A 56,325-nucleotide genomic window follows, 5' to 3' on the forward strand; every position below is an offset into this window, starting at 1 on the left:
GTCGGGTCGGAGGCCGCTCGCCCGGCTCCGGCCCCGCGCCAGCCGCGCCGCGCCGCCGCCCCGGCGGCCCCCGCATCGACCGACGGCGCTGCCGCCGGCGAGCCATACACGATCCAGCGCGGCGACACGCTGTCCAGCATTGCCGGCGATGCCGCGCAGGGCCAGGACGTGTCGCTCGAGCAGATGCTGCTCGCGCTGTATCGGAATAATCCGAATGCATTCATCGGCGGCAACATCAACCGGATCAAGTCCGGCGCGGTGTTGAAGGTGCCGAGCGCCCAGCAGGCGCAGTCCGTGAGCCCGCGCGAAGCTCGCCGCGAGGTCGTGGCGCGCACGCAGGGCTTCGACAGCTACCGCAGCCGTCTGGCCGCCGCCGCTGCCGCGAAGTCCGTGGAAGCGGGCTCGGGGCGTGAGCAGTCCGGCAACGTGACGGCGCGCGTGCAGGACACCACGGTGCCCGCCGCCGGTCCGCGCGACGAACTGAAGCTGAGCAAGGCAGACCGCGCCGCGCAGGCCAAGGCGCAAGCCCAGGCCGAAGCCGAAGTGGCCTCGCAGCGCAAGCTGAAGGACGCCGAGTCGAAGCTGGCCCAGCTCGAGAAGAACGTCACGGACATGCAGCGCCTGATGGAGCTGAAGAATGCCGAGATCGCCAAGCTGAACCAGGCCAAGGCGGCTCCGGCCCAGGCTGCTGCGCCGGCCACGCCGGCGGCCAGCACCGCGCCGACCGTGGTGCCCGCCGAGCCGGCCAAGCCCGCTGACACGGCGACTGCCGCGACGAGCACGGCCACGCCGACGCCGGCTCCGGCCGCCACGGCAGCTGCACCGGCCTCCGCAGCCGATGCCGCCGCGCCGGCCGCAGCCGCTGTGGCTGCAACGGCCGCCGCTTCGGCGCCGCAGGCAGACGCCGCCGCACCCGCCCCGGCCGCCGCCGCTTCCGCCCCTGTGGCCGTGAAGAAGCCCGCGCCGCGCGTGCAGCCCGCACCGGTACCGGAACCCTCGTTCCTGGACGAACTGCTGGGCAACCCGATGCTGCTGCCGGGCGCCGGCCTGCTGGTCGCGCTGCTGGGCGGCTATGCCGTCTATCGTCGCCGCCAGAAGCAGAAGACCGCTGACAACGGCGGCTTCGGCGACAGCATCCTGTCGCAGGAAAGCACGGTGATGGCCGGTGGCCATTCGCTGTTCGGCACCGCCGGCGGCCAGAGCGTGGATACCTCGCAGCACAGCGTGTTCGGCGCCGATTTCCGGATCGGCAACAACTCGCCGGAAGCTACCGAGGTGGACCCGATCGCCGAGGCGGAGGTGTATATTGCCTACGGGCGCGACGTGCAGGCCGAAGAAATCCTGCGCGAAGCGCTGCAACAGAGCCCGGAGCGTCAGGCCATTCGCCTGAAGCTGCTGGAGATTTACAACACTCGCCAGGATGTGGAAGGTTTCCGAGTGATTGCAGAAGAAATGTTCGCCCAGACGGGCGGGCAAGGCGCGGACTGGCTGCAGGCCGCCGAAATGGGTCGCAAGCTGGACCCGAGCAATGCCTTGTATTTGTCGGTAGCGCCGGACGCCACGGCCGAAGTGGATACCACCACGCCGGTCGCGGACCAATGGCGCACGCAGGACCCCGCGCACAACCTCGAGCAACCGCCGCGCGAGCCCGCCATGGCGGATCTGGCGCTGCCGCTCGACGCCTTCCCGGCGCCCGCGCCGGGGGAGCCCATCGTGGCACCGGAGTCGGCCTCGCTGGTATTCGGTAACGAATTCCAAGCGGAACCGGTGGCACGTCTGGATGACGTACTCGACGAAAGCCACGACACCGGCCTCGACATGCCGGCTGACCTGGAAAGCCGCCACCTGGCCGWGGTGCCGGCGCTCGATACCCCGACGCGTTCGCGTCCGCTGGAGTTCGACATGTCGGGCATCTCGCTCGACCTGAACCCCGGCAGCGCCGGCAAGTCGGCGGGCAACGACCCGCTGGCCGACTCGGTGCCGCTCCCGGCGCCGACGATGCTGCAGAACGGCCGTCTGGCCGAGCCGATCGACCTGAGCCGCGTGACGTCCGAGGGCGGTGGTGACACCACCCACGGCGTGTCCGCCAGCACCCTGTCCGCCAACGGCATGGACGGCGGCCGCGACATGCAGATCAAGCTCGACCTGGCCCGTGCCTACATCGAGATCGGCGACAAGGAAGGGGCCCGCGAACTACTCCAGGAAGTGGTGGATCAGTCGCAAGACCCGCTCCAGGCCGAAGCGCGCACGCTGCTGCGCGAGGTGGCCTGACCGGTAGCGGTCACGCGTCGGAAAACGGCCTGCAAAGGCCGGTATGATGGAGGGCTTGCACGGCGCCACGCCGTTGCGGCCCGAAGCGATGCGCCGGAAGCGTCCCTTCCGGCGCATTTTCTTTTGGGATCCATGAATCGCATCGCCATCGGGCTTCAGTACGACGGGTCGGCCTTCTCGGGCTGGCAGGCGCAACCGCACCGCAATACCGTGCAGAACCATCTGGAAGACGCCATCGAGCGTTTTGCCGGGACTCGCCTGCTGACCACGGTGGCGGGGCGTACCGATGCCGGCGTGCATGCGCTCGGGCAGGTGATTCATCTCGATACCGAACTCTCGCGCGACAAGTTTTCCTGGGTGCGCGGCATCAACGCCTTCCTGCCGCCGTCGGTCGCCCTGCAATGGGCCGAGCCGGTGGACGAGGGCTTCCACGCGCGCTTCCTGGCGTTCGAGCGCAAGTATTACTACGCGCTCTACACCGGCCCGCACCGCGTGCCAATGCTGCATGGCCGCGCCGGCTACCTGATGCTCCCGCCGGGCCAGCAGCTCGACGTGGACGCCATGCGCGCCGCCGCGAGCTGCCTGCTGGGCGAGCACGATTTCTCGGCCTTCCGCGCCGCCGAATGCCAGGCCAAGTCGCCCATCAAGACGATGTACGACGTGACCCTGAAGGCCGACGGCAACTGGGTCTTCCTGCGCTTCCGCGCCAGCGCCTTCCTGCACCACATGGTGCGCAACCTGATGGGTTCCCTCGTAGCGGTAGGGCGGGGCCGCTATCCGGTGAGCTGGATGGCCGAAGTGCTGGCCGGCCGCGACCGCCGCCTGGCTGCGCCCACCTTCATGCCCGATGGCCTCTACCTGGCCGGCGTGAAGTATCCTGAGCCGTACCGGCTGCCCGCCGCGGACCCGTCCGCGAGCTTTTTCCACGGAGTCTTTACCGATGACGGCGCCTGATTTCAGCCAGATGCCCGGCCGCACCCGCGTCAAGATCTGCGGCCTGACCCGCGAGGACGACGTACGCGCCGCCGTGGATGCCGGCGCCGACGCCATCGGCCTGGTCTGCTACGCCGGCAGCCCGCGCTATGTGGACGTGGCGCGCGCGGCGGCACTGGCCGAGCGAGTCGCGCCGTTCGTCTCGGTGGTTGGCCTGTTCGTCAATGCCGATGCCGAGGAAGTGGCCCACGTGGCGCAGCGGGTGCCGTTGACGCTACTTCAGTTCCACGGTGACGAGACCCCCGAGCAGTGCGCGGAGATCGCCCGGCGCTGCCGGCTGCCCTTCATGCGTGCGGCCCGTGTTCGTCCGGGGCTCGATTTGGTAGAATTCGCCGATCAATACCGTGACGCCGCCGGCCTGTTGCTCGATGCCTTCGTGGAAGGCTATGGCGGTGGCGGCCACGTCTTCGACTGGACCCTGATTCCCGGCCAATGGCTTCCGACCGATCCGGCGCTGGTTTCCACCTCGCAGCCGGCACCCTCCGTGCCCCCCAAGGGCAGCCCGAACGCAAACGGCGCTCCTCGCATCGTTTTGAGTGGTGGGTTGAACGCGCAAAACGTCGCTGGCGCGATTGAGCGCGTGCGCCCCTATGCCGTGGATGTGAGCAGCGGCGTGGAGGCGTCGAAGGGCGTGAAGGACCACGCCCGCATTGCCGCGTTCGTGCGTGCCGTGCGCATGGCGGAAGCAGGGTGACCCGGGGCCTCCCGGACCCGTTCCCGCCGCCTGCCGGCCGCATCCCCGAATTTCAGCGCCCCTGCCCGAACCGGGCCGGTGCGCCATCCTGAGAGCCTGGACATGTACGACTTGCCCGATTTCCGTGGCCATTTCGGCCCCTATGGCGGCACCTTCGTTTCCGAAACGCTGGTTCACGCGCTGGACGAGCTGCGCGAAGCCTATGCGCAATCCCAGAACGATCCCGCGTTCGACGCCGAATACCGGCGCGAGCTGAAGCACTTCGTCGGCCGCCCGTCGCCGATCTACCATGCGCAGCGCTGGAGCGAGACGCTCGGCGGGGCCCAGATCTTCCTCAAGCGCGAAGACCTGAACCACACCGGCGCGCACAAGATCAACAATGTGATTGGTCAGGCGATTCTGGCCCGCAAGATGGGCAAGAAGCGCGTGATTGCCGAAACCGGCGCCGGCATGCACGGCGTGGCCACGGCGACGATCGCCGCGCGCTTCGGCATGGAATGCGTGGTCTACATGGGGGCCGAGGACGTGCAGCGTCAGGCCGCCAACGTCTACCGCATGAAGCTGCTCGGTGCCACCGTCGTGCCCGTGGAGTCCGGCTCGCGCACGCTCAAGGACGCGCTCAATGAAGCGATGCGCGACTGGGTGACCAACGTGGAATCCACGTTCTACATCATCGGTACCGTGGCGGGCCCGCACCCGTACCCGATGATGGTGCGTGACTTCCAGTGCGTGATCGGCGAGGAAGCCAAGGTGCAGATGCCCGAGTTGGCCGGCCGCCAGCCAGACGCGGTCATCGCGTGCGTGGGAGGTGGCTCCAATGCGATGGGCATCTTCTATCCGTATATCGACTATCCCGATGTGCAGCTGATCGGCGTGGAAGCCGCCGGCGACGGCCTGGAGACGGGCCGCCACGCGGCGTCGCTGACCGGCGGCTCGCCGGGCGTGCTGCACGGCAACCGCACCTACCTGCTGCAGGACGCCAACGGCCAGATCATCGAGACCCATTCGGTCTCGGCCGGCCTGGACTACCCGGGCGTGGGTCCCGAGCACGCGTGGCTCAAGGACATCGGCCGCGCGCAGTACGTGCCGATTACCGACGACGAGGCGCTCAAGGCCTTCCATGACTGCTGCCGCATCGAGGGCATCATCCCGGCGCTGGAGTCGAGCCATGCCATCGCCTACGCCTGCAAGCTGGCGCCGACGCTGCCGAAGGACAAGCTACTGCTGGTGAACCTCTCCGGACGGGGCGACAAGGACATGCACACCGTGGCCGAACGTGCGGGGCTGAAGCTCTGATGCAAGTGCTGCCTCCCGAATCCGACCTGCTGGACTCCTCCGCGTTGCGGCTCTATCAGGAAGACGTGCTGGAAGGGATCTCCAAGATCCCCGACGGCTCCATCGATCTCGTCGTGGCTGACCCGCCCTATGGGCTGGGCAAGGACTACGGCAACGATTCCGACCGCCTCTCGGGCCAAGCCTACCTGGAATGGTCCGAGCGGTGGATGGACGCCATCGTGCCGAAAATCGCGCCGCGCGGCTCGCTCTACCTGTTCTGCACGTGGCAGTACTCGCCCGAGCTGTTCGTGATGCTCAAGCAACGGTTGACCATGATCAACGAGATCATCTGGGACCGCCGCGTGCCGAGCATGGGAGGCACCACGCGCAAGTATTCGTCGGTGCATGACAACATCGGCTTCTTCGCCCGCCAGCGCGACTACTACTTCGACCTCGACCCGGTACGGATTCCGTACGACGCCGAGACCAAGAAGGCGCGCAGCCGGCCGCGCTTCGAGGGCAAGAAGTGGCTCGAGGTGGGATACAACCCGAAGGACCTGTGGAGCGTGTCCCGCATCCATCGCCAGGACCCCGAGCGCGCCGACCATCCGACCCAGAAGCCGCTCGAGATCGTGGAGCGGATGGTGCTGGCGAGCTGCCCGCCGGGCGGGCTCGTGCTCGATCCGTTCACGGGCAGCGGCACCACCGCCGTGGCCTGCGTGCGCCATGGCCGGCGCTTCGTCGGCTATGAGATGAATCCTGAGTACGCGCAACTGGTGCGCCAGCGGGTGGAGGCGGCGATCCCCCTGGTCACGCCCGCCGTGCCGGATCCGGTTCAACCCGCAGTACCCGCCGCCAATGACGATGCCGCGGAAGCCGATGCCGCCGTCCAACGCCTTATCTAATTCCTGACATGTCCCGCATCCAGAAGACTTTCGCGGCCTTGGCCGCGCAGCAGAAGAAGGGCCTGATTCCGTTCATCACCGCCGGGGATCCGGCGCCCGGCCTGACCGTGGACCTGATGCACGCGTTGGTGGCCGGTGGCGCCGATGTGATCGAACTCGGCGTGCCGTTCTCGGACCCGATGGCCGACGGCCCGGTGATCCAGCGCGCATCCGAGCGGGCGCTCGCGCAGGGCGTGACGCTGACGCAGGTGCTCGCCTGGGTCGCAGAATTCCGAAAAACCGACGCCAGCACGCCCGTCGTGCTGATGGGCTACGCCAACCCGATCGAGCGGATGGGCGACGAGGCCTTCGCCAAGGCCGCCCGCGCGGCTGGCGTGGACGGCGTGCTCGTGGTCGACTATCCGCCCGAGGAGTGCGAGGCGTTTGCCGCCCTGATGCGCGCCAATGAGATGGATCCCATCTTCCTGCTCGCCCCGACCTCCACCGATGCGCGCATCGAGGCGGTGGCGAAGGTCGCCAGCGGCTATCTTTATTACGTGTCGCTGAAGGGCGTGACCGGCTCGGCCACGATCGACCTGGAAAGCGTGGCGAGCCGCCTGCCACTGATCAAGCGCCACGCCAACCTGCCGGTGGGCGTGGGCTTCGGCATCCGCGATGCCCAGACCGCGCGCGCCATCGGCAGCGTGGCGGACGCCGTGGTGATCGGCAGCCGTCTGGTGCAACTGCTGGAAGACGCCCCGCGCGACCAGGCAGTGACCGCGCTGCGCGACTTCATCGCCGAAATCCGCGAGGCCCTGGACGCCTGAGCCGCGGCAAAACGTGACGCCATGCCGACATCGACATGGCTTGATTGTGATCGATGTATCACAATCGATGCGATTTGCTTCGGCCAGACCGGCCCGGCATGGTAAATTCGCGGCCTGATTCCCTGCCGTCTCACCGTCAGCGCCTGCGCATGCAGGCTGGCGCGCGGGCGGCGGCTATCCGTAAGGAGCTTTCATGAGCTGGTTGGATAAACTCCTGCCTCCCAAGATTCAACAGACCGACCCCTCCACCCGCAAGGGCATTCCGGAAGGGCTGTGGGTCAAGTGCCCGGCGTGCGAGTCCACGCTGTACCGGACCGACGTCGAGGCCAATCTGCACGTCTGCCCGAAGTGCGACCACCATATGCGCATCCGCTCGCGCGAGCGGCTGGACGCGCTGCTGGACGCCGAAGGCCGCTATGAAATCGGCCAGGAAATCGTGCCGGTGGACGCGCTGAAGTTCAAGGACACCAAGAAGTACCCGGACCGCATCAAGGCCGCCATGGAAGAGACTGGCGAGACCGATGCGATGGTCGTCATCGGCGGTGCCATCCACACCATTCCGGTGGTGGTGAGCTGCTTCGAGTTCGAGTTCATGGGCGGTTCGATGGGCTCCGTGGTGGGCGAGCGCTTCGCGCGCGGCGCGCAGGCGGCGCTCGAGCAGAAGGTGCCGTTTATCTGCATTACCGCCACGGGCGGCGCGCGCATGCAGGAAAGCCTGCTGTCGCTGATGCAGATGGCCAAGACCACGGCCATGCTGAACCAGCTGGCCAACGCCAAGCTGCCGTTCATCAGCGTGCTGACGGACCCGACCATGGGCGGCGTCTCGGCCAGCTTCGCCTTCCTGGGCGACGTGGTGATTGCCGAACCCAAGGCGCTGATCGGCTTTGCCGGCCCGCGCGTGATCGAGCAGACCGTGCGCGAGAAGCTGCCGGAAGGCTTCCAGCGTGCCGAGTTCCTGCTGCAGAAGGGCGCGATCGACATGATCGTCGACCGTCGCAAGCTGCGCGCCGAGCTGGCGCAACTGCTGGCGCTGCTGCAGAAGCAACCGGCGGACGCGGTAGCCTGACGCGATTCGTGTGAATGCAGGACAATGGCGCGGGTGCCCCCACCCGCGCCATTTTGTTTTTCCAGTTTTGAATCTGGTTTTCCCATGCCCATCTTCCACAATCTCCCCGACTGGCTGACCCATCTGGAAAGCGCCCACCCCGTGGGCATCGACATGGGCCTGACCCGCATCACGCGCGTCAAGGAAGCGCTGGGCCTGCGCATCGACGCGGTGGTCTTCACCGTGGGCGGCACCAACGGCAAGGGTTCGACGTGCGCGATGCTCGAGTGCATCCTGCTCGAGGCCGGCTACAAGGTCGGCATGCATACCTCGCCGCACCTGATCACGTTCAACGAGCGCGCGCGCATCAACGGGGAGATGGCCACGGACGCGCAGCTGCTGCCGCACTTCGAAGCCGTCGAGCGCGCCCGCACGAGCTTTGCCGATCCGGTCAGCCTGACCTATTTCGAATTCACCACGCTGGCCATCATCCACGCCTTCGCGGCGGCCGGGCTCGACGCCATCATCCTCGAAGTGGGCCTCGGCGGACGGCTGGACGCGGTGAATGTGATCGATACGGACTGCGCGGTCATCACCAGCGTGGACATCGACCATACCCAGTACCTCGGCGACACGCGCGAGAAAATCGGCTTCGAGAAGGCGGGCATCTTCCGCCCGAACGTGCCGGCGATCTGCGGCGACCCGATGCCGCCGAAATCGCTGATCGACCATGCGGAAGCCATCGGCGCGGAATTGTGGCTCGTGGGCCGCGATTTCCACCATCAGGCGGCCAAGGGGCAGGAACGGCAGCAATGGGACTGGATTGGTCCGGACCGCAAGCTGAACGGCCTGGGCTACCCGGCGCTGCGCGGCGCCAACCAACTGCTGAACTCCTCGGCGGCGCTCGCGGCGCTGCAGGCCATGCGTCCGCGCCTGCCGGTGAGCGCGCAGGAGGTGCGTAACGGGCTCGCCTTCGTCGAATTGCCGGGCCGGTTCCAGGTGATGCCGGGCCGTCCGGCGGTGATTCTCGATGTGGCGCACAATCCACATGCAGCCGCCACGCTGGGTCAGAACCTCGAGAACATGGGCTTCTTTCGCTACACCTACGCGGTGTTCGGGGCGATGGCAGACAAGGACATTGCCGGCGTACTAAGCCACGTGGCGGACAAGGTGGACCACTGGTGCTTCTGCGACCTGCCCACCGACCGCGCCGCCAGCGCGGCGGACCTGCGCGAGCAGCTTGAGGCAGGCGGCTTCCGCGAGGGCCCGGACAATACGGCCGCGTGCTTCTCCAGTCCGGAATTGGCGTATCGCGATGCCATCGAGAGAGCGACCGAGAATGATAGAATCCTGGTCTTCGGGTCGTTCTATACGGTGGCCGGCGTGCTCGCGTATCGCGCCACGCAGGCGAATTGATCGCCGCCGGAATGACATCGCACCGAATCACTCTCTAGGCATCGGCATCCATGGGCCTGCTTTCGCTGTTCTCGTCCCGCAAGGGCTCTGATCCGGCACCGGAGCGCGGTCGTCGTACGCGCGCGGATGTGGGCGCTGGCGTCGGCGCGTCGCGCCGGTTGAACGAGGAATACGCCGACGACACCCTCGACCCCGACTTCCCGCAGAAGCAACGCGCGCGGCGCCGCCTGATTGGCGCCGTGGTACTGCTCGTGGCGGCGGTCATCGTGCTGCCTATCGTCTTCGAACACAAGCCCCGTCCGGTATCGGAGGACGTGGCGGTCAAGGTAGCCAACGGGCAGGGCGCTACGCAGAAGCCGAAGGTGGAGGCGCGCAAGGCCGATCCGCTGCCACCCACGCCGTCCGCCACGCGCAATGACGCCGCGCTGGACGCCGGCGAGGAACTCGTCAGCGCGCCAGCCGCGGCCGACAAGCCGCGTGCCGATGCCAAGCCAGAAGCCAGGCCCGATACCAAGGTCGCCGAGACCAAGCCCGCCGACAAGCCGGCTGACAAGGCCACCGGCAGCGGCAAGTTCATGATCCTGATTGGCGCGTTCTCGTCCGAAGAGCGTGCGAAGAACTGGCTGGCCAAGCTCAAGGCGAGCAAGGTGCCGGCCTATGTGGAGAAAAAGACGCTTGCCGACGGCGAGCGGATCCTGCTGCGCGCCGGCCCGTTCACCGATCGTGACGCCGCCGATGCGGCCGACAAGAAGGTCAAGGCCGTGGGCCTGACCTCCAAGGTGGTGGAACTGTAAATCGCCCCCATCTGACGGGTCATCTGCCAGGAACAAGCGCCAGACGCATGGCTTTTACTTTTTTCGATTACGGCGTTGCCTTCATCCTCGTGGCCTCGGGCCTGATCGGCATCCTGCGCGGGCTGGTCCGCGAGGTGCTGGCCCTGGTGGGCTGGGTGGTGGCCTTCCTGCTGGCCTACCACTTCGGCGCGATGGCAGCCCAGTGGATGCCGGAAACGCTGCCCGGCGGGCAGCTCACGCGCAGTGCGCTGGGCTTCCTCGCAGTGTTTCTGGGTACCTGGATCGTGTCGGCACTGGCCGGCGCCATCCTCGGCCAGTTGCTGGAAACCACGGGCCTGAAGCCCGCGGATCGCGGCCTGGGGCTGGTATTCGGCCTCGCGCGCGGCGTGCTGATCGTGATGCTGGTCGTGGTGCTGGCCGGGCTCACCAAGCTGCCGGAAGAACAATTCTGGCGCGACGCGGTGTCGCGCCCCTATGTGATGCAGGCCATGGACGAGTTGCGGCAATGGCTGCCGCCGGACCTGGCCAAGTATGTAAAGACCTGAAGTCAACGCGGGTCCCGACGCCTCCTACCGGATTGCAGCCGGGACCGCGCCCCTGAATCAAAGTTGCCTTTCCTGGGAGTGCGGCATGTGCGGTATCGTCGGCGTGGTTTCCACCAGCCCTGTCAACCAATTGATCTATGACAGCCTGCTGCTGTTGCAACACCGCGGACAGGATGCAGCTGGCATCGCCACGGCCAACGGCAGCACCTTCCACATGCACAAGGCCAACGGCCTCGTGCGCGATGTGTTCCGCACCCGCAACATGCGCGGCCTGCCGGGCACGTCCGGCATCGGCCAGGTGCGCTACCCGACGGCCGGCTCCGCCTCGAGCGAGGAAGAAGCCCAGCCGTTCTACGTGAGCGCGCCGTACGGCATCATCCTGGCCCACAACGGCAACCTGACCAACTCGGAACAGCTGCGCGAGGAGATGTTCCGCCGCGACCGTCGCCACATCAACACGCATTCGGACACCGAAGTGCTGCTGAACGTGCTGGCCGACGAACTCCAGCGCGGCAGCGACGGCCTGTCCCTGGACCCCGAGGCGATCTTCAAGGCCGTCTCCGGCATGCATCGCCGCGTGAAGGGTGCCTATGCGATTACCGCCCAGATCGCCGGCTACGGCCTGCTGGCTGTGCGCGACCCGTTCGGCATCCGCCCGCTCTGCATCGGCAGCGTCGACACCCCGACGGGCAAGGAATACCTGATCGCGTCGGAATCCGTGGCGCTGGAAGGCATGGGTTATCGCATGGAGCGCGACGTGGCGCCCGGTGAGGCCATCTTCATCGACATGGACGGCAAGTTCTACAGCAAGCAGTGCGCCGAGAACCCGGTGCTGACGCCCTGTATCTTCGAGTACGTGTACCTGGCCCGCCCGGATTCGTGCATCGATGGCGTGCCCGTCTACGACGCGCGCCTGCGCATGGGTGACTACCTGGCCGAGAAGATCCGCCGCGAAGTGTCCTCCGGCGACATCGACGTGGTCATGCCGATTCCCGACTCGAGCCGCCCGGCCGCCATGCAGGTGGCCAACTCGCTCGGCGTGGATTACCGCGAGGGCTTCTTCAAGAACCGCTACGTTGGCCGCACCTTCATCATGCCGGGCCAGGCCGTGCGCAAGAAGTCGGTACGCCAGAAGCTCAACGCCATGGGCGTGGAGTTCAAGGGCAAGAACGTGCTGATCGTCGACGATTCCATCGTGCGCGGCACCACCTCGCTCGAAATCGTCCAGATGGCCCGCGACGCTGGCGCCAACAAGGTGATCTTCGCCTCGGCCGCGCCGCCGGTGAAGTACCCGAACGTGTACGGCATCGACATGCCCACGCGCAGCGAACTGGTGGCCCACGGCCGCACCGACGAGGAAGTGGCGCAGATGATCGGCGCCGACAAGCTCGTGTACCAGGACGTGGAAGCGATGAAGCAGGCCGTGCGCGACATCAATCCGGCGCTGCGCGACTTCGACGCCTCGTGCTTCGATGGCCGCTACATCACCGGCGATATCGACGAGGAATACCTGGTGCGCCTGGAGACGGCGCGCAGCCAGGCTGACCGCGACGGCACCAATGCCGACACGGAGCGCTCGCAACTGCATCTGCAGCGCTCGGGCAACCACGATTAATCCGATCAGAAGACAGCCAGCAGCATGAGCGAACCGTTCCAACCAGAGTCCCTCGGCATCGATACCCTCGGCGTGCGCGCCGGCACGCTGCGCAGCAGCGAGTTCATGGAGCACTCCGAGGCGATGTACCTGACCTCGAGCTTCTGCTTCCACAGCGCCGCAGAGGCGGCCGAGCGGTTTGCCAACTCGGAAGAGGGCTACACGTACTCGCGCTTCACCAACCCCACGGTGTCGATGTTCCAGTCGCGGCTGGCGGCGCTGGAGGGCGGCGAGGCGTGCATGGCCACGGCATCGGGCATGAGCGCGATCCTCTCCGTGGCGCTGGCGTCGCTGCAATCGGGTGACCATCTGGTCAGCTCGCGGTCGATCTTCGGCTCGACCATGACGCTGTTCAACACGATCCTGGCCAAGTTCGGCGTGGAGACGACCTACGTGGACACGGGCGACCTGTCCGCGTGGCGCGCCGCCGTGCGCCCGAATACGAAGCTGTTCTTCCTGGAAACGCCGTCGAATCCGCTGACCGAGGTCTCGGACATCGCGGCGATTGCCGACATCGCCCACAATGCGGGCGCGCTGTTCGTGGTAGACAACTGCTTCTGCTCGCCGGCGCTGCAGCAGCCGATCAAGTTCGGCGCGGACGTGGTGGTGCACTCGGCCACCAAGCACATCGACGGCCAGGGGCGGGTGCTGGGCGGCGCGGTGGTCGGCAAGCACGACTACATCATGGGCAAGCTCTTCCCGTTCGTGCGCACGGCCGGCCCGACGCTGTCCGCGTTCAATGCGTGGGTGATGCTCAAGGGCATGGAGACGCTGGCCATCCGCATGGAGCGGCATTCGCAGAGCGCGTTGGCGGTGGCCGAGTTCCTGGAGTCGCACCCGGCCGTGGCCAAGGTGTACCACCCGGCGCTGAAGTCCCACCCGCAGTACGACATCGCCATGCGCCAGCAGAGCGGCGGCGGGGCGATCGTCTCGTTCGAGCTGAAGGGCGCCACGCCCGAGCAGCAGCGCGCCAATGCCTGGCGAGTGATCGACAGCACGAAGGTGTGCTCGATCACGGGCAACCTCGGCGACACGCGCACGACCATCACGCATCCGTACACCACCACGCACGGCCGCGTGGCGCCGGAAGCGAAGGCGGCGGCGGGCATCACCGAAGGGCTGATCCGCTTGTCCGTGGGACTGGAATCGGTGGTCGACCTGAAGGCCGACCTGCTGCGCGGGCTCGGCCAGTAAGCCAGTAAGTCGTATCGTTTTAACCCCTCTCCCGGTGCCGGGAGAGGGCGTACCCCTCAGCGCAGCATCCTGCGCCGCAGCAGCACCAGCGCCACCAGCAGCGCGGCCACGGCGTACACCGCCAGCACGGCCAGGTGCAATCCCCCATGTTCCACCGGACGACCCAGCATCAGGGGGCGAATCAGCGCCACCGCGTGGGCCAGCGGCAAGACCTGCGTCGCGGCCTGGGCGCCGGCCGGCAATTGCTCCAACGGGAAGAACACGCCCGAGAGCAGCAGCATCGGCGTCATCACCAGCGTCTGGTAGAACATGAAGAAGTCGTAGCTCGGCGCCAGTGCCGTGACGATCATCGCCAGACTCGCGAAGGCGATGCCCGCCAGCACGATCACCGGCAGCGCCGCCAGCGCGCCCGGGAACTGCGCGTAGCCGAGCGCGCCCGCCACCAGCATGATCGCCACGCCGGACAGCACGGCCTTGCTGGCCGCCCAGAGGATCTCGCCCAGCACCACGTCGCCCAACGTCAGCGGGGCATGCATGATGGCCTCCCACGTGCGCTGCACGTGCATGCGGGAGAACGCGGAATACATCGACTCGAAGCTCGCCGACATCATCACGCTTGACGCCGTGGTGCCCGCCGCCAGGAAGGCGATATACGACACCCCGTGCACCTCCCCGACCAGCAGGCCCAGCCCCAGGCCGAGGCCGAACAGGTAGATCATCGGGTCGGCCAGGTTGCCGATCATCGACGGAATGGCGAGCTTCTTCCACACCATGTAGTTGCGATACCAGACCATCATCCAGTTGCGCGCATTGCGTGGCAGCAGCGGTTGGGGATAGTGCTGGCGGGGTGGCGGCGCGGGGCGTGGCACGGTGGCCGCCACGTCGGGCGTGCGGGGGTCCTGTTCGCTCATTTCAGTCTCTCATGTCGCGGCCGGTCAGCTTGAGGAACACGTCCTCAAGGTTGGCCGGCCGGTGCAGGTAGCGCACGCTGCCATTCCCGTGCAGCGCGGCCAGCAGTGGGCCCGGTTCGCGCACGTAGCAGAACAGCGTCTCGCCCCGCATCTCCGTCCGTTCGGCTAGCGGCGTCACGCGTTGGCGCAGCGGCTCCAGTTCGTCGCCGTAGACCTCCACCACATCGCAGCCGATTTCCCGGTCGATCAGTTCGTGGGGCTTGCCTTCGGCAATCTTGCGGCCACCGTCGATCACGCAAAGGTGATTGCAAAGGCGCTCGGCCTCTTCCATGAAGTGCGTGGTCAGCAGGATGGTCTTGCCCGCCGCGATCAGCGACTTCAATCGCTCCCAGATCAGGTGGCGCGCCTGCGGGTCCAGGCCGGTGGTGGGCTCATCCATGACCAGCAGGTCCGGATCGTTGATCAGTGCCCGCGCCACGGTCAGGCGGCGGCGCATGCCGCCGGAGAGGTCGCGTACCTGCGCGTCGGCCCGGTTCTCCAGCCGCGCGAACTCCAGCAGCATCGGCACGCGCCGTGCAATCTCGGCCGATGACAGGCCGAAATAGCGCCCGAAGATGCGCAGGTTCTCGATCACGGAAAAATCCGGGTCGAGGTTGTCGAACTGCGGCACCACCCCCACGCGCATGCGCGCCTGTGGCGCCCGCTGCGGAATCGGCTCCCCGCACAGCATGAGCGTGCCGGAGGCCGGCGTGGTGAGGCCCAGCAGCATGCGCAGCGTGGTGGTCTTGCCGGCGCCATTGGGGCCGAGCAGGCCGAAACACTGGCCGCGCTGGACTTCGAGGTCGAGGTTGTCGACGACGACCGTGTCGCCATACAGCTTGCGCACGTTGCGCATCTGCAGGATGGGAGGGGTAGCAGCAGTCAAGGCGAAGGCCCGGTGAGTGCGATCCCGCCATTATGCCGGTTTGCGGGTATCGTTCCGGAGTGCGGGGCCAATCCTCCGCGATGACAGGGGAGACAAGATGAGTGTGGAAGAAGTGCTGGCCCAGTGGCAGGCCGACGAGGAGCGTGTTCGGGCACAACTGGCACCGGTGGGGCTGATTACGCGCGACCAGCTGCGCGCGCGCTCCGGGGCGGAGTTTTTCGACGATATCCTGTCTGGCAAGCTGCCGGGCATCCCCATCGGCAATCTGGTCGGCTTTGTGCCGGTGGCGTTCGAGGCGGGCCGCGTGGTGTTCCAGGGCACGCCGGGGCCGGAGCACTACAATCCACTCGGCACCGTGCATGGCGGCTACGCGGCCACGCTGCTCGATTCCTGCGTGGGATGTGCCGTACACAGCATGTTGCCGGCCGGGAAGGGCTATACGACGCTGGAACTCAAGGTGAACTACGTGCGCCCGCTGACCAGCAGCACCGGCCCCGTGCGCGCGGAGGGCAACGTCGTGAGCCTGACCAACCAGATCGGCATTGCCGAAGGGCGGCTCACGGACGCGCAGGGCAAGCTCTACGCCTACGCCACCACCACGTGCCTGGTATTTCCGCTGCCGGTCTGAGCGGGGCGCGACGCAGATCCAACAACAAGGAGAACATCATGACGTTTGAACACTGGCTGGCGTTCGCGCTGACGAGCCTGGTGCTGCTGGTTATTCCGGGGCCGACGATCTTGCTTGTGATTGGCGATGCACTCGCCCACCGAGGCCGCAGCGCGTTTGCCACGGTGGCCGGGGTAGCGGCGGGGGATCTGACGGCTTTCACCCTGTCGATGGCCGGACTGGGCGCGGTGCTGGCGGCTTCGGCCACGCTGTTCACGGCGCTGAAGTGGGCCGGGGCGGCCTATCTGGTCTATCTGGGTGTGCAGGCGTTGCGCTCGGCCAGCCGTGCCAGCGCGCTCGACGTGCCGGCGCAGGCAGGCAGCGCGGGGCAGCGTTTCGCCAAGGCGTGGCTGGTGACGGCGCTGAACCCGAAGAGCATCGTGTTTTTCGTGGCATTCGTGCCGCAGTTCCTGGACGCGCATCAGGCGTTCTGGCCGCAGGCTGCGGTGCTGATCCCGACCTTCGTGGTGCTGGCCAGCGCCAACGCCATGGTCTACGCGCTGCTGGCGCGCTCCCTGGCCACCCGACTGACCACGCGCCGTGCGCAGGCCAATGTGCAACGTGCCGGCGGCATCACCCTGATCGGGGCCGGCGCGCTGATCGCCACGCGCACTTGATGGGTTGAATTGGGACGAAAAAAAACCGCCAGCATGCTGGCGGTTTTTTATGCAATGCGCGAATCAGTAGAGCTTCTTCGGCAGCATTTGCATGCGCAGACGCTTACGCAGACGCGACTCGGCAGCCTTCTTCTTGCGCTTGCGCTCGGTCGTCGGCTTTTCGTAGGCGGTACGGCTCTTCAGTTCCACGATCAGGCCAGTCTGCAGAATGGCGCGACGGAAACGACGCATTGCAACTTCAACGGGTTCACCCGGCTTCAGAACGATCTTAGTCAACTCAGTCCTTTGAGGGAATGCCGCGGGGCGGCGGGTTCATACGAGGGGGAAACGTCGTCGCTGTGGGGCTCCGGAGCCTTCTGCGACGGTGGTATTGCACGCTGCGGCGAATGCCGAGGTGCGCCCCCGTCGAACCTGCAAGCTTGGACCGGGGTCCGGACTGCCAGTGTCAGGGGTGAAGGGCCAAATTTTCCTACGTAGTAAAAAACTTGGCGAGATACCTGTTTCCTTGGATATTGCGCAAATGATACGCCGGTAAGCTTTTACAGGTATACGAGCCCGGAGTCAAGATCAAGGCGCGCACGGGCCGCATATCCGCGAAAAATGCGTGGAAAAGTGCCCGATAGGACGTGCGAATGTGGGATGGATGGCGCCGATGGAGGGGCCCCGGCCACCTCCAGTCCACCCGCCGCGAGGGGGCAGGCGAAGGCTGCCGCTGTGCTTTCATGGATTCTCGCTAACCACAACAAGACGAGGAGAAGGGCCATGATTCGCAAGTTGCTGCGTCAGAGCGCATGCGCGCTGGGCATACTCGGGTGCCTGTTCACGGTGTCCAGCCCGGCACATGCCGGCTACACCACGACCAAGTATCCGATTGTCCTGATCCACGGCTGGGGCGGCTGGGACAGCCTCGCCGGCTTCTACAGCTACTTCTACGGCATTCCGCTGGCGCTGGAGGCCGATGGCGCCGACGTGTATGTCTTGCAGGTGTCGGCGGTCAACAGCACCGAGACGCGCGGCGAGCAGGCGCTCGAGCAGATCCAGCAGATCCTGGCCGCGACGGGCGCCGAGAAGGTCAACCTGATCGGCCACAGCCATGGCGGGCCGACCTCCCGCTATGTGGCCGGCGTGCGCCCCGATCTGGTGGCGTCGGTCACGGCGGTCGGCGCGCCGAACTGGGGGGTGCCGTTCGCCGACGCCGCCAATGGCCTCGGCAATTTCAGCCAGTCCGTGGTGAACAGCGTCACGACGGCTGTCGGCACCTTGATCGACCTGCTGTCGGGTGGCGGCCAGCCACAGAGTTCGGCAGCGGCGCTGGCCTCCCTGTCGACGCCCGGCATGAGCGCGCTCAACGCCCAGTTCCCGGGTGGGCTTCCCAGCACATACTGCGGCACCGGCGCGCCCGTCGCCAACGGGGTGCGCTACTACTCGTGGGGTGGGGACCGCGTGGTGACCAACGGCGCGGATGCCAGCGACGCCGCACTGATCGCCCTCAACGCGGCGAACACCGAGACGAGTGACGGCGCGATCCCGACCTGCAGCATGCACCTCGGCCAGTTCATCAAGGCCTATCACCTCAACCACCTCGACGAGATCAACCAGTTGGCAGGGCTGAGCAACGTGTTCGAGACCAATCCGATCACCATCTATCGCCAGCACGCCAACCGGCTGCAGCAAGCAGGGCTGTAATCGGTATGGGCATCCGTACGCGCGCTATGACTGGGGCCGTCGTTGCGGTGGTGGCCGTGGTGGCGATCCGGTCGCTGCCAGGCGACCCGGCATCGCCGCCCGCCACACCCGTTGCGACGACGGATGCCGCCGTGCCCCCAGCGATGGGGCAGGTGGCATCGGACGATGACGCGACGGCTGCTTCCTTGCCGATTCCGTCCCACCTGCGGGGCGTGGCAGTCGACGGTGGGGTCGACCTCGATCGCAACGGCAGTCTGATCTTCAATCGCAAGCTCAAGAACCTGTTTCACCACATGATCGGCATGGCCGAGGGGGATCCCGCGCGGCTGTCTGGCGTGCGGGAGAGCCTCCGGACGTGGCTGCTGGAGCAGGCCACGCCAGCAACCGCGCGAGACGAAGTCATGGCGGCGTTCGATCGCTATATGACCTATCTCGAGGCGGCGTCCCACGTGCAACTACCGTCGCAATCGCCCGGCGATCTTGAACGCGTCTATCAGACCCTCGCCTTGTTGCGCCGTCAGCATCTGGGTCAAGTGATGGCCGAGGGCTTCTTCGCCGAGCAGGAATCGCTGGATCGCTATACCGTCGAGCAGCGCCGGGTCCTGGCGGATGACACGCTGAGCCCGGATGAGCGCAAGCAGCGTCTCGATGCGCTGGCGCAGCAGTTACCCGAGTCGCTGTCCCGGCCTTTGGCACAAACGCGCAAGATTTCGCAGCTGGCGCAGGACACCGAGTCACTGCGCGCAAGCGGTGCCAGCCAGGAGGCGATCGACCGCCTGCGAACCGAGCGCTTCGGCCCCGAGGCCGCCGAGCGATTCCGCGCGCTCGACCAGCAGCAGGCCCACTGGAAGCAACGTCTGGTGAGCTATCAGGCAGAGCGGGATGCGATACGCGCGGACAGCAGTCTCGCGCCGGAGGCCCAGGCGCGCGCGATCGATGAACTCGTCGCCAGGCGCTTCAGCGGCACCGAGGTCGTGCGGGTCCGGGGTTTGGGAAACTACTGAGAGGGGAGGGTGCTGCGAAGGGCAAGCAGAAAACAAAAAAGCCAGCAGGCGCTAACCTGCTGGCTTCTGTATTTCTTGGCTCCCCGACCTGGGCTCGAACCAGGGACCTACGGATTAACAGTCCGGCGCTCTACCAACTGAGCTATCGGGGAACAGCTGAGAAGGAAATTATAACCAGCCTCTCTTCGTTTCGTCAACAACTTTTCAACGTTTTATTATCCATCGAAAGCTGCTGCAAAAACTCTGGTTCGCCTCGAAACCGGCCTGCAGCGGGCGTTTCCGCCGATTGCTGCGTATCGTGTTCGACAGCGAGGCCGCATTATAGCGAGCTTTTCGATTTGTGCAAACAAAAAAACCGCCCGAGGGCGGTCTTTCTGCATCGGCACTCGACAAGCTTAGTCGAACACCGGCGATTCCACGCCGAGGATCTTGTGCAGCTTCGGCGAAGTCGTCGTGTACTGCATGTGGATCTTCTTCTCGGGGAAGATGTACGGGGCGGCGCCGAACGCGGCCAGCGCGCACTCGTGGAAGCCCGACAGAATCAGCTTCTTCTTGCCCGGGTAAGTGTTGATGTCGCCCACGGCGAAGATGCCCGGGATGTTCGTCTGGAACTTCTCGGTATCCACCTTGATCTGCTTGCGCTCGAGCTCGAGGCCCCACTCGGCGATCGGGCCGAGCTTCGGCGACAGGCCGAAGAACACCAGCAGGTCGTCCAGCGGCAGGCGGCGGGTGACGCCATCGGCACCCGTGACCTTGATTTCGGTCATCAGGCCGTCGCGTTCCTCGTAGCCGCTGATCTGGCCCACCAGGAATTGCATCTCCATCTGTTCGCACAGTTCCTTCATCTTGGCGACCGATGCCGGCGCGGCGCGGAAGCCGTCGCGGCGGTGGATCATCACCACCGATTCAGCCTTGCCAACCAGGTCCAGCGTCCAGTCCAGCGCGGAATCGCCGCCGCCCACGATGACCAGGTTCCGGCCGTGGAAGCGGCTCGGATCCTTCACGCGGTAGAACAGCTGCTTGCCGTCGAACTTGTCGATGCCTTCCACCTTCACGGTACGCGGCTGGAACGAACCCACGCCGGCGGCGATGAAGATGGTCTTGGTGATGAAGCGCGTGCCGGTCGAGGTCTCGACGAAGAAACGGCCGTCCTCGCGGCGCTCCACGACGGCGACTTCCTGGCCCAGGTGGAACGTGGGCTCGAACGGCTCGATCTGCTTGAGCAGGTTGTCGGTCAGCTCCTGGCCCGTGCAGATGGGCACGGCCGGGATGTCATAGATGGGCTTGTCCGGGTACAGCTCCACGCACTGGCCGCCCACTACCTTGAGCGAGTCGATCACGTGCGCCTTGATTTCGAGCAGACCCAGTTCGAAGACCTGGAACAGGCCAACGGGGCCGGCGCCAACGATCAGCGCGTCGATTTCCAGCGGCTGGCCGCCGGGATTGCCGCCGGCCTGCTGGGTCGCGTCGGCCACGGGATTTGGAATGCTCAAGTCCATATTCGTCCTGATACGTTTGTGGGCACGCTGTGCCCGGTATTGCGGAAAGCGCGTGGGGCGGCTTTCTTGTTGTGGTGTTGCCGGGCTCAGCGCTGCAGGTATTGCAGCTTGTCGGTGGCGTCCTTCCATTCCTCGGCCTCGGCCAGCGGGGCCTTGGTCTTGGTGATGGACGGCCACGAACGGGCCAGTTCGGCGTTCAGATCGATGAAATTCTGCTGATCGCCGGGGACGTCTTCCTCGGCATAGATCGCGTTGACCGGGCACTCGGCCACACACACGGCGCAGTCGATGCATTCGTCAGGGTCGATGGCCAGGAAGTTCGGGCCTTCGCGGAAACAATCGACCGGACACACATCAACGCAGTCGGTGTAGCGGCAACGGATGCAGGATTCGGTGACAACGTGAGTCATTTCGGTTCCAAAAAGCGGATCGGTCTTCGATGGGAAACAGTTCAGGCCACTTGTGATGCCGCCGCGCCCGGCCGCCGGACACGCGCGCACGCGCATGTCAATCGGTGGAAGTCGGGGCGCACGGGGGCCGTGGCCTTTCAAAGACCGATATTGTATCCGAGCCTTCCCGCAAGGATAGCGAGTCTATATAGCCGGGTCAGATAGTTTTCTTATTTCTTTATGTGCTTTTGGGCGCGAACCGGCCAAAAATGGCCCAGAATCGGCCTCGCAACCGCCTGTTGCGCCACGAAAGGCCCGCAACGGACTAGTATTCCCCTGTGTGGCCCGGGGGCTTTCGGGTCATTTTTTCGCCTTCTAGCTCGATTTTCGGGACGCGCCATGCCGATTTCGTACCGCCTGACCTGCCTGCTGATCGCCATTTCGCTGGCGCCGGCCGCCGGCGCGCAGCCGATGGGCGGAGGCGGCGGGAATATGGCCGACAGCGTTGTCTCGCGGCTCGTGGCATGGCGGGCGCGCACCGACCAGCCCGTGGCGCTGGCCGCGCTGACCGCCTTCGACTGGGACAGTTTCAGCGTGGTGCGGGCCCCGGCCGGCGACAGCATGGCCAACTGCAGCCGCGAGGGCCTGGTGCCGTGCGGGCCGGAATTGCATCCGCCGCCGGGCACGCAGGTGCAGGTGCTGCGGTTCGACCGGGCCGGCCAGCAGGTCTATCAGGAGCGGATCATGGTGCCATTGGGCAATTTTGCCGATCCGCTGCCCTCCGCGGTCACCCGCGCGCGGGCCACGCTGGTCACCTGCGCCGATGGCGGCGGCGCGCCGCTCTGGTGCCTGCAGTCGGGCGCGCAGCCGGGGGTGTCGACGGGCACGCAGCCGGGCCTGCGCTGGCTCGATGGCAGCTAGTCCATCCCGGGGCCTTCCCTGGCCATTCGGCCAGTTTCGGTTAGCATGTGGACCTCGTCCCCGGCATGCCGTTTGCGCCACGCTATGATCATCCGCTCCCTGCTAGACACCGACCTGTACAAGTTCACGATGATGCAGGTGGTGCTGCACCGCTTCCCGCAGGCCCAGGTCGAGTACCGGTTCAAATGCCGCAACGCGGGCGTCGACCTGACCCCGTATATCGACGAAATTCGCGCCGAAGTGGCCAGCCTCTGCCAGCTCCGCTTCACCGAGGAAGAGCTCGACTACCTGCGCAGCATGCGCTTCATCAAGAGCGATTTCGTCGATTTCCTGGCCCTGTTCCACCTGAGCGAGAAGCACGTCGCGATCACGGCGTCCGAGAAGGGCGGCGGCGAAATCGACATCACGATCCGCGGCCCGTGGCTGCACACGATCCTGTTCGAGGTGCCGTTGCTGGCCATCGTCAACGAGGTCTATTTCCGCCGTACCCAACCGGAGCCGGATCTGGCCGAGGGTCGTCGGCGCCTGGAGACCAAGCTCGCGCTGCTGAAGGCGGCACCGTACGCCGACTGCGTGATTGCGGACTACGGCACCCGCCGGCGTTTCTCGGGCGGCTGGCAGGAAGAGGTGCTGCTGACCTCGCGCGGCGTCCTTGGCGCGCAGCTCGCCGGTACCAGCAACGTCCACTTCGCGCGGCTGCACAATATGACCCCGCTCGGCACCATGGCCCACGAGTACCTGCAGGCCTGCCAGGCGCTCGGCCCGCGCCTGCGCGACTCGCAGGTCTACGCGCTCGACCACTGGGCGCAGGAGTATCGCGGCGACCTGGGCATCGCCTTGTCCGATACCTATGGATTCGATGCCTTCCTGCGCGATTTCGATCTCTTCTTCTGCAAACTGTTCGATGGCGTGCGGCACGATTCGGGCGATCCGCTCGAGTGGGGCGAGCGCATGCTCGCGCATTACGCCTCCCACCGCGTCGATCCGCGCAGCAAGACGCTGATCTTCAGCGATGCGCTGAACATCCCCAAGGTCATCGAGCTGTACGAGCGCTTCCGCGGCCGCTGCAAGCTGGCGTTCGGCGTGGGCACCAACCTGACCAACGACCTCGGCTACACGCCGCTCCAGATCGTCATCAAGATGGTGCGATGCAACGGCCAGCCCGTGGCGAAGCTCTCGGACACGCCCGAGAAGACCATGTGCGACGACCCCGGCTACCTGGCCTACCTGCGCCAGGTGTTCGCGATTCAGCCCCCGGCTTAACAACATTCACGCCCGGCGGCGCCCGCGTGCCGGCGCGGCCTTCTATAATCGGCCAGCCCCAGGAACCAACCCCTTACGCCATGGAAACCAACGCCGCCCGTGACCGCATCTTCGCCCGCATCCGCGCCGCCCAGGGCAGGGGGGCGAAGGTGACCACCGGCGAGCGCGAGGCCGTGGACGACTATCTCGCACGCCATCCGCAGGGCCCACAGCCGGACATCGCCGCCGATCGCATCGAGGCGTTCAGCCTGCAGGCGCAGAAGATGGCGTCCACCGTGGAGCGCGTGGCCACGCTGGCCGACGTGCCGGGCGCCGTCTCGCGCTATCTGGATGGCCTGGGCCTCGTGCGCCGCGCCGTGGCGTGGGACAGCCTGGGCGACCTGCCGTGGCAGGCGCAGGGGCTGGACGTGGCATGCCGGCCGCCGGCGCGCGATCCGCAGGTCGATCATGATCATGGCGACCTCGTCGGCATCACCGGCTGCTTCGTGGCGATTGCCGAGACCGGCTCGCTGATGCTGCTGTCGGGGCCGCAGACCTTCGCCTCGGCCGCGCTGCTGCCCGAGACCCATATCGCCGTAGTGCCGATTTCGCGCATCGTGGCGAACCTCGAGGAAGCCTTCGCGCGCATGCGTGCCGAGCATGGCCAGCTGCCGCGCGCCACCAATGTCATCAGCGGCCCGTCACGCACGGGCGACATCGAGCAGACCATCGTCCTCGGCGCCCATGGCCCGTACCGCGTGCACGTGATCCTCGTCGACCAGGACTGAGGGACAGCGCAGGTCCAATCCGAGGGCCGCCGGGCGTCACATTCCGGGTAATTCCAGCAGCATTTTCAGACCAGTCTCAAAGGGGTTTGCTTTACACTGGCCGCTTTCGAGACAAGGAGAACCTGCCCGATGATGCGACGCGCACGACGTGCCCTGGCACCGTGGCCCACCGCGATGCTTGCGGTCATCGCCCTGTTTCCGTCCATGGCCGGTGCCGCCGAGATCGATGGCGCCACGCTGTCGCCGCTCTGGGGCGTGCCGTTCGCCGGCGTTCTGCTGTCCATCGCGCTGTTCCCGCTGCTGGCCCCGCACTTCTGGCACCACCATTACGGCAAGGTGGCCGCGGCCTGGGGCGCGCTGTTCCTGGTGCCGTTCGCCATGCAGTTCGGCGTCCATGCCGCCGTGGCCAACACTGTGCACGCGCTGCTAGGCGAGTACATCCCGTTCATCGTGCTGCTGGGGTCGCTGTATGTGGTGGCCGGCGGCATCTGCGTGCGTGGCAACCTGCACGGCACGCCCCGGCTGAACACCGGCATCCTCGCGCTCGGGACCGTGCTGGCCAGCCTGATGGGCACCACCGGTGCGGCCATGCTGCTGATCCGGCCGCTGCTGCGCGCCAACGACAACCGCCGCCATGTGGCACACGTGGTGGTGTTCTTCATCTTCCTGGTGGCCAACGCGGGCGGTTCGCTGACGCCGCTCGGGGATCCGCCGCTGTTCCTGGGCTTCCTGAAGGGCGTCGAGTTCACATGGACGCTGCGCAACATCTTCCCCGAGACGGTGTTCCTGTGCGTGGCGCTGCTGGCGCTGTTCTATGTGGTCGACCGCCACTACTTCCTGAACAAGGAAGAGGAACTGCCGCGGGCGCAGGACCCCACGCCGGATTCCACGCGCCTTCAGATCGACGGCAAGATCAACTTCCTGCTGCTGGTGGGCGTGCTGGCACTGGTGCTGATGAGCGGGCTGTGGAAGCCGGGCATCGTGTTCGACGTGATGGGCACCGAGGTCACGCTGCCGGCGCTGATCCGTGATGTGCTGTTGGTGGGGATTACCATCGTGTCGCTGGTCGCCACGCCGCATAGCGCGCGCAGCGGCAACGAGTTCAACTGGGAGCCGATCCTCGAAGTCGGCAAGCTGTTCGCGGGCATCTTCCTGACGATCATCCCGGTCATCGCGATGCTCAAGGCCGGCACCGACGGCGCGTTCGCGGCGGTGATCCACGCGGTTAGCGATTCCTCCGGCCAGCCCATCGACAGCATGTACTTCTGGGCGACCGGTATCCTGTCCTCGTTCCTGGACAACGCGCCGACCTACCTGGTGTTCTTCAACACCGCCGGCGGCGACCCCGCCACCCTGATGACGCGCGACGCCTCGACGCTCGCCGCCATCTCGGCCGGCGCGGTGTTCATGGGCGCCAATACCTATATCGGCAATGCCCCCAACCTGATGGTGAAGGCCATTGCCGAAAGCCGCGGCGTGCGCATGCCGAGTTTCTTCGGCTACATGGCATGGTCCGGCGCCGTGCTGCTGCCGCTGTTCCTGGTGATGACGTTCCTCTTTTTCCACGTGTGACTGCCATGAAGCCCTCCGTCCTCGTTACCCGCGCGATCTACACCGACGTCATCGAACGTCTTTCGCAATATTTCGATGTCGACAGCAACCAGGAAGACCTGGTGCTGGACGCCGCCGCACTGAAGGCCCGCCTCGCGGGCAAGGCCGGCGTGCTGGCCAATGCGGCGGACAAGATCGACGGCGCGGTCGTTGCCGCGCTGCCGCAGCTGCGCGCGGTGTGCAACATGGCGGTCGGCTACAACAATCTCGACGTACCGGCCCTGACCGCCGCTGGCGTGGTGGCGACCAACACGCCCGACGTGCTGACCGAAACCACGGCCGACTTCGGCTGGGCATTGCTGATGGCCACCGCCCGCCGCGTGACGGAGTCCGAGCATTACCTGCGGGCCGGCAAGTGGAAGCGCTGGAGCTACGACATGCTCGTGGGCATGGACGTCTACGGCAGCACGCTCGGCATCCTTGGCATGGGTCGTATCGGACAGGCGCTGGCCCGCCGCGCGGCCGGCTTCGGCATGAACGTGCTGTATCACAACCGCAGCCAGCTGCCGGCGGAGACCGAGCGCGCGCTCAATGCGCGCTACGTCAGCAAGGCGGAGCTGCTTGCTCAGACGGATCACCTCGTGCTGGTGCTGCCGTACAGCCCGGAGAGCCATCACGCGATTGGCGCGGCAGAGCTGGCGGCGATGAAGCCGACCGCCACCCTGATCAACCTCGCGCGCGGTGGCATCGTCGACGACGCCGCGCTGGCCGCCGCATTGCGCGATGGCCAGATCTTCGCGGCCGGCCTGGACGTGTTCGAGGGCGAGCCGAGCGTCCACCCAGACCTGCTGACCGTGCCAAACGTGGTGTTGACGCCGCATATCGCGAGCGCATCGGAAAAGACGCGTCGCGCGATGGCCAATCTGGCCGCCGACAACCTGATCGCGGCACTCGATGCCGGCCCCAAGGCAGGCAACCCGCCTTCGGTGATCAACCCAGAGGTCATGGCGCGCCGCCGCTGAATCGGATATTCCTGAATTGATGACGTTGATTTCCGTCCTGACGCTTGCCGCCACCCTCGTGGCGGTGATCCTGCTGGCGGTGCTGCTGTGGCGCGCGCGCGCCGGGGCGGCATCCGCGGAACTGCTTGATGGCCTTGACCGGCTCGAGCGCGTGTTGCGTGGCGAAGTGAGCGCGGCCGCCCGGGATGGCCGCGACGAGTCTGGTCGGCAGATGCTGCGCTTCCAGCAGACCTTGTCGGCGCACCTGACTAGTATTGCCACGGTGCAGAACCAGCAAATCGCGCAGATGTCCGAGTCCAACGATCGCAGGCTGGCCGAGGTGCGGGCCACGCTTGAGCAGAAGCTGCGCGACATTGAGGCAAATAACGCCGCGAAACTGGAGGAAATGCGACGCACCGTGGACGAGAAGCTCCATGCGACGCTCGAGCAGCGGCTCGGCGAGTCGTTCAAGCTGGTGTCGGACCGTCTGGAGCAGGTGCATCGTGGGCTGGGCGAGATGCAGGTGCTGGCGCAGGGCGTGGGCGATCTCAAGCGGGTGCTGACCAACGTGAAGTCGCGGGGCACGTGGGGTGAGGTGCAGCTTGAGATGCTGCTGGAACAGATCCTCACGGCAGACCAGTACGGCAAGAATGTCGAGACCGTGCGCAACTCGGGGGCGCGGGTCGAGTTCGCGATCCGGTTGCCGGGCCGTGACCCGTCCAGCGGACCGGTCTGGCTGCCGATCGATGCGAAATTTCCGAAGGAGCAGTACGAGCGCCTTGTCGATGCCCAGGAGCACGGTGACGTTGACGGCGTGGCCGTGGCCGGCCGTGAACTCGAGGTGGCGCTGCGCCGGGAGGCACAGTCGATTGCCGAGAAATATCTGGCGCCGCCGGCCACCACTGACTTCGCGATCCTGTTCCTGCCGACCGAGGGGCTTTACGCCGAGGTGCTGCGCCGCCCGGGCCTGACGGACCTGCTGCAACGCGATTTCCGTGTAACCGTGGCTGGGCCGACCACGCTGACCGCCTTGCTCAACAGCCTGCAGATGGGCTTCCGGACGTTGGCGCTGGAAAAGCGTTCCAGCGAGGTGTGGGAAGTGCTGGGTGCCGTCAAGACCGAATTCGGCAAGTTTGGCGAGGTGCTGGCCAAGACGCGCGATACGCTGGTGCGCGCGGCGCGCAATATCGAACAGGCCGAGGTGCGGACCCGTCAGATGGAGCGCAAGCTGCGCACGGTGGAGGCGCTGCCCGGGGAACTCGCCGAACAGCTTTTGGGAACCGCCGCAACGGCGGGATCACCGGAGGAAGTGCAAGCACCTCCGTCCCAGGAGGACGCCGGCGGGGCGCAAGCCGCCAACGGCGACGTTACTGGTGATCTTCGGGCGTGAGTTCGCGCACGTGCACTTCGATACCGCCGAAGCGGGCGGCTACCCAGTTGTAGGCCTTGCAGCCGAGCCACAACAGGCCGAAGCCAATCAGTGCATTCAGGATCAGCGCGGTGAAAACCGTAATCCCCGGCAGGTCGCCATAGCGGATAAAGGCCACGAACAGGCCCATCGCCACGATTGGCACCGAGAAGCACAAATAGACCAGGACCAGTGCGCGCGCGGTCTTGACGGGGTGGAGGTACGCGATCTCCTGATTCATGACGACAGACAAGATATTGGGGAGTTGATTTTTCGTGCTGCAAGTGTAGCGACTGGGGCTTGCGACGCATAGTCCGTCACTCGCGGGGCGCACAAAAAACGACACCGCAACGTGCGCTGTCATACGACGACCGCCGATTCGGTCATTGATTCCGCTCATCAATGCGGCGCACCTATGCCTTGGGTGTTCCGCATGGCGGATTGCAACGAATTACATCAGCCCGTCGAACAGCATCACCTCGACCAGATCGCCAGCCGCGACGGCGTCCTGCTCGTGGCCCAGCACGATGAAGCAGTTGGCCTCGCTCATCGACCGCAGCACGCCCGAGCCTTGCTGGCCGGTGATACGGACTTCCCAGCCGCCATCGGCCGCCGGCGCCAGGATGCCGCGCTGGTATTCCGTGCGGCCGGGCTTCTTGCGGATGGCTGCCGCGCTGCGCACGCGCATCAGCGGCAGCGGCGGCACGTTGGCGCCCATCTGTCGGTGCAACGCGCCGCGCACGAAGTGGTAGAAGGTGACCATCACGGCCACGGGGTTGCCGGGCAGGCCGAAGAGCAGGGCCTCCCGACCGTTCGATGCAATGCGTCCGAATGCCATCGGGCGGCCCGGACGCATGGCGATCTTCCAGAAAGTGACATCGCCCAGCCGCGCCATGATCTGCTTGGTGTAGTCGGCTTCGCCCACGGACACGCCGCCAGACGTGATCACCGCATCGGCGTTTTCGCAGGCACTGCGGAATGCGGCTTCGAGCGCGGCGGGGTCGTCGCGGACCACGCCCATGTCGATCAACTCGACATTGAGCCGCCGCAGCATGCCGTGCAGCGTGTAGCGGTTGGAGTCGTAGACGCAGCCGGGGCCGAGTGGCTCGCCAATCGAGCGCAGTTCGTCGCCGGTGGAGAAAAACGCCACGCGCAGCCGGCGCCGGACCTTGATTTCGGCCACGCCGAGCGATGCCAGCAGGCCGAGGTCCGCCGGTTGGAGAATGCGGCCGGCGGCCAGTGCCGCCTGACCGCGGGCCAGGTCTTCGCCGCGCAGCCGGCGGTTGTCACCGGGGCGCACGGCATCGGCCGCAAAACGGATCTGGTTGCCGCCCGCCTGCACATCCACGAATTCCTGCGGCACCACAGTGTCGCAACCATCGGGCATGATCGCGCCGGTCATGATGCGCACCGCCTGGCCCGCCGTGGGCGCCGCGTCGAGCGCATTGCCGGCGTAGGCCGTGCCGATGACTTCCAGGACCACGTCGCCGCCGGATGCCAGCGCGGCGCTCTGGAAGGCGTATCCGTCCATCGCCGAGTTGTCGTGAGCGGGCACGTCGATGGAGGAGATCACGTCCTCGGCCAGCACGCGGTCGAGCGCGGTGCGAATCGCCAGTTGCTCGGTGCCGCGCACCGGCTCGATCACCTGGCCGATAATCGCGTTGGCCTGGGCCACGGGCAGGGCGGTCGGGTCGTAGTCAGAAAGGCAGGAGATGACGGATTGCAGGGATGGCATGAGCAGTCTGCGGCGAAAAGAAGCGAAAACAGCGAAAAATGGCGGAGAACGCGGGGGAAAACGCGGGTAAGGGCGGATGCCCGAGTCTAACCCGCGCGATGCGCTCAGCGGGCCTCGTGTGTGCGTAGTTCGTCCAGCGTATTGATGTTGGCGAACGCGTCGGCGTCGGGGAACGGCACCTCCGCGAGCCGGTGGCTGGCCGCCCAGGTTTCGATCTTGCGCCCGCCGCCATTGATGTAGGCGATCAGGCTATCGAGCGCAGTGACCGGCATCAGGCAGAACACCGGCTGGGTTTGCCGGTGCCCGTCGGCATCCACCGTGACCGGAATCGCCATCTCGGCACCTTCGGCCTCGATCGCCTGCGCCAGCCGCTCGACGAGGTCGGTGGGCAGGAACGGCGTATCGCACGGCGCCGTGACGAGCCAGCCGGTGCTGCACTGCTCGAGCCCGGCCATCATGCCGGCCAGCGGGCCCGCGAAATCGGGCACGGAGTCGGTGACCACGGGCACCCCGAACGACTCGTAGGCGGCGAGGTTGCGATTGGCGTTGATCAGCATCGCGCCGGTCTGCGGTGTCAGGCGCATCAGCGTGTGCATCGCCATCGGCACGCCGCGCAGCGGTTGCAGGCCTTTGTCGGTGCCACCCATGCGGCTACCCCGGCCGCCGGCCAGGATCAGGCCCGTGATGTCTTCGCGTGCGATCATGACTTTCGGAAAGTTGTGAGGCGGCGCCGGGGGCCGGGATGGCCCGCGTCAGCCGCCAATGTAGGACATCTCGATCTTGCGTTCGGCGCGCGCCAGGCGCACGGCCGGATCGCCTCGCTGCTCGGAATAGTTGTCGGTGCGGCCTTGCCAGACCTGGGCGATGGCATTAGCGATTTCCAGGTCGCTATGGCCGCCGCGCAGCAGCGCGCGCAGGTCGTAGCCCTCGGTGGCGAACAGGCACAGGTACAGGCGGCCCTCGGTGGACAGCCGGATGCGGCTGCAATCGCCACAGAACGCGTGCGTCACGCTCGAAATCACGCCGATTTCGCCCGCGCCATCGCGATAGCGCCAGCGCTCGGCCGTCTCGCCCGAGTAGTTGGCGGGAATCACCTCGAGCGGAAATACTTCGTCAATCCGCCGCACCACGTCGGCGGAAGGTAATACTTCGTCCATTTGCCAGTGGTTGCTGGCGCCAACGTCCATGAATTCGATGTAGCGGACGATGATGCCGCTGCCACGGAAATGGCGGGCCATCGGCACGATTTCGGCGTCGTTGGTGCCGCGCTTGACCACCATGTTGACCTTTATCGGCGCCAGGCCGACGGCTTGGGCGGTCTCGATGCCGTCCAGAACGTCGCGCACCGCGAAGTCAACGTCGTTCATCTTGCGGAACGTGGCGTCGTCGATGGCGTCCAGGCTCACGCTCACGCGCGACAGGCCGGCATCGCGCAACGACTGCGCCTTGCGCCCCAGCAGCGACGCATTGGTGGTCAGCGTCAGGTCCAGCGGCTTGCCCGAGACGGTCTCGATGCGCGCCAGCATTTCCACGAGTTTTTCGATGTTCTTGCGCAGCAGCGGCTCGCCGCCGGTCAGCCGGATCTTTTCCACGCCCTGCGACACGAACAGGCGCGCGGTGCGTTCGATCTCCTCGAAACTCAGCAACTCGGAATGCGGCAGGAAGGTGTAGTCCTTGTCGAACACCTCCTTGGGCATGCAATACACGCAGCGGAAGTTGCAGCGGTCCGTCACCGAGATACGCAGATCGTGCAGCGGCCGGCCGCGGGTGTCCGCCACGAGGCCCGAGGGTGTGTCGAGGCGGGACGGAATGCTTGGCACCATCGAGCGATAGCGATGGTCGCGCAGGTCGAGGATGGGAATGACGGTGTCGGTCATGGCCTGGGGGTGGCGACGCCGCTCTCCGGCGCGATGTGTGCATCCGGGGCGGTTCTGTCTGCCATTCTAGCCGAGGTGGCTGACGCGCCGGCGGCGACCGTGCACTTCGCAGGGGCACAGTGGGGCGGTGGCGGCGCCAGTACAGCGGTGTGATGCCCGCATCATATGTGGCGCCCCATGAAAAAAGGGACGGCTTCGGCCGTCCCTTTTCCCTTTTGGGCTGCCAGCTTGCGCTGGCCGACCTTACTGCTGTTGCTGCTGCTGGTCGCGCTGAGCGTCAGTTTCGACCATGACCATCGGACCTTCCGGCAGCGGGGGCAGCGGCTTGCGCTCGCGTTGCACACGCGGGGCCGGTGCCACGGTGGCGGCGGCGGCCTGGGCGGATTGCAGCTTGGCGGTGTCCGTGTGCACCCACTGGAGGCCGGCCGAAGCCAGCATCGGCTCGAGGGCATCGGCACGCAGCGGGGCGGCGGCCGGTGCTGCCACCGGGGTCGGCGCGACGGCAGCCGTCGCGATGACCGGCTCGGCAACCGGGGCGGCCACGATCGGGGCTGCCACGACCGGCGCAGCTTCGACCGGCGCCGGTGCCGGGGCTTCCACCGCCGGGGCGGTGTAGACCGGTGCGGGCGTCACGACCGGCGCGGCTTCGGGGGCGCTGACCGGTGCGAACACCGGTTCGGCCACCGGGGCCGGGCTCACGGGCTGGGCCGGTTGGCTCGGTTGGGCGTAGGCGGCCGGTTCCACACGGGCCACGGTTTCCACCGTCTCACGCGTTTCCACGGCTTCGGTGACTTCGGCGACTTCCGCCACGTGGGCCACGCGGGGGACTTCAGCCACTTGGGCCACGGCAACCGGTTCCGGCTGGGCCACGACTTGCGGTGCAGCCTGGGCGGCCACCGGGGCGAATTCCGTCTCGGTCACGCCTGCGGCCACTTCGGCCAGGTTGGACGTGTCGTTGGCGTCGCCATTCTCGCCGTTTTCGCCATCGGCGCCTTGCACACCATCTTCGCGCTCGCGGCGATAGCGGTTACGGCCACGACGGTTACGGCGGCGGCGTTCTTCGCCCTCAGCACCTTCCGTCGCCACGGCTTCCACGCCTTCCGGCAGTTCCGTCGCGGCGGCGGCTGCCACCACGGCCACGGCCGGAGCGGCTTGCGCCGCTTCGAATGCGGTCTGCGGCGCGCCTTCGGCGTTCAGGGCTTCCTCGGTCTCGCGGGTATCGCCACGCTCACGTTGACGTTCGCGTTGACGCTCGCGGCGTTCCTGGTTGCGCTCGCGGCGGTTGCCTTCCTGGCGGGCTTCGCCACCTTCGGGCTGACGGGCGATGGCCGGCGTGGCCTGCTGGCCGTCGCGCGGGGCGCGTGCCGGACGCTCACCACGTTCGGTGCGCTCGGTGCGCTCGGTGCGTTCACCACGCTCAGTCCGCTCGCCACGTTCTGCACGATCCCCGCGTTCCGCGCGCTCACCACGCTCGGCGCCACGTTGTTCACCGCGCTCGCCACGTTCACCGCGTTGGCCACGGCCCTGGCGTTCACCACGCTCGCCGCGTTCACCACGTTGTTCGCGATCACCGCGTTCGCCACGTTCACCGCGTTCGCCACGACCTTGGCCACGGCCTTCGCCGCGACCTTCGCCACGCTGGCCGCGTTCGCGACGACCGTCGCCGCGTGCCTGGGCGTCAGCGGCCGGCTTGGCCGGCTCGGCCACCGGGGCGGCGGCCGGACGTGCGCCGAACAGACCCTTCAGCCAGGCGATGAAACCGCCGGCTGCCACGGGCTGCGTGGCCGGTACCGGCCTTGCCGCAGCGGCTTCCGGGCGCGGAGCGCGCTCGGGGCGGGGCACCGACACCGGGGCCGGCGCGTCGGGCGTAATGCCCTTGACTGCGGCTTCCTGGCGCGGACGCGCATCTTCCTTCTTGCGGCTGCTGTAGCTCGTGTCCGCCTCGAGTTCCTTGGCGGCGGCCTCGGCCATGCGATAGCTGGCCGTGGATTCCTCCAGGCGCGGATCGTCGTGGCGCAGGCGCTCCAGCTTGTAGTGCGGCGTCTCCAGGTGCTTGTTCGGGATCAACAGCACGTTCACCTTGAAGCGCAGCTCGATCAGGTTGATTTCCTGACGCTTTTCGTTCAACAGGAAAGCGGCCACTTCCACCGGCACCTGGCAGTGGATGGCGGCCGTGTTTTCCTTCATCGCCTCTTCCTGGATGATGCGCAGCACCTGCAGGGCGGACGATTCGGTATCGCGGATGTGACCTGTTCCATTGCAACGCGGGCAGGTGATGTGCGAGCCTTCCGACAGCGAAGGACGCAGGCGCTGGCGCGACAGTTCCATCAGGCCGAAGCGGCTGATCTTGCCCATCTGCACGCGGGCGCGGTCGTGGCGCAGGGCGTCCTTCAGGCGCGTTTCCACGTCCTTCTGGGCCTTGCTGGACTCCATGTCGATGAAGTCGATCACGATCAGGCCGCCCAGGTCGCGCAGGCGCAGCTGGCGGGCGATCTCGTCGGCCGCTTCCACGTTCGTGCGCAGCGCCGTTTCCTCGATGTCCGCGCCCTTGGTGGCGCGGGCCGAGTTCACGTCAACGGAAACCAGGGCTTCGGTATGGTCGATCACGATGGCGCCGCCGGACGGCAGCATCACCATGCGGGAATAGGCAGACTCGATCTGGTGTTCGATCTGGAACCGCGAGAACAGGGGCACGTCGTCCCGGTACTTCTTCACGCGGTTCATGTTGTCAGGCATGACCACGCTCATGAAAGCGCGTGCCTGTTCATAGATCTCGTCGGTATCGATCAGGATCTCGCCGATATCGGGCTGGAAATAGTCGCGAATGGCGCGGATGACCAGGCTCGATTCCAGATAGATCAGCAGCGGGGCCTTGTTGTCGCCGGCGGCGCCGTCGATGGCCTTCCACAGCTGCAGCAGGTAGTTCAGGTCCCACTGCAGTTCCTCGGCCGCGCGGCCGATGCCGGCGGTGCGGGCGATGATGCTCATGCCGTCCGGTACGGTCAGCTGGCCCATCGTCTCGCGCAGTTCCTGGCGGTCCTCGCCCTCGATGCGGCGCGATACGCCACCGCCACGCGGGTTGTTCGGCATCAGCACCAGGTAGCGGCCGGCCAGCGAGATAAAGGTGGTCAGGGCGGCGCCCTTGTTGCCGCGCTCTTCCTTCTCGACCTGGACGATCAGTTCCTGGCCTTCGTGCAGGGCGTCCTGGATGCGCGCGTTGCGCACGTCCACGCCGTCCTTGAAGAACGCGCGGGCCACTTCCTTGAACGGCAGGAAGCCGTGGCGCTCTTCGCCGTAGTTGACGAAGCAGGCTTCCAGCGAGGGCTCGATGCGGGTGATGACGCCCTTGTAGATGTTGCCCTTGCGCTGCTCGCGCCCGGCGGTTTCGATGTCGATATCGATCAGTTTCTGACCATCGACGATCGCGACGCGCAATTCTTCCTGTTGCGTCGCGTTGAACAGCATGCGTTTCATCGCAATACCTCATTCCAGTGTCGCGGAAGTCACACGAAAGGTGTCCGCGACGATCCATGGAGCACGCGAGGAAATAGAGCGGGGGCGGGAGAATTGCCGGAGTCGCCGGCGCGCAATACGACGCGGCCGGGCGGGGCGCGGGTGAAAGAGAGAGGCTGTCGACGTCTAGGCAGGCGTCCGCTGGGTCGGGGAGAGCGCCATGGCACTGCTCCTGATACAGCGACTTGCGGCGGATGCCCGGAATGGCCGGGGGCGATGCGGCAACGCACAATGCAAACGGCACTGGCTTCGCGGCATCGCGGCCGGCCGGGAATGGCCAAGACGCGTCAAAGAGCAAGTTTTCCGGACGCGGCAAGCGGGGCCGAATGTCAACCTGACCTGTCTCCTGGCGGGCGCGCCGCTGCTTCTTGGAGTTCTGCGACCGGGCGCCGGTAATACGACTAGCCGATATTGCAGGTCGGTTGGCAGGCTCGCCTGCCGGCCGGCACCGAGTTCCCGGTGCGGGCGGTCTTCTCTCACCGATGTGGATGCCTGTCGGGCATCCACATTGAATTCTGTTCTACCTGGATCACTCTGTTTCCACGTGCCCGCCGTTTCTCGCCGAAGCTGCCTCTGGGCAACTTCCTGCGCGCCGGCGCGGCGCGTGCGTGCTGCTGATTTCCACCATTTGCCCATCTGGCGCCTGCGGGGTACGCAAAATGCGGGAGACGGGCCGGGTTGATGGCAACCCGAAGTGTAAAATGCGTGATCCTGCGCGGATATTGGTGGCAATCCCCATCGGGCTCGCCACCCGCCAGCCCAACGTGGGCCCGCGCCTATATTGCTCACAGAATCGCTTACACAGGTCGTGCGCTGCCGGTCTTTGGCCGGAACAGCCGGGAAATTATATTGAAAATGAATGAGTTACGCCATCAAATTGAAAAGGAGCCGCGCGTCGCGCCCGGCGCGCTCCAGGTGGTGTACGTCACGGTGGACGAAAGTGCCGAGGGCCAGCGCATCGACAACTTCCTGCTGAAGGTCTCCAAGGGTGTGCCCAAGAGCCATATCTACCGGGTATTGCGCTCGGGCGAGGTACGCGTGAACAAGGGCCGGATCGACGCCACTTACCGGCTGAAGCTGGGTGATGTGATCCGGATCCCGCCCATGCGGGTGGCGGAAAAGGCACAGGATGCCGATGCTTTCGTGCCGTCCTCGGAATTCCCAATCCTGTTCGAGGACGCCTGGCTGCTGATTATCGACAAGCCGGCCGGCGTGGCCGTCCATGGCGGCTCGGGCGTGGCGTTCGGGGTGATCGAGCAGTTGCGCCGCGCGCGGCCCGAGGCGAAGTTCCTGGAACTGGTACACCGGCTGGATCGGGAGACGTCCGGCATCCTGATCCTGGCGAAGAAGCGTTCGGCGCTGGTGCACCTTCACGAGCAGATGCGTGGCACGGGCATGGACAAGCGCTACTTCGCGTGCGTGGCCGGCGAATTTCAGAACACGCGGCAGCACGTCAAGCTCTCGCTATATAAATACAGCACGCCCGACGGCGAGCGGCGCGTGCGCGTGCAGGCCGATGGGCTGACCGCGCACACCATCTTCAACAAGGTGGAGGCCTTCCCGGGCTACACCCTGCTCGAGGCCGAACTGAAGACCGGCCGCACGCACCAGATCCGCGTGCACTTGCAGGCGTCCGGCTTCCCGATCGTCGGCGATGAGAAGTACGGCGATTTTGCGCTTAATAAGGCACTTTCGCGCAGCAATGCCAAGCCCGGCATCAAGCGGATGTTCCTGCACGCGCACCGGATGACGCTGGCGCACCCGTCCACGGGCGAGCCGCTGACCGTTTCGGCGCCATTACCCGCCGAATGTGTTGATTTTCTGCAACAATTGCGTCAGCACCGCGCGGCGGACTGACGCGTCGCATCGCCGCCTCCGCAGCCGCCACACCACTTTCCGCATCGACCAAGGACCTCAATGGCCAGGCAGCGCTTCGACCTGATCGTCTTCGACTGGGATGGAACCCTTATGGATTCCACCCCGACCATCGCCAAATGCATCCAGCTGGCCAGCCGCGACCTGGGCCTGCCCGTGCCGGATGACAGCGCTGCGAGCCACGTGATCGGGCTTGGGCTGAAGGACGCGCTGTCCTATGCCGTGCCCACGCTCGACCCGGCCGACTATCCGCGCCTGGCCGAGCGCTACCGCTACCACTTCCTCACGCGCGATGCGGACCTCGTGCTGTTCGATGGCGTGCGCGAGATGCTCGAGGCCCTGCATGGCGAGCACTACTTCCTCGGCGTGGCCACGGGCAAGACGCGCGTGGGCCTGGAGCGGGCGCTGGCGGCCACCGGCCTCGGCAAGCTGTTCGATGGCACGCGTTGCGCCGACGAGACGTTCTCCAAGCCGCACCCGGCCATGCTGCAGGAACTGACGCGAGAGCTGGGCCAGGACGTGGCGCGCACGGTCATGGTGGGCGATACCACCCATGACCTGCAGATGGCGGTCAACGCCGGCGCGCACGGGCTGGGCGTCTGCTACGGCGCGCATCCGGCCGATTCGCTGCGCGCGATGGCGCCGGTGCACTGCGCCACGTCGATCGCCGATCTCCAGGAATGGCTGCTCACGCATGCCTGAGGCCAGCCTGCCGCCGCACCGCCTGTGCGCCAGCGACGAACTCGTCGATGGCGGCGCCGGCGTGCGGTTCTCGGTGCGCGTGGAAGCGCGCGAGATCGGCGCGTTCGTGGTCCGTTTCGACGGCGTTGCGCATGCCTACCTAAACCAGTGCGCGCACGTGCCGATGGAACTGGACTGGCAGGAGGGGCAGTTTTTCGATAGCGCGGGCCTATACTTGATGTGCGCGACACATGGCGCGGTTTATGCGCCAGACACCGGCCTTTGCGTGGGCGGCCCTTGCCGGGGCGCCGCGCTGGCCAAGCTCCGGACCGAGGAACGTGAGGGTGCTGTCTACTGGCTCCCCGAACCGCCTTTTTACCCGCCCGACGCCACCTGAATGATCCGCCGGGCCGCCGTCTGACCTTATCGAGTCCATCGCATGACAGAACAGCAAAAACCGCCGGTCGAACCGGGTCAAACGCAAGACGAACACGAACAACAGGCCGACGATAGCCAGCGCCTGGAAACGGCCCGGCAGGCCGATTTTCCACTCGAGCACGAGCTGCGCGCCGGGGACGACGCGGCGCGGCGCGAGGCCGACGAGCGCCGCGCGCGGCTGAGCGGGCAGGGCACTGCCGCCCCGGTGGGCGCTGGCAGCGCCACCGGCGGCTGGGAGCGCGACGTGCTGGAGAAGGTGCTGATGGCCACGCTGCGCGAGCAGCGCGCGGCGCGGCGCTGGAAGATCTTCTTCCGGCTGGTCGGGCTGGGCATCCTGGCGCTGATCCTGTACGCGGTGATCGACTTCAAGGGCGATGGTATCGCCAGTACCACGGGGCGCCATACCGCGATGGTGTCGCTGGAAGGCGAGATCGCGGCGGGCACGCCGGCCGGCGCGGAATCGATCAATGCCTCGCTGCAGGCCGCCTTCGCCGATACGAATGCGGCCGGCGTGATCCTCAAGATCAACTCGCCGGGCGGCTCGCCGGTGCAGGCGGGCATCATCAACGACGAGATCAAGCGCCTGCGCACCGTGTATCCGGGCAAGCCGTTCTACGTGGTGGTGGAGGAAATCTGCGCCTCGGGCGGTTACTACGTGGCGGCGGCGGCTGACAAGATCTATGTCGACAAGGCCAGCATCGTCGGCTCGATTGGCGTGCTGATGGATGGCTTCGGCTTCACCGGCCTGATGGAGAAGCTCGGCGTGGAGCGCCGGCTGTACACCGCGGGCGCCAACAAGGGCATGCTCGACCCCTTCTCGCCGCAGGTGCCGCGCCAGAAGGTCTATGCCGAGACCATGCTCAAGGAGATCCACCAGCAGTTCATCGACGTGGTGAAGGAAGGCCGCGGCGACCGGCTGAAGGACGATCCGGACCTGTTCTCGGGCCTGTTCTGGTCCGGCGAGCGCGCCGTGGCGCTGGGTCTGGCCGATGGCGTGGGCAGCACCGACTACGTGGCGCGCGACCTGTTCAAGGCCGAGGATATCGTCGACTACACGGTCAAGGAAAACATCGCCGAGCGCGTGGCCAAGCGGTTCGGCGCGGCCATGGGCAGCGCGGCGATGAAGACCATGATGATGTCGACCGGCGCGCAGTCGCTCCGGTAAGCACGACTAGGCGGCCAGCAGCGAGAAGATCGCCGGCCGCTTTTGCAGGGCAACCCGCTCCGGCCGCCAGGCCGACAGCGGCAGCGTGACGATGGTTTCGGTGGGCAGCGTCAGATCGACGGCCACCGATACCATCGTGGTGCCGGCGCAATGCTGGCGCAGCGCTTCCAGCAACGCGGCGTTGCGGTACGGGGTCTCGATAAAGACCTGCGTCTGGCGCGCCTTGCGCGAATGCGCTTCCAGTTCCCGCAGCTTGCGCGCGCGCTCGTCGGCGTCCACGGGCAGGTAGCCGTTGAACGCGAAGCTCTGGCCGTTCAGCCCGGAGCCCATCACCGCCAGCAGGATCGAACTCGGCCCCACCAGCGGCCGCACCGTCACGCCGCGCGCGTGGGCCAGCCGGACGAGGTCCGCGCCGGGGTCGGCCACGGCCGGCACGCCGGCTTCGGAGAGCAGGCCGCCATCGCGGCCCCCGACGATCGGGTCCAGCAGTGCGGCCAGCGCCTCGGCGCGCGTATTCACGTTCAGTTCGCGGATCTCGATCTGTTGGATCGGGTGCGCCAGCGGGCTGGTTTCGCCCAGCTTCTTCAGAAAGGCGCGCGCCGTCTTGGCGTTCTCGGCCACCAGGTAGTCGAGCCGCGCGGCGATCTGCTGCACGCCGGCGGGGATGACATCGGGCAGCGGATCGAATTCGTCGCGCTTGCCGAGCGTGTTGGGAATCAGGAACAGGGTGCCAGCCATCGTTCAGGCTCCGAAGAACGGGTAGCCGGCGGCGCGCAGCATGCCGGTCAGCGCGATCAGCGGCAGGCCGATCAGCGCGGTGGGGTCGTCCGATTCCACGCGGGCGAGCAAGGCGATGCCCAGCCCCTCGGCCTTGGCGCTGCCGGCGCAGTCGTAGGGGGTCTCCAGGCGCAGGTAGGCGTCGAGTTCGGCATCGGGCAGGTCGCGGAAGGTCGCCCGGGTCTGCACATCGGCCAGTTGGGCTTCGCCGGTGCGGCTGTCGAGCAGGCATAGCGCCGAATGAAATGTGACGGTTCGTCCACGCATCTGCTGCAGCTGGGCCAGCGCCTTCTCGTGGCTGCCGGGTTTGCCGATCTGGGCGCCGTCGAGTGTGCAGACCTGGTCCGAGCCGATAACCAGCGCGCCGGGGTGGCGCGCGGCGATCGCCTCGGCCTTGCGGCGCGAGAGGCGCAGGGCCGTGGCTTCAGGCGCCTCGCCGGCCAGCGGGGTTTCGTCGATGTCCGGCACGGCCACGTCGAACGGAATGCGCAGCCGCGCGAGCAGTTCGCGCCGGTATGGAGAACTCGACCCGAGGATCAGGGGCGGGTGGATAGCGGAGGACGACATATATATAGAGGTAGCGTCGGAAGGAGAGGGGAATGGTCGGTTGTATACTTTGACCGGCTCCCGTTTTTCAGCTTATAATCGCGCGTTTAGCCACACAGGCACATTCGTGCCCGGCCGTGATCGGAAGCCATCGCGGCAGGCGTATCCGCCCTCGATGGCGTGGATCGTCCCAGGTGTGGCAAACAAGGCATTTTTCCAGCGATTCAGCGTACATGAGTCAGCCGACCCAGCCAGCGGCGTCCGCCGCGGCATTCGATCTGCGCGAAACCGATCTGTTCGCCTTCTGCCGCAAGGGCGGCAGCGTGGCGGGCGACGTGGCGACGCGCGATTTGCCGCGCATCTTAGCCGAGACGGCCGCGGATGCGCCAGCATCGGCACCGGACGAGACGTTTCACTACACGCTCACCGGCTTCATGCGCGAGGAAGCTGTGGAAGTTGGCGCAGCGGTGTCGCAGCGGCTGTTCGTCGACGTGACCGTGCAAGGCCGGGTCTGGCTCGATTGCCAGCGCTGCCTGCAGGTCTACCCGGAGCCGATCGACACGTCGATGCGCTTCGAGGTCATGGCCAGCGAAGAAGCGGCGGATTCGGCACCCATGGATGACGACGACGTCGACGTGATCGTCGGGTCGAAGAAGTTTTCGCCGCTGGAACTGATGGAAGACGAGGTGCTGCTGGCGTTGCCGTCGGCACCCAAGCATATGGTCTGTCCGGCCGTGCACGAGTCGCTCGTGACCGGCGCGGACGGTGAGGTGGAGCCTGAGGCTCCGCCCGAAGAGGAAAAGCGGCCATCGCCCTTTGCGGCGCTGGCCGGCCTGAAGACGAAGCACTGACGCCGCAACAGAGCGGCCGGCGCACCCGTCCTCGGGTAGCAGGTCAAGCATCCGGCCGGGCCCCGGCTACGCCTCGCGCAGGATGCGTGTGTTAATATCGGAGAATTCTCGAAGGAGTCATCATGGCAGTTCAACAGAACAAGAAGTCGCCGTCCAAGCGCGGCATGCATCGTTCGCACGACCATCTGTCGGTCGCACCCCTGGCCGTTGAGCCGACCACGGGCGAGACCCACCTGCGTCACCACGTGAGCCCGAACGGCTACTACCGTGGCCGCAAGGTCATCAAGACCAAGAACGACTGACCAGGTCGTCTGGCGTGACCCTGTGTCTCGCTCGCGCACGTTGTCAGGTGTAAAACAGGAAAGCGGCAAGCTCGTTGCCGCTTTTTTGTTGGGCGCTCGGCGCCCACCCGGCAACGTATCCGCGCGTCCGGCTGGTTGCGTCCCCGCAAACCGAGGCGGCGGATGCCGGTGCGCATTCCGTATCTGGAAACAATGACGATCAAGCTCGCTATCGACTGCATGGGCGGCGATCACGGAGTGTCCGTGACCGTGCCGGCGGCGATCAGTTTTCTTTCCCGTCACGATGACGCCGAGATGATCCTCGTCGGCTTGCCCGACGCCATCGGCGCGCAGCTCAAGAAGCTGCATGCCACCGATCATCCGCGCGTCACCGTGGTGGCGGCAACCGAGGTCATCACGATGGATGACCCGGTGGAAGTGGCGCTGCGCAAGAAGAAGGACTCTTCGATGCGCGTGGCGGCCACGCAGGTCAAGGAAGGCCGCGCCGACGCGCTCATCTCCGCCGGCAACACCGGCGCGCTGATGGCCGTGTCGCGCTATGTGCTGAAGACGCTCGAGGGCATCGAGCGGCCAGCCATCGCTACGACCATTCCCAATGAGCAGGGCTGGGGCACCACGGTGCTCGACCTGGGCGCCAACGCCGACTGCGAGCCGGGGCACCTGCTCCAGTTCGCCCGCATGGCGGAGGCCATGGTGTCCGTGGTGGATCACAAGGATCACCCCACGGTGGGCCTGCTCAATATCGGCGAGGAAGTGATCAAGGGCAACGAGGTGGTCAAGGCCGCCGGCGAGTTGCTGCGCGCTTCCGAGCTGAATTTCTACGGCAACGTGGAAGGCAACGACATCTTCAAGGGCACGACGGACATCGTGGTCTGCGACGGCTTCGTCGGCAATGTGGCGCTCAAGAGCACCGAGGGCCTGGCCAAGATGATCGGCGGCATGATCAAGGAAGAGTTCACGCGCTCCTGGTTCACCAAGCTGCTGGCCGCCGTGGCCATGCCCGTGCTGTCGCGCCTGGCGCGCCGGCTGGACCCTGCGCGCTACAACGGCGCCTCGCTGCTGGGCCTGCGCGGGCTGGTGATCAAGAGTCACGGTTCCGCCGACGCCCACTCTTTTGAATGGGCGATCAAACGCGGGTATGATGCGGCCAGAAACGGCGTAATCGAACGTATAGCAAGGGTCTTCGCCAACAAGTCCGGCGCCGCGGCGCCCGCGACCGGCGGCCCGGAGACCGACGCACCGGACCCACATCCCGATACCCATGCCGCCTGAAGCTTCGTGCCCCCTGAGTGGCGGGGGCCGTGGCGGCTGTCCAAGGGCGGCCCGGGTGAGCATCACGATCCGACAGACATGACCAAGTTCGCAAAAATCATCGGTACCGGGAGCTACCTGCCCCCGCGGCGTGTCACCAATCAAGAGCTGGCAGCACAGCTGGCCGAGCGTGGCATCGAAACCAGCGACGAGTGGATCGTCTCGCGCAGCGGCATTTCGGCGCGGCACTGGGCCGAGCCGGACGTCACGGCCAGCGACCTGGCCGTGCAGGCGGCCGAGCAGGCGATCAAGGCGGCCGGCATCGAGCGCCAGGACATCGACCTGATCATCGTGGCCACCTCCACGCCCGACTTCGTGTTCCCGAGCACCGCCTGCCTGGTGCAGCAGAAGCTCGGCATTACGAACCATTGTGCGGCCTTCGACATGCAGGCCGTGTGCTCGGGCTTCGTCTACGCGCTCTCCACGGCGGACAAGTTCATCCGCAGCGGCTCCCACAAGAACGTGCTGGTGATCGGCACCGAAGTGTTCTCCCGCATCCTCGATTTCAACGACCGCACGACCTGCGTGCTGTTCGGCGACGGCGCCGGCGCCGTGGTGCTGACCGCCTCGGACGAGCCGGGCATCCTGTCGTCGGCCATGCATGCCGATGGCAGTCACGTGGACATCCTCTGTGTGCCGGGCAATGTCTCGGGCGGCGCCATCACCGGCAATGCCTTCCTGCACATGGACGGCCAGGCGGTGTTCAAGCTGGCCGTGAACGTGCTGGACAAAGTGGCGCGCGAGGCCATGGCTGCGGCCGAGATCCAGTCGGATGAAATCGACTGGCTGGTGCCGCACCAGGCCAATATCCGCATCATGCAGGGCACGGCGCGCAAGCTGGGCCTGCCGGCCGAGCGGATGATCGCCACGGTGCACGAGCATGGCAATACGTCGGCGGCGTCGATCCCGCTGGCACTCGATGTGGCCGTACGCGACGGCCGCATCCGCCCGGGCCAGACCGTGATGCTGGAAGGCGTTGGCGGCGGCTTCACCTGGGGCGCGGTGCTGCTGCGCATGTAAGATGCGGTCCGGCGCGGCGTGCCTGAGAGGGCGCGTGCGCCCCGACACGCTCGTCTGAATCGTTAAGACTGGATTCCCGATGAAATTCGCATTCGTTTTCCCTGGCCAGGGCTCGCAATCGGTCGGCATGCTCAACGCGTTCGCCGACAACCCGGTGGTCCGCGCCACGCTGGAGGAAGCCTCCACGGCGCTGGGCCAGGACATCGGCCGCCTGATCGCGGAAGGTCCGGCGGAAGAACTGAACCTGACGACCAACACCCAGCCGGTGATGCTGACCGCCGCCGTGGCCGTGTACCGCGCCTGGCTGGACGGCGGCGGCCCGGCCCCGGCCCTGGTGGCTGGCCACAGCCTGGGCGAGTACTCGGCGCTGGTGGCTGCAGGCGTGATCCCGTTCGCCGATGCGGTGCCGCTGGTGCGCTTCCGCGCACAGGCGATGCAGGAAGCCGTGCCGGTGGGCCAGGGCGGCATGGCCGCCATTCTCGGCCTGTCCGATGACGACGTGCGTGCGGCTTGTGCCGAGGCGTCCGTCGCCGGCGTGGTCGAGGCCGTCAACTTCAACGCCCCTTCGCAGGTGGTGATCGCCGGCCACAAGGCCGCCGTGGAAAAGGCCTGCGAGATTGCCAAGGCCAAGGGCGCCAAGCGCGCGCTGCCGCTGCCAGTCTCGGCGCCGTTCCATTCGTCGCTGCTGAAGCCCGCCTCGGACCGCCTCAAGGAGCGCATGGCAGGGCTGGCGTTCTCGGCGCCGTCGATCCCGGTCATCAATAACGTGGACGTGGCCATCGCCAACGACCCGGCCCAGATCAAGGACGCCCTGGTGCGCCAGGCCGCCGCCCCGGTACGCTGGGTAGAGTGCGTGCAGAAGATGGCCGCCGAAGGCGTGACCCATGTGATCGAATGCGGCCCCGGCAAGGTGCTGGCCGGCATGACCAAGCGCATCGACGGCAACCTCGTCGGCGGCGCGATCTTCGACCCCGCATCGCTGCAAGACACGCTGGCGCTGCTGAAGTAAGCCAAGGAACATCGCAACATGAGCAAGACTCTGGAAAATCAGGTCGCCCTGGTGACGGGTGCGTCGCGCGGCATTGGCCGGGCCATCGCCCTGGAACTGGCGCGTCAGGGCGCCACCGTGATCGGCACCGCCACGAGCGAGTCCGGCGCGGCCGCCATCGGCGAATACCTGACGGCCGAGGGCCTGCAGGGCCGTGGCGTGGTGCTGAATGTGAACGACGCCGCACGCTGCGAAGCCGTGATCGAAGAGATCGTGAAGGCCCACGGCGGCCTGGCCGTGCTGGTGAACAACGCCGGCATTACCCAGGACCAGCTGGCGATGCGCATGAAGGACGATGACTGGACGAGCGTCATCGACACGAATCTGACGGCGGTGTTCCGCCTGTCGCGCGCCGTGCTGCGCCCGATGATGAAGGCCCGTACCGGCCGCATCATCAACATCACCTCGGTGGTGGGCTCCACGGGCAACCCGGGCCAGATGAACTACGCGGCGGCCAAGGCCGGCGTGGAGGGTATGGCCCGCGCGCTGGCGCGCGAGATCGGCAGCCGCAACGTCACCGTGAACTGCGTGGCGCCGGGCTTCATCGACACCGACATGACCAAGGTCCTGTCGGACGAGCAGCATACGGCGCTCAAGACCCAGATCCCGCTGGGACGACTCGGCCAGCCGGAAGACATCGCGCATGCGGTGGCGTTCCTGGCCGGTCCGCAGGCCGCCTACATCACGGGCACCACGCTGCACGTGAACGGCGGCATGTACATGAATTGATTGCATTACCCGACGTACATTTCGGCGAAGAAGCCGAAAGATGGCGGGCGAAGCAGTTGTTTTTCAAACCGAACGGGCGCGATTCTTGCAATAGATGGCAGGCGGATTTTTTGTGGTCCAAACCTGCTAAAATGCGCCCACTTTTTGTCGAACTTCCCTGGAGGGTTACATGGACAATATCGAACAACGCGTCAAGAAAATCGTGGCTGAACAGCTTGGCGTGGCCGAGGCAGACATCAAGAACGAATCGTCGTTCGTGAACGATCTCGGCGCGGACTCGCTGGACACGGTTGAACTCGTGATGGCGTTGGAAGATGAATTCGGCATGGAAATTCCTGATGAGGAAGCCGAAAAGATCACGACCGTGCAACAGGCCATCGACTACGCCACCGCGCACGTCAAGGCCTAAGCCGTCGTCTTCGTATTCCGAGCCACAGAAGGCACAAGGGTGGGGCCGTCACGGTCCTGTCCGGTTGTTTTCTGTGGCTTTCGTCTGTTCGAAGAAGCAGAATCGGAATGATCTCAAACCGTATTGCGCGCCGCATGCAATGACTAACGGCCCGATCGGCGAGATCCTGAATCAATCCAATTCCGCTTCACGCACTCGTAGGAAATCATAGTGAGCCGTCGTCGCGTCGTCGTCACTGGGCTTGGCCTTGTGTCTCCGGTCGGAAACACGGTTGCCGAAGGCTGGGCCAACCTGGTTGCCGGCAAGTCCGGCATCGCCACCATTACCAAATTCGATCACTCCGCGCTCGCCGTGCATTTTGCTGGCGAAGTGAAGGGTTTCAACGTCGAGGAATATGTTCCGGCGAAGGAAGCCCCCCGTATGGATACGTTTATCCATTTCGGTATCGCGGCGGGTACCCAGGCGCTGAAGGATAGCGGCCTGGAAGTGACCGAGGAAAACGCCGAGCGCATCGGCGTGCTGGTTGGCTCCGGCATCGGCGGACTGCCGATGATCGAAGATACGCAGATGGAGCTGGCCAATCGCGGCCCGCGCCGGATTTCGCCGTTCTTCGTTCCGGGCTCGATCATCAACATGATCTCGGGCCATTTGTCGATCTACCACGGCCTGAAGGGCCCGAACCTCGCGGCCGTGACGGCCTGCACGACCGGCCTGCACAGCATCGGCCTGGCCGCCCGCCTGATCCAGGCTGGCGACGCCGACGCGATGCTGGCCGGCGGTGCGGAGTCGACGGTTTCGCCGCTGGGCATTGGCGGCTTTGCCGCGGCCCGCGCGCTGTCCACCCGCAACGACGACCCGGCTACGGCCTCGCGTCCGTGGGACAAGGACCGCGACGGTTTCGTGCTGGGCGAGGGTGCCGGCGTGATGATGCTCGAGGAGTACGAGTCGGCCAAGGCACGTGGCGCCAGAATCTATGCGGAGCTGATCGGCTTCGGCATGAGCGGCGACGCGTTCCACATGACCGCCCCGAACACCGACGGCCCGCGCCGTTGCATGGTGGCCGCGCTGAAGAACGCCGGCGTCAATGCCGACGAAGTGCAGTATCTGAACGCGCACGGCACGTCCACGCCGCTGGGCGACAAGAACGAGTCCGACGCCGTGAAGCTGGCCTTCGGCGAACACGCCTACAAGATGGTGGTCAATTCGACGAAGTCGATGACCGGTCACCTTTTGGGCGGTGCCGGTGGCCTCGAGTCGGTCTTCACCGTGCTGGCGATCCACAACCAGCTTTCGCCGCCGACGATCAACATCTTCAATCAGGATCCGGAATGCGATCTTGACTACGTGGCGAATACGGCACGTGAGATGAAGATCGACGTGGCCGTGAAGAACAACTTCGGTTTTGGCGGCACCAACGGTACGCTTGTTTTCCGCCGCGTCTGACCGCGACGGGTATCACGGGGCTCGCCACGGCGAGCCCCGCTTCATTTCGGCATGCGGAACCAAACATGCGGACGGGCGGTCACAGAATGCGCTTCGCGACACCCGGTGGGTCCCGATTCGTAGGTAAAATACAACGTTTGTCGTGACGACAAAACCAAGAGATACACTGCAGGTGAACCATTCGTGAGCGAACGCGAAGCCGATCAGCTTCTAGTTGAACGCGTCCAGCAGGGCGACAAACGAGCCTTTGAGTTGCTGGTGGCCAAATACCACCGCAAGATCATCCGGCTCATTTCGCGCCTTGTCCGCGATCCCGCTGAAGTGGAGGATGTGGCGCAGGATGCCTTTATCAAGGCATACCGCGCGCTTCCCCAGTTCCGGGGCGAATCCGCCTTCTACACGTGGCTGTACCGCATCGCCGTCAACACCGCCAAGAACTACCTGGCCACGCAGGGCCGCCGCCCGGAGGCGTCCAGCGATATTGACGCCGAAGAGGCTGAAACTTTTGCAGACGGCGAGCAACTAAGGGATATCAATACGCCGGAGTCCATGCTCCACACGCGTCAGGTGGCCGAGACGGTCAACCGCGCGATGGAGGCGCTGCCGGAGGAATTGCGTACCGCCATCACCCTGCGCGAAATCGAGGGCCTCAGCTATGAGGAAATCGCCGAAGCCATGGGTTGCCCGATCGGCACCGTGCGGTCACGGATCTTCCGCGCCCGCGAGGCGATTGCCGACAAGTTGCGCCCCCTGCTGGGAACAGCCGAGGGCAAGCGGTGGTAGAGGTAGCAAGTTGAAGAATGTCGTGCAGCCAGCGTTGCAGCCAATTCCTGCATCGATAAACGACAAGCAGCAGTACGGGATTTATCGGTGTTCAATGGAATTTCTTGGGGTGGGAAATGGGTCAGGCTCATAAGCAGTCGGTTCATGTAGTGGAAGCATCGGAGCAAATCTCCGTTTTGATGGATGGCGAGCTGGCGCCGAACGAAGTGGACGCCGTGCTGGGTCTCGCGAAGAGCGACACCGGCATGACGGACTGGACCGTCTACCAGCTGATCGGTGACACGCTGCGTTCGGAAGAGCTGACGCACGCTGGATCGACCGATGCGTTTCTTTCCCGATTCTCCGCACGCCTGGAAGCCGAGCCCCATGTGCTCGTGCCCGCCGTGGCTGCCGCTGGCCGTCAACGCCTGCTGGTGCGCCCGTCGTGGGTGCGCCGCGTGATGCCGGGCACGGCCATCGCCGCCGCTGTGGCGGCCGTGAGCTGGGTTGTGGTGCCGCAGATGCGTGGTCCGGGTGATATCGGTACGCCCGATGCCGTCGTGGCCCGCGTCGAGCAATCCGCCACGCCGGCCAAGGCCGGTTCGATCGTGACCGTGGCTGCTGACAGCGCCCAGATGATTCGCGATCCGCGCCTTGACGAATACCTGCGTGCCCATCGCACGTCGGTCGCGACCGAAGCCTTTGTGCCGACCATGCGCACAGTGGCGAATGGCGCAAACTTCTCACAGGAAAATTCGCAGGAATAATGCCGGACATGCATAAAGGAATGTCGCTCGCCGACGTAGCGGGCGTACACAGAAGGAAGGGCCTGCGCAGGTCCTTTTTTCTGGCCTTGTGTCTGACCGCTGCCGCCGCAACGGCGCAGCCGTCTGACAATACGCTGAACCGACGCGACGCCACGGCGTGGCTCAACAAGATCCACCGTGCCGCCCAGCGCGAGAATTATGTCGGCACGCTGATCTATCAGCGGGGCAGCGTCATGCATGCGTCGCGAATCCAGCATTACAGCGATCTCGTCCACAACGAGTACGAACGCCTGGAAACGCTCGACGGCAAACCGCGCGAGGTGCTGCGCCAGAACGACGTCGTGCACAGCCTGATTCCGGAAGCCAAGCTCGTGGTCGTGGAGAAACAGGAGGCGAAGGACCGCTTCCCGGCGCTGCTCGCCACCAACAAGAGCGATGTGCTCGAGCTGTACGACATGCGCAAGCTGCCCGGCGAGCGCGTGGCGGGCGTCGAGTGCGAGGTGTTCTCGCTCGAACCGCACGACGCCGCGCGCTACGCGGTGCGCCTGTGGGCCGACAAGGGCTCGGGTCTGCTGATGCGCGCCCAGACCATCGGCGAGGGCGGCAAGGTGCTCGAGCAGGTGGCGTTCTCGCAGGTCGATATCGGCGTGCCGTCGGACAAGCAACGCATCCTGTCCGCCATCAAGAGTTCGCAGTCGTGGAACCGCTACGAAGTCACCTACCAGCCGGCCAATGTGGCCGACGAGGGGTGGATCATCGGTTCGCCGCTCAAGGGTTTCCAGAAGATCCGCGAAGTGCGCCGCCCGCTGGGCGATTTGCGCCCGCCCGCCCAGGGCAGCAAGCCGGGGCAGGTCTTCGAGGTGCTTCAGATCGTCTACAGCGACGGTCTGACCGGGTTGTCGATCTTTATCGAACCCGTATCGGAACAACGCGCACGCCGAGAAGGCGTGGCTTCGCTCGGCGCCACGCAGGTCGTGGTGCGCCGCGTGGCTGACTACTGGATCACGGTGGTGGGCGAGGTGCCGGCCGCCACGGTCAGGCAGTTCGCCGCCGGCGTGGAGTACCGCCCGCCCAAGACGGTACACTGAGCGCATGAGCGCGCTGGCGCCGGGGCAGCGAACCCCGGGCCGGCCGCTTGGTGCAGGCCAGTAGCGCTTGAAGTTCCGCCTTGCGGGGTCGATCGGCTCCGACGTCCGGCAAGGCATCCGTTTCTCGCTGATCTCCCGGGAGTTGTCGATGATTTCCAAATCCCCAGCCCTGGTGCGAACCATGGTCATGGCTGCCATGCTCGTGCTGGGTCCGGCTGTTGCCCAGGTGGGGCATGCCCAGGCGGCTGCCTCGAACTACAACCTGCCCGATTTCACCGACCTGGTGGAGAAGGCCAGCCCGGCCGTCGTCAACATCCGGACCACCGAGCGCATCCGCTCGCGTGGTGGCAATTCGCCCGAAGACGACGAGATGGCCGAGTTCTTCCGTCGCTTCTTCGGCGTGCCGATGCCGGGCGCACCGGGTGGGCCGACCCCGCCGCGCCGTGGCCAGCCGCCGCAGGGCGAGGAACAGAGCCGTGGCGTAGGGTCCGGCTTCATCATCAGCCAGGATGGCTACGTGATGACCAACGCCCACGTGGTGGCGGACGCCGAGACCATCTATGTGACGCTCCCCGACAAGCGCGAATTCAAGGCCAAGCTGATCGGCTCCGACCGCCGCACCGACGTGGCCCTGATCAAGGTGGAAGCGAACAACCTGCCGCGGCTGCCGCTTGGCGATTCGGACAAGATCCGCCCGGGTGAGTGGGTGCTCGCCATCGGCTCGCCGTTCGGGCTCGACAACAGCGTGACCGCCGGTATCGTTTCGGCCAAGGGCCGCGACACGGGCGACTACCTGCCGTTCATCCAGACCGACGTGGCCGTGAACCCCGGTAATTCGGGCGGGCCGCTGATCAATCTGCGCGGCGAAGTGATCGGCATCAATTCGCAGATCTACAGCCGTAGCGGCGGCTACATGGGCATTTCGTTCGCGATTCCGATCGACGAAGCGATGCGCGTGTCGGAGCAGCTAAAGTCGTCCGGCAAGGTGACCCGTGGCCGGATCGCCGTGGCCATCGGCGATGTGACCAAGGAAGTGGCGGACTCGCTGGGCCTGGGCCGTGCGCGTGGCGCACTGGTCGGCAGCGTGGAGCCGGGCGGACCGGCCGAGAAGGCTGGCATTGAGGCGGGCGACATCATCCTGAAGTTCAACGGCCGCGACATCGAAAAGGCGTCGGACCTGCCGCGCATGGTCGGCGACACCAAGCCGGGCACCCGTGTGCCGCTGCAGGTGTGGCGCAAGGGGCAGACGCGTGACGTTTCCGTGACGGTGACCGAACTCGAGCCGGACAATGCCCGTGCCGTGGCGCGCCGGGGCGACAAGCGGGGCGGTAGCGCGGACGAAGCCGCGCCGGCCGCCAAGCCGAACGCGCTGGGGATGATCGTCACCGACATAGCCGAGACCAAGCTCAAGGAGCTGAAGATCAAGTCCGGCGTGGAAGTGGAGGCGGCAGACGGCCCGGCGGCACGTGCCGGCATCCGTCCGGGCGATATCATCCTGCGCCTGGGCGACGCCGACGTGACCAACGCGCGCCAGTTCAACGACATGGTGAAGGCGCTGGACAAGAACAAGATGGCGGCCGTGTTCGTGCGCCGTGGCGACGCTACCCAGGTGCTGACGCTGCGCCCGAGTCAGGCGCGGTAAGACGGTCCGGGGGAGTCCCCGGGCCAGAACCACCCATCGCGCCGGACTCGATGTCCGGCGCGATGTGTTTTCAGGTGCGCGATACGCCATTTTCGGGCGCCTGCACGGAAAGTGCCGATCACGGTTCCGACACCATTTACCGCGCCGGAAGTCCTTGAAAATCCGGTAAAATCGCGGATTGGCGCACGCATTGCGCCCCACCTTATTTATGCTCCCGCGCCCCCGTCCCACCTGGCGCGCCGGCGCTCCCCAGAACGCTAGATGGACCACATTCGTAATTTCTCGATCATTGCCCACATCGACCATGGGAAATCGACCCTGGCCGACCGAATCATTCAACGGTGTGGCGGGCTGTCCGATCGCGAGATGGAAGCGCAGGTGCTCGACTCGATGGACATCGAGAAGGAGCGCGGCATCACCATCAAGGCCCAGACCGCGGCGCTTAGCTACAAGGCGCGCGATGGCCAGGTCTACAACCTCAACCTGATCGACACCCCGGGGCACGTGGACTTCAGCTACGAAGTCAGCCGCTCGCTGTCCGCCTGCGAAGGCGCGCTGCTGGTGGTGGATGCTTCGCAGGGCGTGGAAGCCCAGACCGTGGCCAACTGCTACACGGCCATCGAACTGGGCGTGGAAGTGGTGCCCGTGCTCAACAAGATCGACCTGCCGCAGGCGGACCCCGCCAATGCGATCCAGGAAATCGAGGACGTGATCGGCATTGACGCCCACGACGCCACGCCGTGCTCGGCCAAGACCGGCCAGGGCGTGGAAGACGTGATCGAGGCGATGATTGCCAAGGTGCCGCCGCCCAAGGGCGACCCCGCGGCCCCGCTGCAGGCGCTGATCATCGACTCCTGGTTCGATAATTACGTCGGCGTGGTCATGCTGGTGCGCGTGGTCAATGGGACGCTGCGCCCGAAGGACAAGGTCCTGCTGATGGCCACGGGCGCGCAGCATCTGGTGGAGCAGGTGGGCGTGTTCTCGCCGAAGTCGATGCCGCGCGAGTCGCTCTCTGCGGGGCAGGTAGGCTTCGTGATCGCGGGCATCAAGGAACTGAAGGCGGCCAAGGTGGGCGATACCATTACCACCATGGCGCGCAAGGCGACCGAGCCGCTGCCGGGCTTCAAGGAAGTCAAGCCACAGGTGTTCGCCGGCCTGTATCCGGTGGAATCGAACCAGTACGAGGCGTTGCGCGAATCGCTCGAGAAGCTGCGCCTGAACGACGCCTCGCTGCAATACGAGCCGGAAGTGTCCCAGGCGCTGGGCTTCGGCTTCCGCTGCGGCTTCCTGGGCCTGCTGCACATGGAAATCGTGCAGGAACGCCTCGAGCGCGAGTTCGACATGGACCTGATCACCACCGCGCCGACGGTGGTCTACCAGGTGCAGATGCGCGACGGCACGGTGCTGACCGTGGAAAATCCGGCCAAGATGCCCGATCCGAGTCGGATCGAGGCGATCCTGGAACCGATCGTCACGGTCAACCTGTACATGCCGCAGGACTACGTTGGCTCCGTGATCACGCTCTGCACGCAGAAGCGCGGCTCGCAGATCAACATGAGCTACCACGGCAAGCAGGTGCAGCTGACCTACGAGATCCCGATGGCCGAGATCGTGATGGACTTCTTCGATCGGCTGAAGTCGGTGTCGCGCGGCTATGCGTCGATGGATTACGAGTTCAAGGAATATCGCCCATCGGACGTGGTGAAGGTGGACATCCTGATCAACAGCGACAAGGTCGACGCGCTGTCCGTGATCGTGCACCGCTCGAACTCGCAATATCGCGGGCGCGAGGTGGCTGCCAAGATGCGCGAAATCATCCCGCGCCAGATGTACGACGTGGCTATCCAGGCGGCGATCGGGGCGAACATCATCGCCCGCGAGAACGTGAAGGCGCTGCGCAAGAACGTGCTGGCCAAGTGCTACGGCGGCGACATCTCGCGGAAGAAGAAGCTGCTGGAGAAGCAGAAGGCGGGCAAGAAGCGCATGAAGCAGGTGGGCACCGTGGAGATCCCGCAGGAGGCTTTCCTGGCGATCCTGCAGGTGGACGACAAGTAAGCCGCAGGCCAGCGCCAAGTCCGCTGGCTGGGTGACAAGACGATCTTCTAAAAAATCAACGCCAAGCCGTCATGAATTTTGCACTGATCCTTTTTGTGCTGGTGGTCATTACAGGCATTGCCTGGGTTGCCGACAAGCTGGTCTTCGAGCGCCAGCGCCGTAGCGTGGCGCATCTGGCCCTGGCCGAGTTCGACGCGCGCCGCGGCGACATGCAGGCGGTGCACGGTAGCACCGAGCTGGACGCCTCGCGCGCCCGGCTGGCCGAGGAAAAGCTGCGCCAGCCGTGGTGGCTCGAGTACTCGGCGAGCTTCTTCCCGGTCATCCTGGCGGTGTTCGTGCTTCGTTCCTTCGTGGTGGAGCCCTTCAAGATCCCGTCCGGCTCGATGATCCCGACGCTGCTGATCGGCGACTTCATCCTCGTCAACAAGTACGACTACGGCATCCGCCTGCCGGTGGTGAACAAGAAGGTCCTCGACGTTGGCACGCCGCAGCGCGGTGACGTGATGGTGTTCCGCTACCCGAAGGACGAGTCGCTCGACTACATCAAGCGCGTGGTAGGGGTGCCCGGCGACATGGTGCGCTACGAGAACAAGAAGCTGACCGTGAACGGCAAGCCGGCCGAGTACAGCGCCTTGCCCGACTACCTCGACGAGGAGCGGCTGTCCTATTCGAAGCATTTCACCGAGACGCTGCCGGGCGGCGTGGCGCATGGCATCCTGAACGATGCCGACCGTCCGGCGTTCGTGGCGGGCGCGGATCCCGATTTCCCGTTCCGCGAGAACTGCACTTACAATCAGCAGGGGCTGACGTGTAAAGTGCCGGAAGGGCACTATTTCGTCATGGGCGACAACCGTGACAACAGCCTGGATTCACGTTACTGGGGCTTCGTCCCGGACAAGAACGTCGTAGGCAAGGCGTTCGTGATCTGGATGAACCTCGGCAATTTTGGGCGCGTGGGGTCGTTCAAGTAACGGTCGGACGCCTCGCGCAGCGCAAATACACTCAAAAAACGAGGGAAGCGCAAAATGGGTCAGAAGTTGGGTTTTTCGGGGAAGAGGGGAAATATCCGCGTGGGTGTGCTTGAAAGATCACGTGGATTTTCGTTGGGGTCGTTGCTGATCGTCATCATTATCGTGATTGCGGTGGTGCTGCCGGCGGTAAAGGCGATTCCTAGCATGCTCGAATACTTCTCGGTCAAGCGGGCAGTGAATTACGCGAAGGATCGGTCGGTCAACCGCAAGGATGTGGCGGCCAACTTCGACAAGCAGGCCCAGATCGATCGCATCGAGGCGCTCAAGGGCGACGATCTCGACGTGATCGAGGACGAAGCCGGCAGGATACGCAGCATTGGTTTTTCGTACCGGACCGAGATTCCCGTCTATGGTCCGATGAGTCTATTGATTACCTATTCGGGAACGCAGTAACGACATGATCCTCGACGCCTTGCAGCAACGTCTCGGCTACCGATTCAGCAAGCCCGAATTGCTGCAGCAGGCGCTCACCCATCGCAGTCATAGCGCCCATCACAACGAGCGCCTGGAATTTCTGGGCGACTCGGTGCTGAACTGCGCCGTGGCCGACATGCTCTACGGCATGTTCGGCAAGCTCGATGAGGGCGATCTTTCCCGCGTGCGCGCCAACCTGGTCAAGCAGCAGGCGCTGTACGAGATCGCCCAGATGCTCCAGCTCTCCGACGCCCTGCGCCTGGGCGAGGGCGAGTTGAAGAGCGGCGGCTTCCGCCGTCCGTCGATTCTGGCGGATGCGCTGGAGGCCATTGTCGGCGCAGTGTTCCTCGATGCCGGCTTTGACGCCGCGCGGGCGCTGATCCGCAAGCTGTATATCCCCATTCTGGAGCAGGTGGACCCCCGTACGCTGGGGAAGGACGCCAAGACCCTGCTCCAGGAGTATCTGCAGGGCCACAAGATCGCCCTGCCGCAGTACAACGTCATCGCCACACACGGTGCCGCACACAGCCAGCAGTTTGAAGTCGAATGCACCGTGCCTAAACTGGAGGTGCGCGTGTTCGGCACCGGCGCCTCGCGCCGTGCGGCCGAGCAGGCGGCGGCCAAGCTCGCGCTGGATGAGGTGCA

General features: G+C 65.9%; 54 protein-coding genes and 1 tRNA gene (1 of these 55 only partly in view). 42 read left to right on the forward strand and 13 right to left on the reverse strand.

Annotated features, from left to right (window positions below; translation table 11 throughout):
* From AC1DFU_RS13875 to AC1DFU_RS13930, 12 genes are all read left to right on the forward strand, one after another.
* A partial coding sequence (locus AC1DFU_RS13875) for a motility hub landmark protein FimV (RefSeq protein ID WP_477159862.1) occupies positions 1-2,271 on the forward strand: 2,271 nt, incomplete at its 5' end.
* 132 nt (positions 2,272-2,403) lie between these two features.
* Positions 2,404-3,225, forward strand: a complete 822-nt coding sequence (gene truA / locus AC1DFU_RS13880) for a tRNA pseudouridine(38-40) synthase TruA (protein WP_441590541.1) — start codon at positions 2,404-2,406, stop codon at positions 3,223-3,225.
* Entirely contained in the window at positions 3,212-3,958 is a 747-nt protein-coding gene (locus tag AC1DFU_RS13885) for a phosphoribosylanthranilate isomerase (protein ID WP_441590540.1), read from the forward strand. Before truA ends, AC1DFU_RS13885 begins: the two co-directional genes overlap by 14 nt.
* Before the next feature lie 102 nt (positions 3,959-4,060).
* Positions 4,061-5,254 carry a tryptophan synthase subunit beta gene (gene trpB, locus AC1DFU_RS13890; RefSeq protein ID WP_441590539.1) on the forward strand — a complete coding sequence of 398 codons (1,194 nt, stop codon included), beginning with the start codon at positions 4,061-4,063 and terminating at the stop codon, positions 5,252-5,254.
* Positions 5,254-6,138 carry a DNA-methyltransferase gene (locus tag AC1DFU_RS13895; protein ID WP_092290121.1) on the forward strand — a complete coding sequence of 295 codons (885 nt, stop codon included), beginning with the start codon at positions 5,254-5,256 and terminating at the stop codon, positions 6,136-6,138. Before trpB ends, AC1DFU_RS13895 begins: the two co-directional genes overlap by 1 nt.
* 8 nt (positions 6,139-6,146) lie before the next feature.
* Positions 6,147-6,944 carry a tryptophan synthase subunit alpha gene (gene trpA / locus AC1DFU_RS13900; protein WP_092290113.1) on the forward strand — a complete coding sequence of 266 codons (798 nt, stop codon included), beginning with the start codon at positions 6,147-6,149 and terminating at the stop codon, positions 6,942-6,944.
* A 193-nt stretch (positions 6,945-7,137) separates the two neighbouring features.
* Positions 7,138-8,010 (forward strand): acetyl-CoA carboxylase, carboxyltransferase subunit beta, encoded by an 873-nt coding sequence (accD, locus tag AC1DFU_RS13905; protein ID WP_092290111.1) that lies wholly within the window; start codon positions 7,138-7,140, stop codon positions 8,008-8,010.
* Between the two features lie 84 nt (positions 8,011-8,094).
* Positions 8,095-9,405, forward strand: a complete 1,311-nt coding sequence (folC, locus tag AC1DFU_RS13910; RefSeq protein WP_441590538.1) for a bifunctional tetrahydrofolate synthase/dihydrofolate synthase — start codon at positions 8,095-8,097, stop codon at positions 9,403-9,405.
* Positions 9,406-9,455: 50 nt separating this feature from the next.
* Positions 9,456-10,199 (forward strand): SPOR domain-containing protein, encoded by a 744-nt coding sequence (locus AC1DFU_RS13915; RefSeq protein WP_092290107.1) that lies wholly within the window; start codon positions 9,456-9,458, stop codon positions 10,197-10,199.
* Between the two features lie 47 nt (positions 10,200-10,246).
* On the forward strand, positions 10,247-10,744 hold the full coding sequence (locus AC1DFU_RS13920; RefSeq protein ID WP_092290105.1) for a CvpA family protein: 498 nt from the start codon (positions 10,247-10,249) through the stop codon (positions 10,742-10,744).
* Between the two features lie 85 nt (positions 10,745-10,829).
* A complete protein-coding gene (purF, locus tag AC1DFU_RS13925) occupies positions 10,830-12,359 on the forward strand; it encodes an amidophosphoribosyltransferase (RefSeq protein WP_092290103.1) in 1,530 nt (509 codons plus the stop codon).
* A gap of 24 nt (positions 12,360-12,383) precedes the next feature.
* Positions 12,384-13,592 carry an O-succinylhomoserine sulfhydrylase gene (locus tag AC1DFU_RS13930; protein WP_092290101.1) on the forward strand — a complete coding sequence of 403 codons (1,209 nt, stop codon included), beginning with the start codon at positions 12,384-12,386 and terminating at the stop codon, positions 13,590-13,592.
* 56 nt (positions 13,593-13,648) lie between these two features.
* On the opposite strand, the gene AC1DFU_RS13935 is transcribed toward AC1DFU_RS13930, so the two are convergent.
* Complete coding sequence (locus tag AC1DFU_RS13935) at positions 13,649-14,503, reverse strand: ABC transporter permease (RefSeq protein ID WP_092290099.1); 855 nt, start codon at positions 14,501-14,503, stop codon at positions 13,649-13,651.
* A 1-nt stretch (position 14,504) separates the two neighbouring features.
* Complete coding sequence (gene nodI / locus AC1DFU_RS13940; RefSeq protein ID WP_369823373.1) at positions 14,505-15,398, reverse strand: nodulation factor ABC transporter ATP-binding protein NodI; 894 nt, start codon at positions 15,396-15,398, stop codon at positions 14,505-14,507.
* Between the two features lie 127 nt (positions 15,399-15,525).
* Here nodI and AC1DFU_RS13945 point away from each other — a divergent pair, with 127 nt between their 5' ends.
* Positions 15,526-16,056 (forward strand): PaaI family thioesterase, encoded by a 531-nt coding sequence (locus AC1DFU_RS13945; RefSeq protein WP_092290095.1) that lies wholly within the window; start codon positions 15,526-15,528, stop codon positions 16,054-16,056.
* 38 nt (positions 16,057-16,094) lie between these two features.
* On the forward strand, positions 16,095-16,712 hold the full coding sequence (locus tag AC1DFU_RS13950) for a LysE family translocator (protein ID WP_092290093.1): 618 nt from the start codon (positions 16,095-16,097) through the stop codon (positions 16,710-16,712).
* A 63-nt stretch (positions 16,713-16,775) separates the two neighbouring features.
* Here the strand turns inward: AC1DFU_RS13950 and rpsU are convergent, their stop codons facing one another.
* The gene (rpsU, locus tag AC1DFU_RS13955; protein ID WP_029044331.1) at positions 16,776-16,988 is read right to left on the reverse strand and encodes a 30S ribosomal protein S21; all 213 of its coding nucleotides are present in this window, start codon (positions 16,986-16,988) and stop codon (positions 16,776-16,778) included.
* 486 nt (positions 16,989-17,474) lie between these two features.
* Here rpsU and AC1DFU_RS13960 point away from each other — a divergent pair, with 486 nt between their 5' ends.
* Both AC1DFU_RS13960 and AC1DFU_RS13965 read left to right on the forward strand, forming a co-directional pair.
* On the forward strand, positions 17,475-18,398 hold the full coding sequence (locus AC1DFU_RS13960; RefSeq protein WP_092290091.1) for an esterase/lipase family protein: 924 nt from the start codon (positions 17,475-17,477) through the stop codon (positions 18,396-18,398).
* A 5-nt stretch (positions 18,399-18,403) separates the two neighbouring features.
* Positions 18,404-19,402, forward strand: a complete 999-nt coding sequence (locus tag AC1DFU_RS13965) for a lipase secretion chaperone (protein ID WP_441590537.1) — start codon at positions 18,404-18,406, stop codon at positions 19,400-19,402.
* 76 nt (positions 19,403-19,478) lie between these two features.
* On the opposite strand, the gene AC1DFU_RS13970 is transcribed toward AC1DFU_RS13965, so the two are convergent.
* The 3 genes from AC1DFU_RS13970 to fdxA form a co-directional block, all read right to left on the reverse strand.
* Positions 19,479-19,554 (reverse strand) — tRNA-Asn (locus tag AC1DFU_RS13970).
* A gap of 243 nt (positions 19,555-19,797) precedes the next feature.
* The gene (locus tag AC1DFU_RS13975; RefSeq protein ID WP_092290087.1) at positions 19,798-20,901 is read right to left on the reverse strand and encodes an NAD(P)/FAD-dependent oxidoreductase; all 1,104 of its coding nucleotides are present in this window, start codon (positions 20,899-20,901) and stop codon (positions 19,798-19,800) included.
* 86 nt (positions 20,902-20,987) lie between these two features.
* On the reverse strand, positions 20,988-21,311 hold the full coding sequence (fdxA, locus tag AC1DFU_RS13980) for a ferredoxin FdxA (RefSeq protein ID WP_092290086.1): 324 nt from the start codon (positions 21,309-21,311) through the stop codon (positions 20,988-20,990).
* A 378-nt stretch (positions 21,312-21,689) separates the two neighbouring features.
* Between fdxA and AC1DFU_RS13985 the strand changes: the two genes are divergently transcribed.
* From AC1DFU_RS13985 to rmuC, 6 genes are all read left to right on the forward strand, one after another.
* The gene (locus AC1DFU_RS13985) at positions 21,690-22,211 is read left to right on the forward strand and encodes a hypothetical protein (RefSeq protein WP_441590536.1); all 522 of its coding nucleotides are present in this window, start codon (positions 21,690-21,692) and stop codon (positions 22,209-22,211) included.
* An 84-nt stretch (positions 22,212-22,295) separates the two neighbouring features.
* Positions 22,296-23,474 carry a nicotinate phosphoribosyltransferase gene (gene pncB, locus AC1DFU_RS13990; RefSeq protein WP_441590535.1) on the forward strand — a complete coding sequence of 393 codons (1,179 nt, stop codon included), beginning with the start codon at positions 22,296-22,298 and terminating at the stop codon, positions 23,472-23,474.
* Positions 23,475-23,554: 80 nt separating this feature from the next.
* Positions 23,555-24,241: a LutC/YkgG family protein gene (locus AC1DFU_RS13995; RefSeq protein WP_092290077.1), complete on the forward strand. Its 687-nt coding sequence runs from the start codon at positions 23,555-23,557 to the stop codon at positions 24,239-24,241.
* Positions 24,242-24,373: 132 nt separating this feature from the next.
* On the forward strand, positions 24,374-25,813 hold the full coding sequence (locus AC1DFU_RS14000; RefSeq protein WP_092290851.1) for a sodium:proton antiporter: 1,440 nt from the start codon (positions 24,374-24,376) through the stop codon (positions 25,811-25,813).
* A 5-nt stretch (positions 25,814-25,818) separates the two neighbouring features.
* The gene (locus tag AC1DFU_RS14005; protein WP_092290073.1) at positions 25,819-26,814 is read left to right on the forward strand and encodes a 2-hydroxyacid dehydrogenase; all 996 of its coding nucleotides are present in this window, start codon (positions 25,819-25,821) and stop codon (positions 26,812-26,814) included.
* A gap of 19 nt (positions 26,815-26,833) precedes the next feature.
* Complete coding sequence (gene rmuC, locus AC1DFU_RS14010; protein ID WP_441590534.1) at positions 26,834-28,183, forward strand: DNA recombination protein RmuC; 1,350 nt, start codon at positions 26,834-26,836, stop codon at positions 28,181-28,183.
* Here rmuC and AC1DFU_RS14015 read toward each other — a convergent pair.
* From AC1DFU_RS14015 to AC1DFU_RS14035, 5 genes are all read right to left on the reverse strand, one after another.
* A complete protein-coding gene (locus AC1DFU_RS14015) occupies positions 28,161-28,442 on the reverse strand; it encodes a hypothetical protein (protein ID WP_092290069.1) in 282 nt (93 codons plus the stop codon). The genes rmuC and AC1DFU_RS14015 overlap by 23 nt on opposite strands.
* 210 nt (positions 28,443-28,652) lie before the next feature.
* The gene (moeA, locus tag AC1DFU_RS14020; RefSeq protein WP_441590533.1) at positions 28,653-29,936 is read right to left on the reverse strand and encodes a molybdopterin molybdotransferase MoeA; all 1,284 of its coding nucleotides are present in this window, start codon (positions 29,934-29,936) and stop codon (positions 28,653-28,655) included.
* Between the two features lie 104 nt (positions 29,937-30,040).
* On the reverse strand, positions 30,041-30,640 hold the full coding sequence (gene mobA / locus AC1DFU_RS14025) for a molybdenum cofactor guanylyltransferase MobA (protein WP_441590532.1): 600 nt from the start codon (positions 30,638-30,640) through the stop codon (positions 30,041-30,043).
* Positions 30,641-30,688: 48 nt separating this feature from the next.
* On the reverse strand, positions 30,689-31,813 hold the full coding sequence (gene moaA, locus AC1DFU_RS14030) for a GTP 3',8-cyclase MoaA (RefSeq protein ID WP_092290059.1): 1,125 nt from the start codon (positions 31,811-31,813) through the stop codon (positions 30,689-30,691).
* A 243-nt stretch (positions 31,814-32,056) separates the two neighbouring features.
* Positions 32,057-35,287 (reverse strand): Rne/Rng family ribonuclease, encoded by a 3,231-nt coding sequence (locus AC1DFU_RS14035; protein ID WP_441590531.1) that lies wholly within the window; start codon positions 35,285-35,287, stop codon positions 32,057-32,059.
* 894 nt (positions 35,288-36,181) lie between these two features.
* Here AC1DFU_RS14035 and AC1DFU_RS14040 point away from each other — a divergent pair.
* From AC1DFU_RS14040 to AC1DFU_RS14055, 4 genes are read left to right on the forward strand one after another with little or no spacing between them, the layout of a single operon-like run.
* Entirely contained in the window at positions 36,182-37,183 is a 1,002-nt protein-coding gene (locus AC1DFU_RS14040; RefSeq protein ID WP_092290055.1) for an RluA family pseudouridine synthase, read from the forward strand.
* A gap of 60 nt (positions 37,184-37,243) precedes the next feature.
* Positions 37,244-37,903: an HAD-IA family hydrolase gene (locus AC1DFU_RS14045; RefSeq protein ID WP_092290052.1), complete on the forward strand. Its 660-nt coding sequence runs from the start codon at positions 37,244-37,246 to the stop codon at positions 37,901-37,903.
* Positions 37,896-38,279, forward strand: coding sequence for a Rieske (2Fe-2S) protein (locus AC1DFU_RS14050; protein ID WP_092290048.1), 384 nt, complete (start codon positions 37,896-37,898; stop codon positions 38,277-38,279). Before AC1DFU_RS14045 ends, AC1DFU_RS14050 begins: the two co-directional genes overlap by 8 nt.
* 42 nt (positions 38,280-38,321) lie before the next feature.
* Positions 38,322-39,485, forward strand: coding sequence for a S49 family peptidase (locus AC1DFU_RS14055; RefSeq protein WP_092290046.1), 1,164 nt, complete (start codon positions 38,322-38,324; stop codon positions 39,483-39,485).
* Between the two features lie 6 nt (positions 39,486-39,491).
* On the opposite strand, the gene AC1DFU_RS14060 is transcribed toward AC1DFU_RS14055, so the two are convergent.
* Complete coding sequence (locus AC1DFU_RS14060) at positions 39,492-40,223, reverse strand: SAM-dependent methyltransferase (RefSeq protein ID WP_092290043.1); 732 nt, start codon at positions 40,221-40,223, stop codon at positions 39,492-39,494.
* Positions 40,224-40,226: 3 nt separating this feature from the next.
* Positions 40,227-40,829, reverse strand: coding sequence for a Maf-like protein (locus tag AC1DFU_RS14065; protein WP_092290040.1), 603 nt, complete (start codon positions 40,827-40,829; stop codon positions 40,227-40,229).
* A 212-nt stretch (positions 40,830-41,041) separates the two neighbouring features.
* On the opposite strand from AC1DFU_RS14065, the gene AC1DFU_RS14070 reads away from it, so the two are divergent.
* From AC1DFU_RS14070 to rnc, 16 genes are all read left to right on the forward strand, one after another.
* Complete coding sequence (locus AC1DFU_RS14070) at positions 41,042-41,659, forward strand: YceD family protein (RefSeq protein WP_092290038.1); 618 nt, start codon at positions 41,042-41,044, stop codon at positions 41,657-41,659.
* Between the two features lie 122 nt (positions 41,660-41,781).
* The gene (gene rpmF, locus AC1DFU_RS14075) at positions 41,782-41,961 is read left to right on the forward strand and encodes a 50S ribosomal protein L32 (protein WP_008644820.1); all 180 of its coding nucleotides are present in this window, start codon (positions 41,782-41,784) and stop codon (positions 41,959-41,961) included.
* 192 nt (positions 41,962-42,153) lie between these two features.
* Entirely contained in the window at positions 42,154-43,233 is a 1,080-nt protein-coding gene (gene plsX / locus AC1DFU_RS14080) for a phosphate acyltransferase PlsX (RefSeq protein ID WP_092290037.1), read from the forward strand.
* A gap of 78 nt (positions 43,234-43,311) precedes the next feature.
* Positions 43,312-44,292: a beta-ketoacyl-ACP synthase III gene (locus tag AC1DFU_RS14085; protein ID WP_092290036.1), complete on the forward strand. Its 981-nt coding sequence runs from the start codon at positions 43,312-43,314 to the stop codon at positions 44,290-44,292.
* Between the two features lie 79 nt (positions 44,293-44,371).
* Positions 44,372-45,301, forward strand: a complete 930-nt coding sequence (gene fabD, locus AC1DFU_RS14090; RefSeq protein WP_092290035.1) for an ACP S-malonyltransferase — start codon at positions 44,372-44,374, stop codon at positions 45,299-45,301.
* A gap of 18 nt (positions 45,302-45,319) precedes the next feature.
* The gene (gene fabG, locus AC1DFU_RS14095; protein WP_092290034.1) at positions 45,320-46,069 is read left to right on the forward strand and encodes a 3-oxoacyl-ACP reductase FabG; all 750 of its coding nucleotides are present in this window, start codon (positions 45,320-45,322) and stop codon (positions 46,067-46,069) included.
* Positions 46,070-46,238: 169 nt separating this feature from the next.
* The gene (gene acpP / locus AC1DFU_RS14100; RefSeq protein WP_008644813.1) at positions 46,239-46,478 is read left to right on the forward strand and encodes an acyl carrier protein; all 240 of its coding nucleotides are present in this window, start codon (positions 46,239-46,241) and stop codon (positions 46,476-46,478) included.
* 210 nt (positions 46,479-46,688) lie between these two features.
* On the forward strand, positions 46,689-47,921 hold the full coding sequence (fabF, locus tag AC1DFU_RS14105; RefSeq protein WP_092290029.1) for a beta-ketoacyl-ACP synthase II: 1,233 nt from the start codon (positions 46,689-46,691) through the stop codon (positions 47,919-47,921).
* 183 nt (positions 47,922-48,104) lie between these two features.
* Positions 48,105-48,704 carry an RNA polymerase sigma factor RpoE gene (gene rpoE, locus AC1DFU_RS14110; protein ID WP_092290028.1) on the forward strand — a complete coding sequence of 200 codons (600 nt, stop codon included), beginning with the start codon at positions 48,105-48,107 and terminating at the stop codon, positions 48,702-48,704.
* A gap of 116 nt (positions 48,705-48,820) precedes the next feature.
* Positions 48,821-49,450: a sigma-E factor negative regulatory protein gene (locus AC1DFU_RS14115; protein ID WP_092290027.1), complete on the forward strand. Its 630-nt coding sequence runs from the start codon at positions 48,821-48,823 to the stop codon at positions 49,448-49,450.
* Between the two features lie 8 nt (positions 49,451-49,458).
* Complete coding sequence (locus tag AC1DFU_RS14120; protein ID WP_092290849.1) at positions 49,459-50,538, forward strand: MucB/RseB C-terminal domain-containing protein; 1,080 nt, start codon at positions 49,459-49,461, stop codon at positions 50,536-50,538.
* A gap of 148 nt (positions 50,539-50,686) precedes the next feature.
* Positions 50,687-52,180, forward strand: a complete 1,494-nt coding sequence (locus AC1DFU_RS14125) for a DegQ family serine endoprotease (protein ID WP_092290847.1) — start codon at positions 50,687-50,689, stop codon at positions 52,178-52,180.
* A 261-nt stretch (positions 52,181-52,441) separates the two neighbouring features.
* Positions 52,442-54,235: a translation elongation factor 4 gene (gene lepA / locus AC1DFU_RS14130; RefSeq protein ID WP_441590530.1), complete on the forward strand. Its 1,794-nt coding sequence runs from the start codon at positions 52,442-52,444 to the stop codon at positions 54,233-54,235.
* A gap of 71 nt (positions 54,236-54,306) precedes the next feature.
* On the forward strand, positions 54,307-55,206 hold the full coding sequence (gene lepB / locus AC1DFU_RS14135; protein ID WP_092290018.1) for a signal peptidase I: 900 nt from the start codon (positions 54,307-54,309) through the stop codon (positions 55,204-55,206).
* A 54-nt stretch (positions 55,207-55,260) separates the two neighbouring features.
* A complete protein-coding gene (locus AC1DFU_RS14140) occupies positions 55,261-55,659 on the forward strand; it encodes a DUF4845 domain-containing protein (protein WP_092290015.1) in 399 nt (132 codons plus the stop codon).
* 4 nt (positions 55,660-55,663) lie between these two features.
* Positions 55,664-56,325, forward strand: partial view of a ribonuclease III gene (gene rnc / locus AC1DFU_RS14145; protein ID WP_092290014.1) — the 5' portion only. The gene runs 109 nt beyond the window's last position; the window shows 662 of its 771 coding nt (coding positions 1-662); its start codon is at positions 55,664-55,666; its stop codon lies off the right edge, out of view.

The organism is Cupriavidus sp. 10L45, from assembly GCF_056395225.1.

Bases quoted from the DNA above. Each gene is read 5' to 3' on its own strand.
- AC1DFU_RS14035 (WP_441590531.1), bottom strand. From the start codon at position 35,287: ATGAAACGCATGCTGTTCAACGCGACGCAACAGGAAGAATTGCGCGTC.
- AC1DFU_RS13995 (WP_092290077.1), top strand. From the start codon at position 23,555: ATGGAAACCAACGCCGCCCGTGACCGCATCTTCGCCCGCATCCGCGCC.
- AC1DFU_RS13895 (WP_092290121.1), top strand. From the start codon at position 5,254: ATGCAAGTGCTGCCTCCCGAATCCGACCTGCTGGACTCCTCCGCGTTG.
- mobA (WP_441590532.1), bottom strand. From the start codon at position 30,640: ATGATCGCACGCGAAGACATCACGGGCCTGATCCTGGCCGGCGGCCGG.
- AC1DFU_RS13920 (WP_092290105.1), top strand. From the start codon at position 10,247: ATGGCTTTTACTTTTTTCGATTACGGCGTTGCCTTCATCCTCGTGGCC.
- AC1DFU_RS14055 (WP_092290046.1), top strand. From the start codon at position 38,322: ATGACAGAACAGCAAAAACCGCCGGTCGAACCGGGTCAAACGCAAGAC.
- purF (WP_092290103.1), top strand. From the start codon at position 10,830: ATGTGCGGTATCGTCGGCGTGGTTTCCACCAGCCCTGTCAACCAATTG.
- accD (WP_092290111.1), top strand. From the start codon at position 7,138: ATGAGCTGGTTGGATAAACTCCTGCCTCCCAAGATTCAACAGACCGAC.
- trpA (WP_092290113.1), top strand. From the start codon at position 6,147: ATGTCCCGCATCCAGAAGACTTTCGCGGCCTTGGCCGCGCAGCAGAAG.
- folC (WP_441590538.1), top strand. From the start codon at position 8,095: ATGCCCATCTTCCACAATCTCCCCGACTGGCTGACCCATCTGGAAAGC.
- plsX (WP_092290037.1), top strand. From the start codon at position 42,154: ATGACGATCAAGCTCGCTATCGACTGCATGGGCGGCGATCACGGAGTG.
- AC1DFU_RS14065 (WP_092290040.1), bottom strand. From the start codon at position 40,829: ATGTCGTCCTCCGCTATCCACCCGCCCCTGATCCTCGGGTCGAGTTCT.
- acpP (WP_008644813.1), top strand. From the start codon at position 46,239: ATGGACAATATCGAACAACGCGTCAAGAAAATCGTGGCTGAACAGCTT.
- AC1DFU_RS13975 (WP_092290087.1), bottom strand. From the start codon at position 20,901: ATGGACTTGAGCATTCCAAATCCCGTGGCCGACGCGACCCAGCAGGCC.
- AC1DFU_RS13960 (WP_092290091.1), top strand. From the start codon at position 17,475: ATGATTCGCAAGTTGCTGCGTCAGAGCGCATGCGCGCTGGGCATACTC.
- AC1DFU_RS13950 (WP_092290093.1), top strand. From the start codon at position 16,095: ATGACGTTTGAACACTGGCTGGCGTTCGCGCTGACGAGCCTGGTGCTG.
- AC1DFU_RS14000 (WP_092290851.1), top strand. From the start codon at position 24,374: ATGCGACGCGCACGACGTGCCCTGGCACCGTGGCCCACCGCGATGCTT.
- AC1DFU_RS13930 (WP_092290101.1), top strand. From the start codon at position 12,384: ATGAGCGAACCGTTCCAACCAGAGTCCCTCGGCATCGATACCCTCGGC.
- AC1DFU_RS14125 (WP_092290847.1), top strand. From the start codon at position 50,687: ATGATTTCCAAATCCCCAGCCCTGGTGCGAACCATGGTCATGGCTGCC.
- lepB (WP_092290018.1), top strand. From the start codon at position 54,307: ATGAATTTTGCACTGATCCTTTTTGTGCTGGTGGTCATTACAGGCATT.
- AC1DFU_RS13885 (WP_441590540.1), top strand. From the start codon at position 3,212: ATGACGGCGCCTGATTTCAGCCAGATGCCCGGCCGCACCCGCGTCAAG.
- AC1DFU_RS14115 (WP_092290027.1), top strand. From the start codon at position 48,821: ATGGGTCAGGCTCATAAGCAGTCGGTTCATGTAGTGGAAGCATCGGAG.
- rmuC (WP_441590534.1), top strand. From the start codon at position 26,834: ATGACGTTGATTTCCGTCCTGACGCTTGCCGCCACCCTCGTGGCGGTG.
- fdxA (WP_092290086.1), bottom strand. From the start codon at position 21,311: ATGACTCACGTTGTCACCGAATCCTGCATCCGTTGCCGCTACACCGAC.
- AC1DFU_RS14120 (WP_092290849.1), top strand. From the start codon at position 49,459: ATGCATAAAGGAATGTCGCTCGCCGACGTAGCGGGCGTACACAGAAGG.
- AC1DFU_RS13965 (WP_441590537.1), top strand. From the start codon at position 18,404: ATGGGCATCCGTACGCGCGCTATGACTGGGGCCGTCGTTGCGGTGGTG.
- nodI (WP_369823373.1), bottom strand. From the start codon at position 15,398: ATGCGCAACGTGCGCAAGCTGTATGGCGACACGGTCGTCGTCGACAAC.
- AC1DFU_RS14085 (WP_092290036.1), top strand. From the start codon at position 43,312: ATGACCAAGTTCGCAAAAATCATCGGTACCGGGAGCTACCTGCCCCCG.
- AC1DFU_RS13915 (WP_092290107.1), top strand. From the start codon at position 9,456: ATGGGCCTGCTTTCGCTGTTCTCGTCCCGCAAGGGCTCTGATCCGGCA.
- AC1DFU_RS14140 (WP_092290015.1), top strand. From the start codon at position 55,261: ATGGGTCAGAAGTTGGGTTTTTCGGGGAAGAGGGGAAATATCCGCGTG.
- fabG (WP_092290034.1), top strand. From the start codon at position 45,320: ATGAGCAAGACTCTGGAAAATCAGGTCGCCCTGGTGACGGGTGCGTCG.
- truA (WP_441590541.1), top strand. From the start codon at position 2,404: ATGAATCGCATCGCCATCGGGCTTCAGTACGACGGGTCGGCCTTCTCG.
- AC1DFU_RS14050 (WP_092290048.1), top strand. From the start codon at position 37,896: ATGCCTGAGGCCAGCCTGCCGCCGCACCGCCTGTGCGCCAGCGACGAA.
- AC1DFU_RS14040 (WP_092290055.1), top strand. From the start codon at position 36,182: ATGAATGAGTTACGCCATCAAATTGAAAAGGAGCCGCGCGTCGCGCCC.
- pncB (WP_441590535.1), top strand. From the start codon at position 22,296: ATGATCATCCGCTCCCTGCTAGACACCGACCTGTACAAGTTCACGATG.
- AC1DFU_RS13935 (WP_092290099.1), bottom strand. From the start codon at position 14,503: ATGAGCGAACAGGACCCCCGCACGCCCGACGTGGCGGCCACCGTGCCA.
- fabD (WP_092290035.1), top strand. From the start codon at position 44,372: ATGAAATTCGCATTCGTTTTCCCTGGCCAGGGCTCGCAATCGGTCGGC.
- AC1DFU_RS14015 (WP_092290069.1), bottom strand. From the start codon at position 28,442: ATGAATCAGGAGATCGCGTACCTCCACCCCGTCAAGACCGCGCGCGCA.
- moaA (WP_092290059.1), bottom strand. From the start codon at position 31,813: ATGACCGACACCGTCATTCCCATCCTCGACCTGCGCGACCATCGCTAT.
- AC1DFU_RS14060 (WP_092290043.1), bottom strand. From the start codon at position 40,223: ATGGCTGGCACCCTGTTCCTGATTCCCAACACGCTCGGCAAGCGCGAC.
- moeA (WP_441590533.1), bottom strand. From the start codon at position 29,936: ATGCCATCCCTGCAATCCGTCATCTCCTGCCTTTCTGACTACGACCCG.
- AC1DFU_RS14045 (WP_092290052.1), top strand. From the start codon at position 37,244: ATGGCCAGGCAGCGCTTCGACCTGATCGTCTTCGACTGGGATGGAACC.
- trpB (WP_441590539.1), top strand. From the start codon at position 4,061: ATGTACGACTTGCCCGATTTCCGTGGCCATTTCGGCCCCTATGGCGGC.
- rpmF (WP_008644820.1), top strand. From the start codon at position 41,782: ATGGCAGTTCAACAGAACAAGAAGTCGCCGTCCAAGCGCGGCATGCAT.
- AC1DFU_RS13985 (WP_441590536.1), top strand. From the start codon at position 21,690: ATGCCGATTTCGTACCGCCTGACCTGCCTGCTGATCGCCATTTCGCTG.
- lepA (WP_441590530.1), top strand. From the start codon at position 52,442: ATGGACCACATTCGTAATTTCTCGATCATTGCCCACATCGACCATGGG.
- AC1DFU_RS13945 (WP_092290095.1), top strand. From the start codon at position 15,526: ATGAGTGTGGAAGAAGTGCTGGCCCAGTGGCAGGCCGACGAGGAGCGT.
- AC1DFU_RS14005 (WP_092290073.1), top strand. From the start codon at position 25,819: ATGAAGCCCTCCGTCCTCGTTACCCGCGCGATCTACACCGACGTCATC.
- AC1DFU_RS14070 (WP_092290038.1), top strand. From the start codon at position 41,042: ATGAGTCAGCCGACCCAGCCAGCGGCGTCCGCCGCGGCATTCGATCTG.